The following is a 57,228-nucleotide window of genomic DNA, read 5'->3' as shown; positions in this document are numbered from 1 at the left end:
ACCCGCCAAGGCCTTCGTGATCTCGCCTAGGTCCCAGTCGTACTGCACGACCGACGAGATCAGCAGGACGGGCCCGCCGACGGCGAAGGCGAGCGTCACCAGGTCGATCCACCACAGCGCGAGCACCGTGACGACACCAAGAACCATCTCCCGTCGCTGCCTGTCGGGCGCGGCCGGCACCGGCACGCGGTCCACGAGCCGTATCCGCCACCGCTCGAACTCCGCCACCGCCGGCGCGACCATCGCGACCAGGGGGACGACGACGACGATGGCGATCCCGCCCCCCAGGTACCGGACGACGAGCAGGGCGGCCACGGCTGCCAGGCCCGGCCCCGCGCCGGCCAGCAGGTACACCGCCGACCGCCATGGCCAGGCCGACCGCAGGAACGCGAGCGGCCGCTGGGTGAGCGCCTCCAGCGCGGTCCCGATCAGCACGTTCGCGACACTATCCACCGCCGTGGGCGGGGTCAGTAGTGCTGGGACCACCCTCCCGTCCGACAGGGTCCGTGTCGGCGTGGCGCGCTTCTCCACCGGGCCCGATGGCCACAATGGGAGGAACGGCCTGGTCAGCGGCCTACTCGGGGCAGAAGGGCAGACATGCGTTCCGTCGTGGCAGTGGGAGCGGTCGCCACTCTCCTGATGGGGCCGAGCGCGTCGGCCGAGGTGCCGCGCGACCGGCACGCGGGCATCCGGCCGGTCACCGGAGACACCATCCCGGACGCGTGGAAGAAGCGCACCTCGCTCCTGGTGCTACCGCAGCGTCCGCGCCAGAACAACGTCGTGCGGGTGTTCGCGCACTGCCCTCCGGCGGCGAATCACGCGATCATCGGCTCCACGGCGTTCACCCTGAAGGGGTCCTCGCGGCTGTATCGGGAGGTGGGGCTGGGGCTGTCCGACAGGGGCCTCGGGCGCCGGAGCGTCTCGATCTCCTACTACGCGTTCCTGGGACATCACGAGGTGCTCATGAAGTGCGTCAAAGTGACGATCAACCAGAAAACCCGCCTCCGCAAGGTCAAAGTGATCAGCAGGTACGCCGTTCCCCTCAAAATACGAAAATTCCGGATATCGCAGTTTTTCGACTGATATAGCCCACTGGGTGATTGCGGCTGCCCCGCGAATCACGGCCCAATATGCAAACGAACGCCCGCGCCGCGCCCGAAAAGGGCAGAGTAAGGCACGTGTCCTCACCATTCGACGCGCGGCGGGGCTCTTTCCTGACCGCACGCGATGCCATGCGCGCCGCCAGGGCCGTCCGCGCGGCCGCACGAGGACGCCGTGCCATCGACACCGTCCGCCCGCCGGGCATCCACGGACTGACCCGGGAGCGGGCGCCGCTGCCGGTGATCCTCTACGCGGCGGCCCGCGAAGGCAGGCTGGTGTGGCTGGGCCCCGACGCGTTCGCCGTGCTGGAGCCCCCGTACGGCACGTGGCGGCACGGCCGGCCCCGCGGGCTCCTCCACCTGCTGGACCGGCGCTGGGATCTGCTGGTTTTCACCGTCCCGCCCGCGCTGGCGCTGTGCGCGTCGCTGGGACTGGCAGCGGCGCGCCAGTGGGTGCCCGCACTGCTCGGGCCCCTTCTCGCCGTCCTGTACGTCACGGTCTTCATGACCGCGATGGTCGGCTCCACACTGATCAGGTACGGGCGGGCGATCGCCGGTCGGCGGCGCGAGGACAGGTCACCGGCTGAGACCATGCGCCACCTGCACTGGAACATGCCGTTGTGCCACTGCCCGGCAGCCGACCGCACGCCGGACCGGGCGGGCGCGCTGCTCGCCGCGGTAGCCGGGCGGCTGCGCGGGTTCGTGCGGGCGCAGGTCCACCAGGAGACCAAGGACCTCGGGGCCCGCACCGGGACCGTCGACGTCGCCCATCCCCTGCTCTGCCTGCTCAGCGGGGCGACGACGCCCGGCATGGAGGCGGCGATCCTCGCGGCCTGCGACGGGGTGGCCGCCGCAGGGGTCACCTTCCTGGCACCGGGCTCCCGCACGGAGGTACGGCGCCCGAGCCCGGCCGAGTCCGGGTCCGCGTTCGCCCTCTTCACCACGGCGACGCTGCTCACGGTGGTCGCCGAGGCACTGATCGTGGGCGACGCGGAGCACGACGCGTGCGCCCCGGCCGGCGACTGCGAGGGCAGGCCGGCCACGTTCCCGGCGGCGCTGCTCTGGGCGGCCTGGCGGCTGGCCTTCCGGGACCCGCCCGGCGTGGTGCCCGCCACCGCGCAGGGGTGGGTGTTCGGCTGGCTGAACGGCCTGCTCGGGCTCACGTTCCTGCTCGTCAGCGTGGTCTCGCTCTGGCGCGTGGGGGCGGCGCGCAGGCGGCGCACGACAGAGTTCGCGGAGAGGATGGACGAGATGCTGAGCAGGTCCACGGTGCTGCTGCTGGTCGCCACGCCCGTCGAGTGGACGGCCGTCATCGAGGCCGTCGGAGCGCACACGAACACCGAGCCGGTGCGCGACAACCGGCCTTTCCATACCGTCCTCGAACTGGGAACGGTGGGCGGCGCGCGAGTGCTGCTGGCCCGGACGCGGCCGGGCGCGACCGATCCCGGCGCGGCGACGCTGACCGCGCGCGAGCTCATCGAGCAGTTCGAGCCCGACTACCTGATCCTCACCGGCATCTGCTACGGCCTGCGCGAGGGCGAGCAGCGCTTGGGCGACGTCCTCGTCTGCACGCAGTTGCGGGTCATGGACCATCGCAAGGTCATCGAGCACGAGGACGGAGAGCCGGTCGAGCTCATGCGCGGCGACCGGGTCGCGCCCTCGGTGACGCTGCTCGACCGCTTCCTGACGGCCCGCCTCGACTCCGGTCCGCCGCGGGTGCACGCGGGGCCGATGCTGTCCGGCAGCACCCTGCTGAACTCCCGGACCATGCGCGCGCGGATGATCGCGGCGGAGCCCGACGCGATCGGCGGCGAGATGGAGGGACTGGGCGTGTACGCCGCCGCCGCGAAGAGCGGGGTCGACTGGATCGTGGTCAAGGCGATCTGCGACTGGGGCATGGGCAAGAACGACCGGGCGCAGAAGCGGGCCGCGCGCAACGCCGCGGACCTCGTCCTGGACGTGCTGCGCAACGGCGCCCTGGACCGGCCGCCCCGGCACTAGAAAAGACCGTTAGGTCCACATTGTCGGGAAATAGTCCTCCAACGATGCGGTCAGCCAGATTCCCGGTTGTTACGTTGTTAAAAACGCACTGTTGGGCCAAAAGAGTCACTTATTGGTTTCACGGGAAAAGCTCCTTGCCTTTACCGCCGAGTAGGCACGTATTCTGGCCTCCCTTCGCCGCTTTGGAACGACCCAACGGAGGTCGGTGATGTCCGGAAATATCCCCCTGATTCCGGGATCTGGAGGTTCGTCGCGGTCTTCCCCGCGCGGCCTCCGCGGGGGAACCGGCATCGCGATAGCCGGGCTCGTCACGCTGGCCGTCTGCGGCGCCGCCCTGTTCTGGTTCGTGCGCGGCGGCGGGTCGCACGGCTCGCTGAGGGAGGCGACGTTGACAGGGGCCAGGCAGACGAAGGGAGCGGTCTGCCTGGACGTGGCCGGCGATTTCTCCGGCTCGATGCGCGAGAACGTCGACACCAGGGACGAGGCGCTCGCCCTGCTCAAGCCGTTCATGATCCGTGAGATGGCTCCCGGAGACATCCTGACGAGCGCCAAGTTCGCGCAGACCGCGTCACTGGCGCTGCCACCCACCAGGGCGGCCGACCTGGCGCGCGCCACCGAGGCGCACGCGCACTTCACCGAGGGCGACCACACCTACCTCGCCCCAGCCGTCCGCGAGCTGGACCGCGCGCACAAGCAGGCGGGCACCGAGTGCGAGCAGCGGGTGCTGGTCGCGATCACGGACGGCCGCTTCTCCGACGACTCGAGCAGGCTGGCTGAGCTGCTCAGCCCCTTCGACCGGGTCTACCTCGCCGTCCCCGACGAGGACTCCGACTACCGGCCGCCCTTCGTCCACGACGGGCGGCTGCGCTTCGTCGTCAGCAACGGCTTCGGCGACGCGGACGAGCTGAGCCTCCTGTACGGCAAGGCGCTCGCGACGGCCACCGGCCAGCAACTCACCCGCCAATGAAGGAGGGCAGGCAGTGACGATCCCCCCGACCGACCCCGACACCCCTGGTGAACATCCCGGCATCACCCCGCTGACGTCCGCTCTCGACCGCATCGCCGAGGAGATGAAGCGCGAGCACGACCGCGCCGCCCACCGTGAGGAGATCATCGACCGGCTGCACCGGGACAACCAGGAGCTTCGCCACGGCCTGCTCCAGGAGGCGCTGATCCCCGTACGAGCCGGCCTCTACCGCCTGTACGACCTGGCCACCCGCGAGGCGGCGCGGCTGGCCGGCGGCACGGGCGACAGCGCCCACTTCCGCGCGCTGCTGCAGGCCATCGCCGGCGAGGTGGGCGAGGTGCTCGCCAGGACCGGCGCCGAACGACTGGAGACCGCCCCGGGCGACCCGTACGACCAGGCACTCCACCGCCCGGTCACTACCGTGCCCGGGACGCCGGGCACGGTCGTGGCGGTCATCGCCGACGGCTTCCGGCTCGGCGACCGGATCCTGCGCAAGGCGGAGGTGGCGGTGGGCAGGCCGGAGCAGGCGCCGCAGGTCCCGCAGGCCCCACACGCCCCGCGGCCGCCGCAGGCGGGCCCGACGACACACGAAACGGAGGAGCGATAGATGGCTGTTCACGGGATCGACCTCGGCACCACCTACTCGTGCATCGCGAGCATCGACCAGGTTGGCCGCGCCCAGATGCACCGCAACCAGGAAGGCGCCGACACGACCCCCTCGGTGGTGTTCTTCGAGACCTCCGACAACGTCATCGTCGGCCAGACCGCCAAGGACAGCGCGGTCATCCACCCCGACCAGGTGGTGAGCCTGATCAAGCGCGACATGGGCCAGGACGCGCCGCGCGCCATGCACGGGCGCGAATACACCCCCGAGGAGATCTCCGCGTTCCTGCTGCGTAAGCTCGCGCGCGACGCGGCGGCGGACGGCGAGCCGGTGTCGGACGTCGTCATCACCGTCCCGGCCTACTTCGGCGCGGCCGAGCGCGACGCCACCCGCAAGGCCGGGCAGATCGCCGGGCTCAACGTGATCGACATCCTCTCCGAGCCCATCGCGGCGGCCATCACCTACGGCGTGCTCAACCCCGCCGAAGACTGCCGCATCCTCGTCTATGACCTCGGCGGCGGCACGTTCGACACCACGGTGATCACCCTGCGGGGCGGCGACATCGAGGTGGTCTGCACCGACGGAAGCCACAAACTCGGCGGCGCCGACTGGGACGAGGCCCTGGTCCAGCACTTCACGCAGCGCTTCAAGGATGAGCACCCCGACGTGAGCGACCCGCTCGACAGCAAGGAGACCGAGCAGGACCTGCGAAAGATCGCCGAGGATGTGAAGAAGGCGCTGTCGGCCCGGGTGAAGCAGCCGGCGCGGATCATGCACGAGGGCCGGGCGACCACACTCGAGGTGACCCGCGAGGACTTCGAGGCGCTCACCCGCGACCTGCTCGACCAGACGATCGACATCACCCGCCGGACCCTTGATACCGCGCGCGGCAAGGGCGTCACGGGCTTCGACCACCTGGTGCTGGTCGGCGGCTCGTCCAGGATGCCCGCCGTGGCCGAGGCGCTGCAGAAGGAGATCGGCGTCGTCCCGCAGCTGCGCGATCCGGACCTGGCCGTCGCCAAGGGCGCCGCGCTCTACGCGTTCGAGGAGACCTACCGGCGGCTGGTGGACTCCGGCGAGACGGCCAAGGCCGAGGAGCTGGCGCTGGGCGCGGGGCTGTCCAGGGAGCAGCAGGAGGAGATCGCCGGCCGTACGATCAAGACCGTCGCCTCGCGGGCGTTCGGGATCGTCACCACCGACCGGCAGACCCGCCAGCACCGCGTCTCCCACCTGGTGCACGCCAACGACCCGCTGCCCGCCGAGGTCACCAAGCGGTTCGCGACGCTGGACGACTTCCAGACGACCGTCCGGATCCAGGTCATGGAGCAGGCGGGCGCCGCCGAGTCGGAGCGGTTCGAGGACAACAACCAGATCGGCGAGGGCGACCTGAGCATCCCGCACGGCAAGCCCGCCGGGTTCCCGATCGACGTCACGTTCGGGCTCGACACCTCCGGGCTGCTGCACGTCACCGCCCGGGAGAACGAGACGGGCCGGCAGCTCGACCTCGACATCCAGATCGGCGGCATGTCCGAGGAGAAGGTCGAGTCGTCGCGCGCCGCGCTCTCCGGCATCCAGGTGAGCTGACCTTCGATGGCGTTCGACGAGGCACGCTACGTCAGGGAGGTCCTCGACCCGGCACGGCAGACCGGCGGGGTGCCCCCCTCGGACCTGCAGCGGCGCTACCAGCTCGACGAGCGCATGAGCCCCGCGGAGGTCACGGAGACCGTCCGGCAGGTACGGCAGTGCTGGCGGCGCTCGCGGCAGATGCTGAAATACCGCAAGATCATCGACCAGCTCTCCGCCGAGCACGCCGCCCGCTACGAGGCGATCTTCCAGGCGGCGGCCGACGGAGACCTCGGCCCGCTGCGGGCGGAGACGAAGGCGGCGCGGGAGCAGGACAGGCAGCGCGTCGCGGGGGCGCGGCGGCGGCTGGACGACGCGGCGGGCAAGCTGCGGCTGCTGCCGCCCGACATCGTGTCGGCCATCGCGCAGTCGGCCGGGATCGACCCGGCGGAGGCGGCCCGGCTGGCGTCGTCGGCGGGGATCGAGGTGCGCGAGCCCGACCCGCTCCCCCAGTCGCCGCCCTACTCCGCCTACGCCCGGGTCAGGGAGGCGCTGGACCTGCTGGGGCACTCCGGCCTCGCCAGATACCTCTTCCCCGACCACCCCTCCGTGAGCGTGCTCGGCCCCATGCCGGGCATCCGCGACCGGGTCGCCCAGCTGGAGCAGGAGACGAGGCGCCGGGCCATCGGGGTCGGCACCGAGCGCGACTCGACCGTCCTCACCGCGCTGCGCCACACCGCCGACCCCGCCGCGCTCGTGCTGTACGACGTCGTGGCCCGGCTGCGGGAGCGCATCCGCGAGCACCCGTACGACGACACGCTGCTCAGGCACGCCACGGAGGACCTCGGCCTCGACGCCGACGACGCCAAGCGGCTCATCTTCGCGATCCGCCAGGAGAGCGGCGTGGTCGGCGGCCCCGCCGGGCGGCTGCGCGAGCTGGTCGAGCGCGGGGAGATCCAGGCGGCGGCCGACTTCGCCGAGGCGCTCCCGGCCGACGCGCTGACGGGCGAGGCCGCCGAGCTGTCCACCGAGATCCGCGCCCGGCTCAACACGGCCGTGGGGCTGCGCGACCAGGCCCGCACCGAGCCCGACCGCGACAGGGCCTGGATCATGCTGGAGGACGCGCTCCGGCGCGTGCCCGACCTGCCCGGCGCCGACGAGCTGCTCGCCGGGCTGGCGCCGCATCCCCCGTCGTCCGTGCGGGCGAGCTCCGACTCCGACTCCGACACCGACGATGTCGTGATCACCTGGCAGCCGTCGCCGTCCCGGGCGGGCGAGATCGACTACGACGTCTTCCGCGACGGCGTGCCGCTGGCGGAGTCCGCCAAGCCGGGGGTGCGCGACACGCGCCCGCCGGTCAACCGCCCGGTGACGTACGCGGTCGCCGCCCGCCGCAGGAAGGCGTCGTCGCAGCAGGTCGCCGCCACGCCCGTGGTGCTCCGCCCGGAGCCGCGCGACCTGCGGCTGAGCGCCGGTGACGGCGTGGTGGTCGGCCAGTGGACGGCCCCGCCGCAGGCGGCGCGCGTCAGCGTCACCCGCGACGGCGTGCCGGTGCCGGTGCAGGGCTCCGGGTTCCGTGACAGGAAGGTGCGCAACCGGACGAGCCACGAGTACGTCGTCGCGGCCGTCTACCGGACGCCCGGTGGCGAGGTCACCACGCCCGGCCTGCGGCGCACCGTCACTCCCCAGCCCAAGGCCGAGCCGGTGCCCGAGCTGTCCGTGGAGGTCGTGCCCGGCGGCGGAGACCGGCTCCTGCTGCGCTGTGAGGAGCCGGCCTGGGGGATGCCGGAGTTCTTCGCGCTGGACGAGGCGCCGCCATGGCCGTTCGGCGCGAGCGTGCCCGTCACGGAGGTGCGCGCGGCGGCCAGGCCGCTGCCGGCCGTGCCGTCGGCGGGCGGGCACCTGGTCCGGCCCGACAGGACCAGCCTGGTGCTGCTGGTGGTCACGGTGGTGGGCGAGCTGGCCACCATCGGGGCGCACCGCGAGCACGTCAACCTCGCCGCGCCCCAGCGGGTGAGCGCGCAGCGCCGCGGCGACATGGTCCACCTCGGCCTCGAATGGCCGCGCGACGTGGGCGAGGTCGAGGTCCGGTGGGGCGGGCGACGGCTGACGGTCAGCGCGGCGGCGTACCGGTCGCAGGGCGGCATCCGCCTGCGAATACCGCAGGACGAGGCGGTCACCGTCGAGGTGGCCGCCACAGCGACGGCGGCCGGCGGCGCGGGGGTGGAGCGGGTGCGCGGCCCGTCCGTGTCCGTGCGGCTGGCCGCCGTCGTCCCCGTCCGCTATCTCCTGCGCAGGGCCGGCGCTTTCCACCGCCGCCGCCTCGTGGTCGAGCTGACCTCGGAGCGGCCCGCCGTGCTCGACCGCCTGGTCCTGGTGTGCAAGCCGGGCGGGGTCCAGCCCAGGTCGGCCGACGACGGGATGGTCGTGGGCGAGTGGTCGTCGGTCGGCACACCCGCCACCCTGGAGCTGCCCGTGCCCAGGCAGCGCGGGCCCTACTGGCTGCGTTGCTTCGCCGAGGGCGCCGTGGAGCTCGTCGATCCGCCCGTCCGCGTCCTCAAGGTGGGCTGAACCCGTGATCAGTTGCCCCTACTGCTTCGCCAGGATGCCGCGCAGGCGGATCCAGTTCCGCTGCATGGGCAAGGGCGCCCGCGGCGTGGGCTGCGATCCGGTGCCGGACCAGGCGCTGGGCGCTTTCCGCGCGACGCAGACGCCGTCGCTGCCGCCCGTCTTCTCGGTGCGGCGGCCGGGGCGCCGGGCCCCCTGCCCCACCTGCTCACGGGAGACGGGCTGGCTGGTCTGCCCCTCGTGCCACAACAGGCTGCCGGTGGAATACTGCGCCAACCCCGGCAAGATCGTCGCTCTGGTGGGCGCGAAGGGCGCCGGCAAGAGCACCTACATCGCGGTCCTCGTACACGAGCTGATGAACCGGGTGGGCGAGGAACTCGATGCCTCGCTCGTGCCGTGCGACGACCGCACCATCGAGCGCTACAAGCAGGACTTCGCCCGACCGCTCTACGGCCAGCACCGGCTGCTGGCGGCCACCCAGTCGGCCGCGGCGATGCCGCGCGATCCCCTGGTCTACCTCTTCACCCGGACCAGGCGGGGCAGGCTCGGCAGCGGCACCGCGTCGCTGACGCTGGTCCTGTTCGACACCGCGGGCGAGGACCTCCGCTCCCGTGACATGAGCGAGCTGCACCTGCGCTACCTGGGCGCCGCGGACGCGGTGATCTTCCTGCTGGACCCGCTCGAACTGCCCGGCGCCAGGGAGGCGCTGACCGGCACGGCGCGCAGCCGGGGCGGGCGGCTCGACGACGACCCGCTGAGCGACTCGCTGGACGTGGTCGTCCGGGTGACCGAGCGCCTGCGGAGAAACGGCGGCCGCAAGCTCCGCGTGCCCACCGCCGTCGCGCTGAGCAAGATCGACGCGCTGCAGCCGTCGATGGAGCGCCAGTCGGCGCTGCACCGCTCGCGCGCCCCGATCGGCGAGCTGGACCTCGACGACAGGGAGGCCGTCCACGAGCAGATCCGCGCCCTCCTGTACGAGTGGCAGGCGGGCGCGCTCGACCGCTACCTGGGCCAGCACTACGCCAACTACAACCTGTTCGGCCTGTCCGCGCTGGGGGCGCTGCCGTCGGACACCTCGGTGTCACCGAGCGGGATCCGGCCCTACCGCGTCGAGGACCCGCTGCTGTGGCTCCTCCACCAGTTCAAGATGCTCGACGGCACGCGGAGGTGACCCGTGGTTTGGCAGCTCCATTACACGTCAGTGGAGGCCGGTCCCACCGGCCGGGCCGGCTTCCAGTACGTGGCCGAGTCCCCGGGCGTGCCGGCCGAGCTGGGCGTCCAGATCACCTCCTATCTCACCTACCGCCCGCCGCCCAGCCTGCCCACGGCGCCGACCCCGGAGCAGATCAGCGCCATGCCTGTGGCCATGGCGTACGGGCCGGTCGGCGACCGGTCCGCGGTGACCAGGTGCGTCTACCTGGGGCAGGACTATTCGGGCAGGTTCGGCAACTTCCTCGGGCACGCCCTGGTGCTGGACGAGGACGACCTCGTCGGGCTGCGGCCGATCGAGCTGTGGCGGGCGCCGCTGTGGGCCGACGCCCCGGCCGCGCCCGGCTCGACGCTGCCCGAGCTCGCCGAGCCGGCTCCGGGCGCGGCACTGGACCCGGAGTCCATCGGGCAGTGGCTGCGCTCCGGCGGTGAGCCCGCCTACCAGCGGCTGAGCGCGCTGCTGGAGCTCGCCCGGCGGATCCTGACGCAGGGGCACGGCAGGCTGGTGCTGGTCGACCCCGACTGCGAGCAGATCGTGCGCTGGATCGCGGCCATCTCCTACTCGCTGCCCTGGGAGGTGGCCAGGCGGCTGTCGTTCGTCACCTACAGCGGCGACCCGGCGGCGACGGCCCAGATCATCGTCGGCACCACGCCGGACGTCTGGCTGCCGGCCGATCTGGACGCGAGCGTGGTCCGCCTCGACCAGCCGCCGCGGCCCACACCGGTGGGGCGGTTCGCGGGCACCGTCACCGACCTGTGGCGGCGGATGAACCTGGACGGCATCGACGAGCTGGGCACGTTCGGCGGCGCGGACCCGGAGACGGCGGCGGCCGTGATCGCGCTGTGCGTCTCCGGCGTGTCCCTGTCGGACGAGGAGCAGGCCAGGGTCGCCCTGCTGGTGCGGGAGTGGTTGCCGCACTGGGTGTGGCCCGCGCTGGGCGGGCGGGCCGGGCTGCTCAACCACGAGCTCGCCCGCGCCGTCGTCACCGTCGGCCCTCCTGAGGCGGCGGAGCCCTGCCTGCTGCGGTGCGCCGTGCTCGCGCTGCGCGACCCCGGCCTGCCCTCCCCTGGGCGGCCGGTGCCCGACCGGTTCCGCGACGAACTGGCGCGGGCCGCCCTGGCCGAGCTCGACAGGGCGGCGAACCTGCCCCACCTGGTCGCCATCCTGCGCGTGGTGGACGAGAGCGCGCTGGCGCTTCCCTCCCTCCGGGTGGAGCGGGCGGCGGCGGCGCTGGTCAGGGAGGACCTCGCCGACCTCGCGGGCTGCCTGTCCCGCACGCCGCCGCTCTGGTGGGGCCACGTGTTCAACGGCCTGCTGGCCGGACTGGAGCATGCCCCGCCCGCGCTGCGCGCCCGCCTGCTCACGCCGGAGGTGTGCGCCGTGCTCGCCGACCATGACCTGCGGCCGGCGCCGCGTACGGGCATCGCGGTCGCGCACTGGCTGGCCGGGTCGAAGCGCAGGGACCGCGTTGACGTCACGGCGGTCCTCCTGCTGTACGACGACCCGATGGCGCGGGAGGAGCGTGAGGGCACGCTGCGGCACATCTGGGAGCGCGACGTGACGGCGGGCGAGTGCCGGCGGGTCGTCGACATCGCCGGCCCCCGCCTGCCGACCTCGGCCACCCTGTCCACGCTGCCGGGCCGGATCTACGTCAAGACGCGGCTGAAGGACCGGGAGGCCGTCAAGCTCGCCCAGCGGGTCGTGGACCTGCGGATACCCGGGTGCGCCTGGCGCGACTCCCAGTCCGTCCTGCTCACCGAGGCGATCGAGGACGTGCGCACCCCGGAGGACGCCGCGGCCCTGCTGCGCGAGCTGGTCGAGCTGACCTGGGAGGCGGAAGCGGAGCTCGCGGCGCTGGTGCGCAGGCGGGCGGCGGCGAAACTGGCCAAGCAGGATCCCCGGTTCCGGACCCGGCTGGTGAAACGGCTCACGCCGCAGGGCCGGCAGTGGCTGGTGAGCTGCTGGCTGGCCGCGCGGGCGGGCCGGGACGAGCAGGCGGCGCTGCTGGAGATCGCGATCAGGCTGCGGCAGGCCCAGGTGGTCGTCTCGGAGCTGGAGGACTGGGCCGCGGCCCTCGTGAACGGCGGCCGGGGGTTCGCGGTCATGGAGAGCCGGTTCAAGAACGACCCCGACCTGCACGCCGGGCTCAAAGGTCTCGTACGTCCGAAGAAGTGGGGCTTCTCGCCCAGGGGCGGCCGGCCATGATGGTCGTGGTGGCGCTGCTGTTCTTCGTCGTCCTGTGGATCGCCGCCGTGGCCGCGGGCGCGATGGCCGCGGTCGTGATCTTCCCGGTGACGGCGGCGGTGAGCACCATCGTCGCGGTCGGCCTCTACTGCGCGCACGCGAGCCAGATCATGCTCCCCGACGCGGCCGAGGGCAGGTCCCCGGTGGCGCGCCCGGCGGGCGGCGCCGGCCGCGATCCCGCCTACCGCCACTACCTGGCATCCCAGGTGTGGAAGGACCTGAGGGAGATCCTCAACAGCGCGATCCCGCTGATGGCGGCCAAGGCGGGCCGGGCGCTGAACAGCGCGAGCAGGGTCCTGGTGAAGGGCGACCAGGGCTGGTTCCTGTTCCCCGTCTGGCTGGCCGTCTGCGGCGGCGTCCTCGCGGCGGCCGTGCCAGTCGCCCTGCTCGTGGCACTGATCGCCGCGGCCTACACCGTCACCGTGGCGGTGGGCCTGATCGTCTGGCTGGCCTGCGTGGGCGGGCTCCGCGCGGTCGAGCAGGTCCTCATGCTGGCCCGCCGGATCCTGCAGGCCTGCCCGTACCCGGGCTGCTACGAGCGGTTCACGCTACCCGTCTACGCCTGCTCGACGTGCGGGAGCAAGCACCGGCGCCTGACCCCCGACCTCAACGGCGCGTTCTGGCACGTCTGCGCGTGCGGCACCCGGCTGCCCACGACGATCCTGCTCGGCCGCTACCGCCTGCAGGCGCACTGCCCCCAGTGCGACCGCACGCTGCCCACCCGCGTCGGCCGCGTCCGGATCGAGCCGCTCCCCCTGGCGGGCGGCCCCGACGCGGGCAAGACGACGTTCATGGCGCTCGCCGTGGACGCCCTGCACCGCGCAGCCGGCATGGCCGGAGGCAGCGTGCTGTTCGTGGACAAGGCCGACGAGAACGCCTTCCGCCAGCTCCGCCGCGAGCTGTCCAAGGGCAAGGTCGCCAAGACCCCGCCCGACCTGCCCAGAGCCGTGATGCTGGACGTCAAGCTGCCGGGCAGGAGGCGCTCCAACCGCATCCTCTACCTCTTCGACCCCTCGGGGGAGCACTACACGGGCGCGAGCCGGGTCGAGGAGATGCGCTACCTGGCCCACGGCGAGGCGCTGGTGCTCGTCATCGACCCGTTCGCGCTCCCGGAGGTCCAGAACAACCTGCTCGAATCCGAACGCCAGGCCCTCACCGCCAAGGGCGTCGCCCTGTCCAGGGAGGATCCCGCCGACACCTTCACCCGGCTGCGCAACGAGCTGGCCGCACGGGCCGACGGCGGCAAGCAGCGCCGCGTGGCGGTGGTCCTCACCAAGGCCGACCTGCTCGCCACCACCACCTCGGGCCGCGGCGTGGACGACCTGCCCGGCTGGTTCGCGCTCATGGGGCTGGGCAACCTCGTACGGGAGCTGAAGAACCAGGGCGTCGACGCCCGCTACCTGGCCTCCGGCCTGCCGCCCAAGTCACGGGAGATCGCCCGGCTGTTCGGGTGGCTGACCGGGCTGCGGCTGGACGCGGAGGTGGCGGAGGCGGCCGGCGATCTGACCACGGGCGACGCTCGCGAACCGTGGGACGCCAAGGCCCGTCCCGCCGGAAGCCTGCCGCTGAGCTACCTGGTCTCACGCCGCTCGATCGCCGCCGTCAGCATCGCCCTGTCCACCGCGGTGGTGGTGGCACTGGCGGTGGTCCTCCTTGCGGTGTGGTCGCCGAAGTGGCCCACCGCGAACCCCGGTGACCCGACCACCGTGGCCCAGGCGCCGGCGTTCGTCCCGATGCCCAAGGCCATGATCGGTAAGTGGCGCGGCCCCGCCGAGCAGCCGGGCTCACGCCCTTACCGCGTCGAGATGGTGCTGAAGGCCGGCGACACCGGCGCCAAGGTCGGCAGCATCAAGTATCCGGGGCTCGACTGCTCCGGCTCGCTCACCCTCGAACCCGGCGACGGCAGCGCGGACCGGGTGATCCTCCGCGAGCAGATCACCGCGGACCCGCGCAACACCTGCGTTCGCACCGGCTGGATCGCCCTCACCAGGGCGCCCGAGAAGAAGCTCGCCTTCCTCTGGTACGACAACCCCGACGCCGTCCGGTCCGACGGTCCCGCGTCGGTCCGGGCGACACTGCGCAAACCATCGTAAGCTCATCCAGGAACGGAGCATCGGCACCAACCCCTGGGAGATCCACCCAGTGACGGATCCCGGCCAGACCAGATCCACGCCGACCGGCCCACCCCTTCTCGAGATCGCCTGCGACGAGTCCGGCTCCGAAGGGGAGAAGCTGGTCGGCGGCAACACTGCCGTGTTCGCGCACGCCGGCGTCCACCTGAGCGCCGCGTCGGCGGCGAGCTGCTTCGAGGAAGTACGCAGCCGGGCCCCTTCTCCGACGCTGGAGTACAAATCCGACGTCATCCGCCGCAGGAAGCACCGCGAAGCCCTCAAGTGGATGCTCGGCCCGTCGGCGCCGCTCCTCGGAAACGCCCACGTGCTCCTGATCGACAAGCCGTTCCACGCCCTGACCCGGGCCGTCGGCCTGCTCGCGCCGGAGCGGGAACCCGAGGACATGGCCGCCACCCTCTATCACCAGGGCCCGCCCGCGTTCGGCCACGAACGCTGGAACGCCCTGCTGGAGGGCTTGAACGACCTGATGCGCACCAGGAACGGCCTGGCCCGCCCCAGGAACGGCCGGCGCCCGGACGCGGGCGTCGACTCGGTCTTCCAGGCGCTCGGCGCCCTGCGCCTGGTCTGCCCGCCGGGCCGGCTGAACGAGATCCTCGGGCTGCTGCAGCAGGGCAGGCCGCACGCCGAGACGCTGCGGGCCCGGCAGCTCGCCGGTGGCCCGCCGGCGATCCCGGCGCTCGACCCTCTGGTCCCGGCCATCGTCCAGGCCGTGGCTCACTGGGGTGCGGGCGGAAACCCCGTCTCGATCGTGCACGACCGGCAGACCCTGCTGACCGAGGAACGCGTCACCCGGCTCAGGCGACTGCTCGCCGCCCCGCGCCCCGCCCCGCCCGGCCACCCCCCGGCCGGGTGGCTGGCCGGGCTGCGGCTCGTCGACTCGCGCTCCGACCCCCGGGTCCAGCTCGCCGACCTCCTCGCCGGAGCCGCACGCCAGATCGCCGAGGAAGAGCTGGGCGGACTGGGCGACGAGGAGCTCACCGCACTGCTGCGACCCCACGTGCTCGCCTCCTCGGTCTGGGGCGACGCCCGGAGCCGCCCCCTCCTGGCCCCCGCCGCCCGAACACCCACCTGACCCCCCGAAGGCGGTGGCCCTGAGCGGATGTCGATCCGCTCAGGGCCGTCGCGCCCTCGCTCAGGGTGTCCCGAGCCAGGGCTTCAGCCGGTCAGCCCTGCGGGCGCTCGCCGGCCTTTTCGGCCCAGCCCATCTTCTCGAACGCCACCTTCCACTCCGGGATCGACTTGCCCACGTTGGTGAACGAGTACTCCAGCAGGTCGGCGGTCTTCGGGTCGAAGGTCATGGTGAAGTCGACCTTCCCCTCAGGGCCGGTGGACTGGTAGGTGAGGGCGACCCCTGTACGCCCCAACCCGTCGGTCACCTGGCCATTCGACTTGAAGTTCGGCTGCTCCGCCAGGACTTTGAACAGAGCGGAGCGCGTCCCCGGCGTGAGAGGCGCGCTCATCAGGTCCAGGCCCGTCTGCGGCAGGTAGTCGTCGGCGAAGCTGCCCTTCTTCTTGCGGCTCTCGGCGTGCAGGCTCCGCAGCCGGCGCTCCAGGCCCTCCTTGTCCGTCGGCAGGTCGGCCACCGTCTGCAGGGTGAGGGAGGGGTTGTCGAGCGACACGGGCATCATCGTCTTCATCTCAGACGTTTCGGGCTTGTCGTCGTGGAGCATGGGCGAGCCCGCCTCCTTCCACTTCGCCTCCTCCTGCGGCGTCGCGAATGAGATCTTCACGTCCTGGTTGTCGTTCATACGGTCCTTGGCGTCGTTGTCGGCCGCTCGCCAGTGCTCGGTCGTGTAGGAGACGACCGCCTTGTACGGCAACTTCTCCTCCTTGAGCTTGGTGATCGCGTCGATGAACTCCTTCTGGGCGGCCTTGAGCTCGGCGGGCTTGTCCTTGAGCTCCGCCATCTTGGCGTTGAACTTCGCGTGCAGAGCCTTGAACTCGGCCCCGTCCTCCGTCATGGCATTCTGGACCGGCTCGGAGGCGCGCTTCCGGGTGTACCAGTAGCTGCCGGAGCCGGCCGGTTCGCGGGCCACGGTCTCCGCCGCCGCGAGGAGGAAGGACCGGGCGCTCACGTTCCGCGTCGACAGCGACTGGGCGGAGCTGGGCGAGGACGCGGCGGGTCCGGGCACGGACGTGCTCACCATGTCGGGGACCACGACGATCGCGGCGGCGGCCAGGCCGGCGCCGATCGCGGCGGTCACGAACAGAAAGGGACGGCGAGACATCGATAGTCTCCTTGAGGGTCGAAGGGAATGGTCGGTGTGGAACGCGCGGGCGAGGTCGTCCGAACGGCGACGCCGGTACGCCTCGTCCGTCAGCTCGTCCAGCCTCATGGGCTTGAGGTCGGCGAACATGCGGTCGTTCATGTCTTCTCCGTCGCGGGGCAGGCGACGCTGGTTCGACATCAGGTCTCCTCCGAAAACTGCGGGCGCGTGGTGCGGAGGTGGGCCAGTGCGGTCCCCTCCTCGATTTCCACGTGCAACGCCTTGCCCAGGCGCTTGCGGGCCCGGTGCAGCCTGACGTTGTACGTGCGGGTCGAACAGCCCATGACGGCGGCGGCCTGCTCAGGCGGCAGCCCGTGCCAGGTGGCCAGGGCCATCGCCTCCAGGTCCTGCTCCGGCAGCGCGGCCAGCACGGCCAGCGCGGTCTCCCGGTCGACGACGTGCTCAGCGATGTCCCAGATCAGATGGTCCTGAGCCGTGGTGAGTGCCGCGATCCGGTCGACCAGCGCCTGACGCTGGCAACGCGAGTCGCGCTGCTTGGCCAGCATGTTGCGGGCCACGCCCAGCAGCCACGGCAGCGGATGCTCCGGCAGCACGTTCAAGCGCTTCCAGGCGATCAGAAAGGTCTCGCTGGCCACATCCTCGGCGACCCCAGGCTCGGCGCGCAGCAGGGCATAGCCCAGCACACGCCGGTAGTTGCGGTCGTAGAGGCCGGTGAAGCGTTCTTGGCGATCGTCCACACCCAGTAGTCCCTCTGAACGGGGTCCGATTACCCCTGACTACGCAGATTTGTGGGACTGGAGGGGATGGTGGGGGCCAAGGGGTTTCATTGACACGCGCCGGCCCGGTTCATAACGTACTGAACGGCATCCACTTACGAGGAGTGTGTCACATATGTGAACTCCTGTGTCAGACGGCAGGAAGCACAGCCGTCATCCGCACGGCCGACTCGCCCACCAGGAAGGACACCGGTTATGCGGTTACTCGCACCCATCGCCACCTTCGCTGCCCTGCTCCTCGTCCTGTCCACGGCGCTCACCGCCTCCCCGGGCGTGGCGAGCGCCACCGGCGGCGCGGCGGAGGCGCCGCTGCAGATCTACCCCGTCCCCTCCATCTACCCCGCCTCGGCGGATTACCGGCTGACCGCCAACGGCCGCACTGTGCCCGTCACCCGCTATCCCGGCTACGACATCGCCCAGTTCGCCATGGGCTCCGGCACGGCCACCATCTCCGTCACCAAGATCAATAACACGAACATCGGCTCGTACCGCATCAGCCCGGCCAAGCTGAACATCGCCGGATCCGTCAGCGGCTCCACGCTCACCTTCACCGTCCCCAACGACGAATACCTCATCGTCAAGGTCGACGGCCGCCGCCAGCTCGTCCTCGCCATCGACCCGGCCGAAACCAACCGGCCACCGTCGACCGGCACCGGCGTCTCCAACGTCGCACGCCCGCCGTACAACGCGAAGCCCGGCACCGACGCCTACTCCACCGCCGCCTTCCAGACCGCGCTCAACGACGCCGCCGCGTGGGGAAGCGCCAACGGAAAGCAGGGCACCGTGTACGTGCCCGCCGGCGTCTACACCCTGGGCAACCTCTACCTGCGCAGCAACGTGGCGCTCTACCTGGAGCCGGGTGCCGTGCTCCGCTACACCGGCGAGCGCGCCCACTACGACGTGCACTGGCGCAAGGTGTCGCAGCAGCGCGACATCACGTGGTTCATCTCCACCCGCTACTCCTCGCGCAACATCTCCATCTACGGCCGGGGCACCATCGACGGCAACGGCCGCGCCGCGCTACAGCCGGGAAACCTGGGCGTCAACCTCCTCACCCCCATCTACACGACCGGCTTCACGGTGGACGGCATCACCTTCCGCGAGTCCAGCAGCTGGGCCATCATGCCCACCCGCTCGTCAGACATGACCTTCAGGAACATGAAGATCTTCAACCGGTTCGACATGGGCGAGAACGACGGCATCGACGTCATGGAGTCGACGGACGTGACCGTCAAGCACGCCATCGGCATCGGTCTCGACGACCCGTTCAGCAGCAAGACGTGGACCTCCAACACCGACCTGTTCCGCAAGGTGCCCGGCGATTCGCGCCCCCTCCGCGACGTCGTCTTCGACGACCTGGTCTCCTGGACGTTCTGCTACGGCGTCAAGGTCGGGCAGGGCGTCTTCCAGCCGCAGGAGAACGTCACGTTCCGGCACGTGGTCGTCTACGACGCCGCGGTCGGCATCGGCATTCACCACAAGTACGGCACCGCGAACGCCACCGGCATCCGCTTCGAGGACATCGACATCGAACGGCTCAGCTTCAGCAACGACGGCAACCGCACCTGGCTGGCCCTGTGGATCGACAGCGGCGGAGTCGGCCCGGTCAAGGACGTCACGCTCGCCCGCGTACGGGTCCGCGACGCCGGCACCACGCCCGCCCGCATCAACGGCCAGCCCGGCGCGCCGATCACCGGCGTACGCCTCGACACCATCGTCATGCCCGGCGCCACCGCCCCGGCGACCACCCTCCAGCAGATGAACCTGAGCAACCTCTCCCACCACGGCCCGATCACCATCACGCCCACGACAGGCTGACCTCAGCCGGTTCTCACCAGGTGAGGAACAACGCCTCCGGGGAGCGGTGGATGAGGGTGGGCGCCATGGTCACGTTGGTGCGCGCCAGCCGCAGCCCCGGAAGCTCCCGGACGAGCTTCTCCAACGTGATCCGCACCTGCTCCTTGGCGAGCTGCGACCCTGGGCAGCTGTGCGGACCGTGGCCGAACGACACGTGGCGGAAGGCGGGCCGCGCGATGTCGAACTCGTCCGGGCGCGCGATCGCGTCCGCGTCCCGGCCGGCCGAGGCGAAGGAGACGAAGAGCACGTCGTTCTCGTGCAGCTCGGTCCCGCTCAGCGTCACATCGGTGGTGACCGTACGCCGGAAGCCCTGGACGGGAGCCTCGAACCTGGCCGCCTCCTCGACGGCCGCGGGGACGAGCCGCGGCTGCGCGCACAGCGACTCCCACTGGCGGCGGTCACGCAGCAGGTGCAGCACCACCGTGCCTAGCAGTGCGGTGGCGGTCAGATGGCCCGCCAGCAGCAGGTTCTGGAGGTTGGAGACGATCTCCCGTCGCTCTTCCAGCGTGAGATCGTCGGATCCTGGCGCCAGGTTCCGCACCATCTCCGTGATCAGGTCGTCACGCGGCTCCGCCCTGCGGGCGCGAGCGTAGCCGTCGAGCAGGTGCTGCACCGCCACGATCTCCTTGGCGGCCTCCACCTGCTCCGCCTCCGTCAGCTCGGTGAACAGCAGCTGCTCCGCTCGCTGCGCACCACGTACCGCTCCCTGAGCGTCGGCCGGGTCCAGGCCCATCAGGTGGCCGATCACATCGGCGGGCAGCGGCCTGGCGTACGCGTCCATCCACTCGACCTGGCCGTCGCCGGCGAAGGAGCCGATGAGCGCCTCCGCCCGTTCGCCGACGAAGGGGAGCGCTGCGGCGACCCTGGCGGGAGACAGCCCCCGGATGAGAGGCCGGCGCAGGCGCTGGTGCGCCTCGCCATCGGCGCTGAGCACCGCCTGCCGTCCCCCGAACCCCTTGATCAGCTCCGAGAGCGCGGCCTTCCCCGGCAGGTGGTCGGGCCGCAGCGCGCCCGCCGACGAGAACAGCTCGGGCTTGCTCAACACCTCGCGCACGTCGTCACGCCTGCTGACCAGCCACGCCCCGAGCTCAGGCACGAAGGTCAACCCGCGAGCCCCGCGGGCCTCGGCGTAGACGGGGTACGGGTCGCGGTAGAAGGCATCCGGGGTGGCGTGGCTGTCGTCCTGGGCGAGCACCATACCGGACAAGATCTCACAGACCACGCCTCACCGGCACAGCGAACCGGGTCCGCGGCAAAAAGAAGACATTACGGGCCAGACAAGCATCGGCAAAGCAGCCGCAGACCGCGTGGGTCGAGTTCGTCTTCGCCCATAAATGGGACTCGCTGCGCAACAACTTCGCCTACGAGGTCGCACTGGTTATAGGCGGCTCCAGCGTTCATAGGAGCATGATTCCGGCGATACGGAGGCAGTCAGAGCGAGCCTGTCCATACCGGCGGGCCGACTACACGAGGGCGTCTACGAGCTACGCGCAGATATCGACGTGGCCGCGACGACCGGCGAGACCCTACTGACGCAGCCATCCACCGAGGGGCCGATCATCAAAGTCTTCGGTAAGTCTCTCGGCTCTCCGGAGGACTGGAAGTTGAAATAGGAAGCCCCGGGGCCATGTGCGCTTCCGGGTCGCGCCGCCGCGCGACCCGGGCGAGTGGTGACCGACGTGGCGGCACTAACCGCGGTGGAAGGTCACCCTGAATCCGGTGCAGTTCCGGCATTGCCGCATGGTCTGGTTTCCAGGTTCCGTGTCCTGCTTCGACCACGCATAGGCCTTCGGGCATCTCGCGGAGATCATGTTGCTGTAGGGGGTTCGCGCGTCCCTGTTGGGGTTGACGCAGAGCATCGGAGTGCCGCTGTCCCAGTACCTGAGGTTCGCCGGCGGGCAGTGGCGCAACAAGTTCTCCGTGCACCCGACCGTTTCGCACTCCTTGGACCCGGCGGGCGCCGAGGCGTTCACCGCCTCGATCGTGATGGGCAGGGAGAAGGCGTTGACGTAGCTGACGTTGTACCAGGGCGCCAGCCGGTCCCTGGTGTCGAAGTTGAACTCGGCCAGGCTGGCGGGCTGCTCACCGGTCGTGCAGCGGTCGGCGAACGGACCGCAGTCACCCACCTTGCACCGGAACGTGCTGCCGGAGTTCCCGCCGCAGCCCTGGCGGGCGAAGAACTTCCCGCGCCAGTGGCCCGGCGCGCTGGATTCGGGGATCCTGACAGTGGCCGACTGCCCGGACCGCAGCGTTGGCAGGCTCGTGAGATTCCTGGAGCCGTCGGCATTGACCGCACTGCCGATCCACAGCGTCTGCCCCGAATTGTTGACGAGGGTGATGGTGTGGTCGGCCAGAGCGGCGACTCTCGCGGTGGAGGCTGGCTCCGCCACGCCTTCCGCAGCTGACGCGGCCAGGGCGGTTTGCTGGCCGGCAGGACCCGGCCCCGGTGCCACCGCCACGAACACGAAGGCGGCAGCGATACTGACCATCCGCATGATTCCGGTCATGCAACTCTCCCCACGGGCGGCGGTGTAGGCGCCGCACCGATCTCGTTGAGCAAGAAAAGTCCTCATTGTGCGGCGGCCCTTCCCCAGCCGAGCAGGGAAGGGCCGGTGCTTGATCACCTGATCCAGCGGAACGGGACCAGGCGGTGAACCGCAGCGGCGGAAGGCACGGTCATGGGGATGTGGCTAGGCCCACACCCACTGGATGCGAACCCGCCCGGCGTTGAGGTCCGCGATCTGGCGGAACGCGGCGGGGCTCAGGTCGAGATCGTCCGTCTTGCAGGAGGGACACTTGTCCACGATCGTCACGTAGACCACCCCCAAGGGACCCCGCACGCGCAGCTGCTTGCCGCATGCCGGCGAGTTGTTGGGGTTGGGCTGGTTGCCGTACCAGCGGGGGGAGATGGCCACCACCAGCTGGCCATCGTTGTTGTTCCAGCCACAGGCGCCGACCCCCGTGTTGTACCAGGTGCCGTCCCCGTAGTGCACCGCCGACGCGGAGGCCGGTCCGGCGGTTAAGACGGCGCTCCACAGGGCGAGAACGGACAAGACGGCGACGAGGAGAGAACGCTTACGGGCACTGCTTCGAATTGTGCGCCGGATGGATGACACGAGATCCTCCTTGACATGTGTCGGCGAAAAGGCACCGCACAGAGCGACATTTGGCCACGTTCGTACGTCAGGCGACCGCACAAAGCACGCCGCCATTTACAGGAGGTGCGAGGTGTTTCCGGAGACGGACGCGGCCACTGGTCCTCTGTACGGGACCGCGGCTATCAGAGCCGCTCAGGGCATGGGATACAGCCGGTCGACCGAGTACGCGAAAGGGCAGTCACGGGCCACCGCGCGAGTACGCTTGAACAATGACCACGAAATAGCCGTCGACGCCTACCTGCGCGTGTGCTCCAGATATCGACCCTTCTTTTGTCGTGCTCGAGCGACCGGTTCCCGGGCATATTTCTACAGCAGCCCACGAAGGTCGACAAGACCCACTTTCCATGGTCAATGAGCGAGACAAAGTGGAGCGCCTCCGACACCGATTACCGGGTGACCTGCTGATTCGCGAATGAGCATGTGCTGTCACGGTTCAACGCGCGGCACGGCTCCACAAAAACGGTGGCGTTGGTCACAATGGCAAACGGTCGGACCGATACGGTCATTTAGCGCAGATTATGCAAGGAATGGCATCCGCAAAGGCGCCCGGCGTCTGGTACGGCTCCCTCACTGGCCGCAGGGGTCAGAGGCGGCCCGTCGTAGCGTCCAGGGCGTACACCTTGCCGTCGGTGCTGCCGACGTACACGAGCCCGTCGGCCACCACCGGATTCGACCAACTGATGTCGCCGAGGGTGGTGTGACTCCAGCGCACCCGGCCGGTGGTCGCGTCCAGCGCACGAACCTTGTCATCGTGGCCGCCGACGTACACCACGCCGTCGGCCACCGCCGGGCGAGAGTCGATCTTGCCGCCGGTGGCGTGACTCCAGCGCACCCGGCCATCGGCCGCGCCCAGCGCGTACACCTTGCCGTCGCCGCCACCGACGTACACCACGCCCTTGACCACCGCAGGGCTGGAGAGGACCGCGCCACCGAGCGCACGGGTCCAGCGCACTCCGCCATCGGCCGCCTCCAGGGCATACACCTTGCCGTCGCCGCTGCCGACGTACACCGTCCCCCCGGCCACCGCCGGACTGGAGTCGACGGCGCCTCCGGTGGTGCGCGTCCAGCGCACCCGGCCGGTCGCCGCCTCCAGGGCGTACACCGTGTCGTCGTCGCTGCCGACGTACACCACCCCGCCGGCCACGGCGGGGCTGGAGAGGACCGCGCCTCCGGTGGCGCGCGTCCAGCGCACCCGGCCGGTCGCCGCCTCCAGGGCGTACACCTTGCCGTCGCGGCTGCCGACGTAGACCGTCCCGCCGGCCACCGCCGGATTGGAATCGACGGCGCCCTTGGTCGCACGGGTCCAGCGCGCCCGGCCGGTGGCCGCGTCCAGCGCATGCACCTTGCCGTCGCCGCTGCCGGCGAACACGATCCCGCCGGCCGCCGCCGGGCTGGAGTAGACGTCGCCGCCGGTGGTATAGGTCCAGCGCACCCGGCCAGTGGCCGCGTCCAGCGCGTACACCTTGTCGTCGCTGCTTCCGATGTACACGGTACCGTCGGCCACCGCGGGGCTGGAGATGATGTAACCGCCGGTGGTGTAGGTCCACCCGATCGCGCGGGTCGGCGCGGTGGAAGCGCCAGTCGCGGCAGGCGTGCCGTTGACGGAGCCGGCCGTTCGCGGCCCCCGTGAATCCAGCAGCCACCACAGCAGCAGGCTGGCGGCGATGACGACGATGGTCGCGGTGGCGGTCACCGCGGTCATCCATCTGATCGGTGCCCGTGACGGAATGGCGGCGCGACCGGGCTCACCGGGGGGTGGATCGGCGGGCCAGGTGGCCGTTGAAGTCGACGCCTGGCTCTGGGAGGCCGGGTTGCGGGTGAAGGCGAGCCGGCCGGCGGTGTCGGTGCCACGCTGGTTCGGCTCAGGCAGGCCCCGGCTGTGCAGACGGTGGCGCAGATGCGGGTAGAGCAGGTCCAAGGTGAGCCACTCTGGCCCCTCAGGCAGGCCGGTGCGGACCAGGTCCAGAAGTTCGCCGGTGAAGGACGTGCAGGCGTCGGCCTGCAGGCCCAGCGGAGGAACATGGGCGGTGTGGTCGCTGGCGGTCAGCGTGTAGGCGCCACGGATGCCCGCGCTGTCGGCGACGCCCTCGGCGGACAGGGCCTGGACGGCACGGCCGGAGTAGCAGCAGTCCAGGATCACCACTTTGACCCGTGCGGGGCTGTCCAGCAGGGCTTGACGCAGGCGTTCGTACTCCAGGCCGGTGACGTCGGGGTCGCCCTCGTCGGTGCCGGTCAGGGGCAGGCACAGATGCCCGTTCTGCAGGATGATCCCGTGCCCCACGAAGTACACCAGCAGCACATCTGTCGTGTCGCGGGCCAGCCGCCGCAAGGTCCGTACCAGCCCGGCCGCGTCGGCGGGATCGCGGATGAAGGTGATCCGCTCCTCCGGCCAGCCGCCCAGGGCGGGGTCCGTCAGGACCCGGCGCAGTCCTTCAAGGCTGTTGGCAGCGGCGGGCAGGGGCCGGAACGCCTGGTCGTCATAGGCCGACACACCGATCAAGATCGCCCGGGAGCGAGCATGGTCAGGCGGGCGGGGCGCCTCAGCGCTCATCGGACGCCCGCAGCACTTGGCGCAGCAGCGGCGCGATGTCCTGGTCCCTGACCCGCCGGGCGTCCAGTTTCACCTCGCCGGAGGCTTTGACGGTAAGGGTGACGTCCGCCCGGCGGGTGGCCAGCCAGACGGTCAGCGCCCGCGACAGGGCCGCGACCGCGCCTGCTGAGCTGAGCGCCAGGACGAGCGTGTCCAGGGCCCCGCCCAGCTCCTCCTCCGCCGCCGGCCTTCGCATGACGCTCACCGTCCCGGTCAGCGCCCGCTCGCCGGCCAACCATTGCCACAACGCGGTGAACTCCGCTATCTCATCGCCACCTGTGAGCTGGATCTCTGCCTGCATCAGCCACCCCTACACCGATGGGACTATCACTCCAAGGAAAGCAGGAGAGTAAGCCATTCGCTTGAGATTGCATCAAAGCGTGACCAACTGACAACAAGCCGTCAATGGACGTTTCCAGGTGTGTGAGCACGGCCGGCCATTCGGCCATTTCATTATGGGATAAAACGCCACGGGCTAAATGTCTGGTTCGTGATGAAGTCATACCGGACTGGTGATCACGTCTCTGGTGAGCGCTTTCGCCAATCAGCAAGGTTGCACTCAGTCGATGAGAAGGAGTTCATCATGAGTGCCCTGCTTCAGCCCCGGCGACTTCGGGAGGCCACGTCCTCGTGGCACGGTCCGCTCAGTTACTGCGCGGCGGCCATGGCGGTGCTGGCCGTCGTCAGCGCGATGGGGATGGCGGTCGACGAGCGAATGGTGCTCGGTCAGGGAGTATGGCTCAAGCCGTTCAAATTCGCGATGTCGTTCGGGCTGTACGCGGCCACGCTGGCCTGGATGATCGGTCAAGCCGGCCGGTGGCGGCGGACGCTGTGGTGGCTGGGCACCGTGACGGTGGGCGGGTTCGTCGTACCGGAGATCTCGGCCATCGCCTTCCAGGCGGCTCGTGGGGTCCGCAGCCACTTCAACTTCTCCACCGGGCTGGACGAGACGGTGTTCATGGTCATGGGCGGCGCCGCGTACCTGGGGTGGCTGCTGACGTTCGCGATGGGGATCTTTCTGGTGGCGCAGCGCCGGGTGGACCGAGCCATGGCGTGGGCGATCCCGCTCGGGCTGGTCATCTCGCTCGCCGGCATGTCCGTCGGCTACCTGATGACCGCGCCGACCCCGGACCAGGCGCGGGATCTGGCGGGCGGGCTGAGCCTGGCCACGATCGGCGCGCACAGCGTGGGCGGGCCCGACGGCGGCGCCGGCATGCCGGTCACCGGCTGGGAGAGCGGCTCGGGCGACCTGCGGGTGGCGCACTTCGTCGGCCTGCATGCCATGCAGGTCCTCCCGCTGGTGGCGATCGGCCTGCGGATGCTCTCTGGCCGGCTGCCCATCCTCGCGAGCACCGTCACCCGTACGGCCCTGGTGATCGTGGCTGCGTTCGGCTACGGGGGACTCACCGCGCTGGTGCTCTGGCAGGCTCAGCGCGGGCAGGCCCTCGTCCGCCCCGACGCGCTGACGCTCGGGGCCGCGGCGGGTCTCGTCGGGCTGGTGTCGGCCTGCGCGGCCGTGATCCTGGCCGTCTCCCGAACGCTAATGCACGCCGAGCCGGTTCCCCTCTCCGGGCGGTGAAGAGCAGCCTCCTAGGCTGAACGGGTGCACAAGAGGGCAAAGCTGATCGCGGTAGTGGTGTTCGCGGCCTTCGCGAGCGTCTACGTGGTGGCCGGATCGCCCCTGGCGCTGGCACTGCCGGTGCTCCAGGTCGCCTTCGTCAGGTGGCGTCGGTGGTGGTTGGTCGCCCTCCAGGCGGCCCTGGCGTACGGGTCGGTGCTGCTGCTCGGCTCCTCGGTCGGCATCCTCGGTTTCGTCGGCGGGTCGTTGCTGCTGACTCCGCTGTGGCCGCTCGCCCTGGCGGTGGTGGCGAGCGCTGCCCTGCTCGGCCCCCTCGACCCGGTGATCAGCATGGTGTTGATCTCCCTTGTCGTCTACGGCCTGACCACGATGATCGACCGGATCGAGGAGGTGAACGCGGCCAGGCTGTCGCTGGCGATGACGGCGGCGGCCGAGGAACGGCTGCGTATCGCCGCCGAGCTGAGCACGGGGCTGGGCAGAGCGCTCGCCACGATCGCCGCCGGCGCGCGTACCGGGACCCCTGACGTGGAGACGGCGCGACGCTCGCTGGCCGATGCCCGGGCCGCGGCGGCGAGCTACCGGGCGATGTCCCTGGCTCCCGAGATCTCCACCGCCAAGGCGATGCTGACCGCCGCGGGCGTCACCGTGGACGTGCGTGTGGGCCATGCGGAGCCGCTCGGCCCGGCGGGCGCCCTCTTGGCGGCCGTGCTCCGCGAGGCTGTGACAGAGATCGTACGGCGGCGCACGGCCACCACCTGCCTCATCGAGACTTCCACGGAGGGTTCAGCCGTACGGTTGCGCGTCTCCAACGACGGTGCGCGGACAGCCGACGACGGTGCGCGGACAGCCGACGACGAGAGCCTCGGTGACCTGCCGGCTCAGGCCGAGGCGGCGGGAGGCACGCTCACCGTCGGGCTCGCCGGTGACGCCTCGATGACCGTGGAGGCGACGCTGCCCCTCACCCGCCCACCCGTCCGGCCCGCGCATGACGGCATGCTGTCGATGGCGTTGCTGGCGGCCGTGCTGGTGGGGTTCTCGGCCAAGGCGCTGCTGCTGGCCGGCTCGCTGTGGCCGGCCGCGCTGCTGGCCGTCATCGTGTTAATGCAACTGCGATCGGTCGAGGGACGGCACCCGGTGGCGCTGTCGATCATGGCGGTGCTGACGTTCGCGCCGATCCCGCTGTTCGGGCAGGCATGGCTGGGTGTGACGGGGTTCCTGGCGGGGCCGATCCTGCTGGCCTTCTCCTGGGGAGTGGCCGTGCCGCTGGTGGCGGCGATCGTGGCAGTCGCCGCGGTCGCCGGCGCGCTGCTCGGCCTGCCGATCCCGCTGACCGTGAACTACGCGATCAGCACCCTGGTGAGCGGCCTGGTCGTGTACGGGCTGCTCAAGCTGGCCCAGTTCGCCAGGGAACTGCGCGAGTCGAGGGACGGCCTGGCCCGCGCGGCCGTCATCGAGGAACGGCTGCGTGCCGCCCGCGACCTGCACGACCTTCTCGGGCACACCCTGGCAGCGATCCTGCTCAAATGCGAGCTCGCCCGCAGGCTCGACGTCGAGCGCGCACGCGAGGAACTCGACGACGTCCTGACCATGACCGAGCGGGCCATGGAGGACCTGCGTACGGTGTCGGGCGAGCACAGGCGGCTGTCACTGACCGCGGAGGCGGAGGCGGCCCGGTCGCTGCTGACGGCAGCCGGCATCGAGGTCGTGCTCGGCCTGGACCACTCCACCCTCGGCAGGGACGCGGACACCACGCTCGGCATCGTGCTCAGGGAGGCCGTCACCAACGTCCTGCGGCACAGCTCGGCCGGCCGATGCGTGATCACGACCGCCGTACGAGACGGCACCGCACGCCTCAGCGTCCGCAACGACGGAGTACGCACCACACAGGGGCGCCGCGGCTCAGCCGGGATCGGCAACCTCAGCACCAGGTTGGCGGCACTCGACGGGCGGCTGGCCGTCTCCCGGGAAGACGGCTGGTTCGAGCTGACCGCCACGGTACCGACGCATGCCTGGGTCCCCGCCTAGATCCAGCCCGCCTCGGAAGCGAGGCGCACGGCGTCGGTGCGGTTGCGGGCGTTGAGCTTGGCGACGATCGTGGTGATGTAGTTGCGTACGGTCCCGGCGCTGAGGAAGAGCTGACCGGCGATCTCGGTCGCCTCGGCGCCCGCCGCGACCAGCCGCAGGACGTCGGCCTCGCGGGAGGTGAGCGGGTTGTCGGCCAGGTTCCACGCGGTCTGGGCGAGCGCGGGGTCGAGTACGCGTTCGCCCCGTGCCACCTTCCTGATCGCGGTCGTCAGCTCCTCCGGCGAGGCGGTCTTCAGCATGAAGCCGTCCACCTGGGAGGTGAGCGCGCGGCGGAGATGGCCGGGCTTGCCGTGGCCGGTGAGCATGAGCGTGCGGCATTCCGGCAGCCTGGCACGCAGCTCGCCGGCGGCGTCGAGGCCGTCGATAGCGCCGGGCATGTCGATGTCCAGCACGGCCACGTCCGGCCGGTGAGCCAGGGCGGCGGCGACCGCCGCGTCCCCGGATTCGACCGCCGCGACGATCTCGATGTCGGGTTCGAGGCCGAGCAGGGTCACGAGGGCCTCTCTGATGACGTGCTGGTCCTCGGCCAGGAGCGTGCGGATCATCTGACCATTATGTCCGGATGATGATGAAGTCATGACTAGGTCGTGATCGCCTCTCTGGTGGCGGAAAGAGCAGATAGCAGGCTTGAGCCCATGACAGAAGCAGTGCGGTTGGACGCGGTGAGCAAGGTGTACGGCAGGGGTCGGAGCGCGGTGGCGGCCCTGCGCGAGGTGTCGGTCGGCATCCCCCGGGGAACCTTCACCGCGGTCATGGGTCCCTCAGGTTCGTGTTCCAGGCTTTCAACCTGGTCTCCGCGCTGACCGTGACGGAGAACATCACGCTGCCGCTCATGCTGGCCGGCGCCAGGGTCGACCGGGCGTGGCTGGACGAGATCGTGCACTGGGTGGGCCTCGGCGGACGCACCGATCGCCGCCCGGCCCAGCTCTCCGGCGGTCAGCAGCAGCGCGTCGCACTCGCCAGGGCACTGGTGACGAGGCCGGAGGTGGTGTTCGGCGACGAGCCGACGGGCGCGCTGGACACCATGACGGCCCGCGACGTGCTGACCCTGCTGCGGGAGGTGGTCTCCACGCTCGGCCAGACCGTGGTGATGGTCACCCACGACCCGGTGGCCGCGGCGTACGCCGACACGGTGCTGTTCCTGGCCGACGGCCGGATCGTGGACGCGATGACGGCCCCGGCCGCCGAGAAGGTGGCCGAGCGCATGACCAGGTTGGGGGTTTGGAAGTGATGATCTCGTTCGCGGGTCCCTCCCTCGCCGCCGGCGAAGTCGTCGTGGACGCCCGCCACGCCGGCCGGCCGATCCCCGGTTACCGCGTCGTCGGAGTGACCGCGCAGGCGCTGCCCAGCGAGGACACGATCTTTTTCGCCACCGGCGAGGCCCGCCGCCTGGCCGGACGCGCCGGTCTGGTGACGGCCATCGGCGTCCTCTCCCGAGTAGACGTCACCGTCCCGGGTGCCGTCGCGTACACCGGCCACTAACGCGGCGCGGTCGCGTACATCGGCGACGAGCGCGGCGCGGTCGAGTTCCCCGAGGCGGAAGACGCCCGGGTCAGGCTCATCAGCCTGGGCGGCGCATCGGCGCCACGCCGCGGCAGGCCAGGAAGCTCGTCGGTGGCGAGGCCCTGCTCATCAGCGTGGCTGCCGGGGTGCTCGGCTCCGGAGCGGGGATCCTGCTGGGGTTCTGGTTGCGGACCAGGTTCGTCGCGCTGGGGGCCATGCCGGGCAACCTGCGACTTGTCGTCAGCCCGTTCCCGCCGATCGTCGCGATGCTGGCCACGCTGGTGGCCGCGTGGGTGGCTGCACGCGTCTCCGCCCGCCGTACCGCCAGGATCAGGCCGGTGGAGGCACTGGGTGAGACGGCGATGCCGGCGGCCGGACTCCCGTGGGCCCGGCTGATCGGCGGCCTGCTCGCCGTCGCCGGCGGCGTCGTGCTGACTATGGTGCTGTCCTCGCTGTCCACCGAAGCGGCCGCCGGCCCCGTCACCATGCTGACCGCGCTGCTGTGGACGACAGCGGTCGCCCTGCTCGGGCCGCTGATCGCGCAGGCGGCGACCGCGCTGCCGCTGCGCGCGCCCGGCATGGCCGGCTACCTCGCGCGGAAGAACCTGCGCGCCGACACCGGGCGGCCGGCCTCAGCGATCACACCGTTGACCCTGATGACAGCGATGACGTGCACGATCCTGTTCGTGCCGACCACCATGGAACGCGCCGCCCAGAACGAGGTGAAAGCGGGCGTCAAAGCCGACTACGTGCTCGGCCCGCGGCGCTGGAGCGGGCGCTGCCCGCCGTGACCGTGCTCGACCAGGCCGAGGCGGTGACGACCGGCACGCCCAACGCGGCGGTCGGCTACGTCGCCATGGGTCTGATCATCGCCTTCTGCCCGATTGCCGTGGTCAACACGCTGGCCATGTCCACCCTGGCCCGGTCCAGGGAGCTCGCCGTGCTACGTGTGGTCGGTACCACCCGGCGGCAGGCGGCGCGGATGCTGCGCACGGAGACGCTGAGGGCGGTGGGCGTCGCGGTGGCCATCGGAACGTCGATCTCGCTGGCGACGCTGGCCGCCTTCAGCGCGGGGATGACGGGGTCGGCGCTGCCGTACGCCTATCTCGCGGTGGTCACCGCCGTGGTGACCCTGGCACTGGCGCCACGGCGATCCCCAGCAGGTTCGTGCTGCGGCCTCGCCCCGCCGACGCGCTCGCCGCCCGCGAATGACGGACGGCACCGTCGAAGCGACCGAGCACGGCAAGGCGCGGTGGAGCCAGGTCCGCGCCGCCAGCACCCGGATAACCCAGGAGCCGTGCGATTACCGGAGTCCCTAGTCCTCCTCGGCGAACACGACCTCGCGGCGCTTGCGGATCGTCGGGAGGACGGCGACGACGAGCGCCGCCACGGTCAAGGTCAGGAGCACCGCGGAGATCGGTCGGGTCAGGAAGACTGACGGGTCGCCACGGGAGATGATGAGCGCCCGCCGCAGGTTCTCCTCAAGCAACGGTCCGAGGACGAAGCCGAGCAGCAGTGGCGCCGGCTCACAGCCGCACTTGATCAGGACGTAGCCCAGGATCCCGAAGAATGCGATCGCGTAGACGTCGTACGCGTTGAAACCCACGGAGTATGTGCCGATCGCGGCGAAGAGGATGATCATCGGGAACAGCACCTGGTACGGGATGCGCAGCATGCGCACCCACAAGCCGATCAGCGGCAGGTTCAGCAGCACGAGCAGTACGTTGCCGATCCACATCGACGCGATCAGGCCCCAGAACAGCGCCGGTTCGTCGGTGATGACGTTCGGGCCGGGGGTGATGCCGTGGACGATGAACGCGCCGACCATCAGTGCCATCACCGGGTGGGCGGGCAGACCCAGGGTGAGCAGCGGGATGAACGACGTCTGGGCGGCGGCGTTGTTCGCCGACTCGGGGCCCGCGACGCCCTCGATCGCGCCGTGCCCGAACTCCTGCTGCCGCTTCGAGATCCGCTTCTCGACGGCGTACGAGGTGAACGAGGCCAGCACGTGGCCTCCGCCGGGCAGGACGCCGAGCGCGGAGCCGAGACCGGTACCCCGCAGGATCGGGCCGACGGTCCGGCGCCGGTCCTCGCGGGTCGGCCAGAGGTTCGTCACCTTGCTGATGACCGTCGCGCGGTTCTGCTCGTTCTCCAGGTTGCGCAGGATCTCGGCCACGCCGAACATGCCGACGGCGAGCGACACGAAGTTGATGCCGCCGTACAACTCGCGCTGCTCGAACACGAATCGGGGGGTGCCCGTGTAGATGTCCTGTCCGACCGTGCCGAGCAGGACGCCGAGCGCGATCATCGCCAGTGCCTTGAGCGCCGAGCCACGCGCCAGCGTGATCGACACGATCAGGCCGAGCAGCACCAGCGAGAAGTAGTCGGCCGGGCCGAACTGCAACGCGACGCGGGCCAGCGGTGGGGCCGCGACGGCCAGCGCCACGGTGGCCACCGTACCCGCGATGAAGGACCCGATCGCGGCAACGGCCAGCGCCGCGCCGGCTCGGCCCTGCCGGGCCATCTCGTGTCCGTCCAGCGCGGTGACCGCCGCCGACGACTCGCCGGGCAGGTTGATCAGGATGGCGGTCGTCGAGCCGCCGTACTGTGCGCCGTAATAGATGCCGGCCAGCATGATCAGCGCCGTCACCGGCTCGAAGCTGAACGTGATCGGCAGCAGCATCGCCACCGTCGCCGTCGGCCCGATGCCGGGCAGCACGCCGACGGCCGTCCCGAGCAGCACTCCCACGAAGCAGTAGAGGACGTTCTCGACCAGGAGAGCGGTCGAGAAGCCCAGCACGAGATTGTTGAGGAGTTCCATGCCTCAATCCGGATGCCGTGTCAGAACCCCAGCCACGGGCCCCATAGCGGGATCCGCAACTGAAGTCCGACGACGAAGATGAGCGTGCTGGCCACGGTCAGCCCGGCGGCCACGGCCACGGCCGTGAGCAGCCGTACGCGCGAGCTGGCCAGCGTGGTGAGCAGGGCGGTAATCGCCGACGTCGGCACGAATCCGAGGCCCCGGATGGTGAATCCGAAGAACAGGATCGCGAGCACGATGACGACGACCGCACGCCAGGGGATCGGCCCGAACGAGGCCACCTCGCCGGCGATGAGTCCCTTGATGACGATCGCCAGGCCGAGGGCGGCCACGGCCACGCCGACCAGCAGCGGGAAGGCGCCGGGGCCCATCCGCAGTGGGGTGCCCAGCTCGTAGCCGAGCGCCCCCACCACGAATGCGCCACCTATCAGGACGAAGATCCCCCCGGCGAGGACGTCCGGGAAGGACCGGCGGCGTTCCACCTCAGGAAACCTTGACACCGGAGTCGGCGATGACCTTCGACCAGGTGCCCATCTGCTCTTCGAGCTTGGCCCGGTGCGCCTGCGGGGTCGCGGCCGTGGCCGGGACCGGCGCGGTGCCGAGCTTGGCCATCTGGTCGATGACCTTCTGGTCGGCCAGTGCCGCCTTCAGCGCCTCGGACAGCTTCTGGACGACATCCTGCGGAGTGCCGGCCGGGACGTACAGACCGTGCCACACGCTGACCTGGAGCTTGGGCAGCCCGGCCTCGGTCGTGGTGGGCACGTCGGGCAGGCTCTTCACCCGCTCCGGCGTGGTCACCGCGTACGCCTTCACCCCACCCGCGGAGATCTGGCCGCTGGTGTTGGTCGTCTGGTCGCACATGAAGTCGACCTGGCCGCCGACGAGGTCGGTCAACGCGGGGCCGGTGCCTTCGTACGGGACCTCCTGGAGCTTGACACCGGCGGCGCTCTGGAACAGCAGGCCGCACAGGTGGGATGCGGCACCGATGCCGGCGTTGGCCAGCGTGACCTTGCCGGCGTTCGCCTTCACGTAGGTCACGAGTTCCTGGAGCGTCTTGGGCGCGAAGTCCTTGCGGGCGACGACCGTCATCGGCACCTCGGTGACGAGCCCGATTGTCGCGAAGTCCTCAAGCGGCTTGTAGCCCAGGTCCTTGTACAGGGAGGGCGCCGTCGACATGCCGATGTGGTGCATGAGCACGGTGTAGCCGTCGGGCTTGGCCCGCGCGACCTCGCCGGCGCCGACCGTGCCGCCCGCGCCCTCGACGTTCTGGACGACGATCTTGGCGCCGAGCTTGGCGGCCATCGGCTCGGCGATCATGCGGGTGACGGTGTCCGTCGGGCCGCCCGCGCTGAACGGGACGACGAACGTGATGTTCTGGTCCGGATAGCCTCCGGTGCCGCCTCCGCCGGTGGCGCCTCCGTTGCCGGAACAGGCGGCGGCGAGCGAAACGACGCCGATCGCGGCGATCATCCGCGCGGCGGCACGGTACCTGCTGCTCGTTCTCATATCGCGGCCTCCTCGTCAGCGCATGCGCTTTTGTCGTGAGTGCTCGGCCTCAGTCTGGGCTGGCAGGGACGCGAATGGTGTCAGGGTAATCCCAAGGAATGCCCCGGATGTCAGGAGAATCCCAAGAACTGTAGGGCTGACACGAGCGCAGATCCGGGCCGTACAATCCGCCGGTATGCGGATCACCATCATCGAGGATGACGACCGCGTGGCGCGGGGTCTGGTGACCGTCCTGGCCCAGGCGGGCTTCGAGGTCCACCGCATCGCCACCGCCACGGAGGCCGTGCATGCCGCGCCATCCGATGTGGTCCTCGTCGACCTGGGGCTGCCCGACGGCGACGGACTCGACGTGATCCGCAAGCTGCGTGACCGCCCGGAGACCGCCGTCATCGCCGTGACAGCACGATCGGAGGAACACGAGCGGGTCCGTGGCTTGCGCGCCGGCGCGGACGACTACATCGTGAAGCCGTTCGGAGTGCCGGAGTTGCTGGCCCGGATCGACGCCGTCCTGCGGCGCACCCGGGTGGCCCGTGCCCTGAGCCACCCGGATGAGCCGCTCGTCCTCGGCCCGATGCGGATCGGCGTCGGCACCCGCGAGGTCACCGTCGACGGCACGCCCGTGACGCTGACCCGCAAGGAGTTCGAGCTGCTCCTGCTGCTGGCCCGGCGCATGCCGAACGTGGTGAGCCGCGACGTCATCCTCGACCAGGTCTGGGGCGCCACCTGGGAGTCGTCGAGTCGCACCCTGGACACCCACATCGCGGCGTTGCGGCACAAGCTCGGGCCGACCGTGCTCATCCGCACGATCCACGGGGTCGGCTATCGGCTCCTGGCCGACCGGCCGGAGCCGATCGGCTGACGCGCCGTGCACCGCCGCCTGCTCGTCGTCCTGGTGCCCCTCGCGGTGCTGCTCGTCGCGGCGCTCGGGGTGCCGCTCAGCGTCACCGTGGCTGAGCGGGAGATGCAGGAGACCTACGTCGACCGGCTCAACGACGTCGGCCGGTTCGCGTCGCTGGCCGAGACCGCGCTGTCAACCGGGCGGACCGCGGCGCTCCACCAGGAGCTGGCGCACTACCACGAGCTGTACGGCATCCCGGTCGCGGTGATCGACACGTCGGGCTCGGCGCTGCTCGGGCCGGCCGGCGCGTACCAGAAGGCGGCGCGAGCCGAGCCCGCGTTGCCCCGGATCGTGACCGCGGCACTGGCCGGGACGAGGTCCGAACCGTCCGGGGAATGGGCGCCGTGGGACGACTCCGCACTCGTGGTCGCGGAGCCGGTGGGCCGCGACAGCGAGGTCGTCGGCGCCGTCGTGACGATTTCCGACCTGTCGAAGACGCGCCATCGCATCCTCGTGCGATGGGCCCAGCTCACCGGGCTCGGGCTGCTGCCGTTGATCGCGCTGGTGGCCGTCGCCTGGCCGGTGTCGGCGTGGGTGCTGCGGCCGGTGCGGGAACTGGACGCGGCGAGCTCGCGGATCTCACAGGGCGACCTCACGATCCGGGCGGACGCCGCGGCCGGCCCGGTCGAGCTGCGTCGGCTGGCGGAGTCGTTCAACACCATGATGGACGCGGTCGAGAACGCCGTGCAGCGGCAGCGGGCGTTCGTGTCCGACGCGTCGCATCAGTTGCGCAATCCGCTGACCAGCCTCCGGCTCGCCGTGGAGAGTCTGGAACCGCACCTGCGCACGGTCGGCGACGGGCGGTTGGCGTACGAGGTCGCCGTCGACGAGCTGAAGGCGATGCAGCGGATGCTGAACTCGCTGCAGGCCAGTGCGCGGATGGAGAGCATACGGACGGCGTCGCCGGTGGATCTCGACGCGGTGCTGGCGACCCGGGTGGACCGGTGGCGGGCGTTGACGGCGACGGCGGGGCAGACACTGGCGGTCGACGTGCCGCCGGGGCTGCGGTTGCTGGAGCCGCCGGGCGGACTGGGCAGCATCCTGGACGAGCTGATCAGCAACGCGTTACGGCTGTCGGACGCGCAGGTGGTGGAGGTGACCGCCCGAGTCGTCCCCGGTGGTGCGGGCGCCGGACCCGGCAACGCCTCCGCGGCCGGAGGCGTGGTCACGATCGCCGTCCGTGACGACGGCCAGGGGCTCGACGCGTCCGAGCGGGCCCAGGCGCTACGGAGGTTCTGGCGGTCGCCGCGGCACCAGAACGTGCCCGGGACCGGCCTGGGACTGGCGATCTGCGCCGACCTGGTCGGGGCGGCCGGGGGCGAGCTGCGGCTGGAGGAGGGCCTGCCGCGTCCGGACGGGTCCGGGCACGGATTCGCCGCGGTGGTTGCGTTGCCGGTCGCTCCGCGGGTGGCCTCATCGTCCGGCGCCCCGGCTCCGTCGCAGTTCTGAGAACCCGGGCTCCGTCGCAGTTCTGAGGACCCGGGCTCCGTCACAGTCTCGGGTCAGCGCTTGCGGTCGCGGAACCAGGCGGCCGCGCCCGGATGGAGCGGGATCGATGCGGTGGAGATCCCGGTACGCACGTTGATCTGCCACGCTTCGGGAACGGCCTCGGCGTCGTCGCGGCCGGCGGAGGTGATCGTACCGGTGTGCGTGAAGATCGTGTCGGTGATGGCGTAGACCAGGTCATCGGCCACGTCGTTGCGCACGAGCAGCACGTTCGGCACAGCGACGGTGCGGGTGGCCGGGACTCCGGCGTAGGCAGTCAAAGGGATCATGGCCGGAGTGTAGGGACCTGGGAACGCCGTGAAGAGAGCGTCTGCCTCCGCGTCCAACGGGATCAGTCGGATCGGGTGCCGCTGCGCCAGCTCCGTGATGGCGGGTGTCGGGACGCCGGTCAGGGAGAACATCGCGTCGATCTCGCCGTCGCGCAGTGCCGCCGCCGATTCGGCCTGGCTGAGGTAGCGACCGTCGGCGTCCACCAGGCCGAGCTCCAGAACCCGCAGCGATGTGAACTCCGTGCCCGAGTCGCGGGCACCGAGGGATACGCGCTTGCCCTCGAGGTCCCGGAACTCGTCGATCGCCGAGTCGGCCATGACCACGAGATGCAGGTGACTGTCGTAGAGCCGGCATATCGCCGAGAGCCCCTCGGGCGCGCTGCCGTCGGTCGTCATCAGTGCGTCCAGGCTCGTCAGCCCTAGGTGCACCTCGCCGGCCCGCAACATCCGGATGTTGTCGGTGGACGCCCTGCTCGGCACGGTGCTCAGGGTGGCACCCGGCACCTGCTCGGAGACGTGTTCGGCCAGCGCACCGCCGATCCGCCGGTATACCGCCCCCGCCGGCCCGGTGGCCAGTCGCAGGTGGACCTTGTCGGCCTCGGACCGCTGGGAGCAACCGGCGAGCAGCCCTCCGGCGGCCAGGAGCACCGCCCGCCGGCTGAGCTGTAGCTCCAGGTTCAGCGCCATGCCGAGATGATACGGACGACGGCCGTCGATCGCCGATGAGACATCAGCGTCCCATCAACGCACCGCGCCTCACTGCACCGCGCCTCACTGCACCGCGTCTCAATGCACCGCGTCTCAATGCACCGCGTCTCAATGCACCGCGTCTCAATGCACCGCGTCTCAATGCACCGCGTCTCAATGCACCGCGTCTCAATGCACCGCGTCTCAATGCACCGCATCCGCGCCACCCTCCGGCAAGGTCTCACCGACGTCCCTCGCCACGCAGGCCGCGAGGTCCCACCAGGTTGGTGGCGATCCCGAGTTGGCGCAATACAGTGCGCCCTTCCCCCGCCCGTGGATCTGGTTGAGCGCCTCGTTCAGGTCTTCGGGCAGGGGCGACGGCGGTGAGGAAGTGGCGGCCGGCCAGCGCCACCAAGTCGTGGCTCGATAGGTCACATGACCGGAGAGGAGCCGGCCATGGCGAAGTACATGGACGTGCACACGTGGCTCGACCCGGAATCGGGCAAGGTCTTCTGCCTGCCGACCGGCCCGTCCAAGGAAGCGGTCCTCCGCGTCCACGAAAAGGCCAGCCAGCGGCGCCCGTCCGCCGTACGGACGACGCCCTGGAATGGCATGGCAAACTTCGACGACGCAACGGCGCTCTATTGCTGGCTCTGAGTCTTACTCCACCCACCACCAGCCATTCCCCAAATCCCGAACCGGCCGGCCCATGTCCCCGTCGGCAGTCTGGATGAGAAGGTCATTGCTGGGCGTGCTCGGAAAGTACGCGAGACCTGAACCAGTCTCTGATCTCCATTCATCTACGTAGATCGGCAAATAGAGTCCGTTATTCTGCGCCTGGACTTCTCCGTCGACAGACAGGTACTCCATCCACCAGGGAGGATCGAGAGGCTTCCCCTCCCGATATGCAGCGGCGAGCTCGGCGAAGCTTCCCTGGTGCAGTCGCAGCGTGCTGTCGATGAACGTGGTTCGCCAGTCGACTCTCGAGATGACCGCCCCGAGCACCACCGCCATGATCAACGCGATTGCCGCTCGCGCGTACGCCTGGACAGAGAGATATGAGATGACCGTAGTGAAGGTCCAGATGTAGGCCCACAGCCAGGCGAACGTGATGACCAGCCAGCTGAACAGCCAAATTTGTCTGTAGAGCGGAATCTGCAGGTAGCTGGACGCGAGCAGGAAGACCCATCCGAGAGAAGCCATGAGGACAGTCCACTTTGACCAACGAGAAGACCTCAGAGGAGACTGCTTCACAGGGCGAGTGTCCCGGCTATCCCGCTTGAGTCGCTACAGACGAAGCAGAAGATTCACACTATTTGCACCTATTCTCCATACCCGCCGACGATTGTGCACAGGATATGGAGCGCCGCGTGTTTACCCCCCAGACAGTTGGGGCCAGACTATGGCGGTCCGACGAGGCCATGCCACGTGCGGAGACAAGCAAGGACGGCATCCGGACCGCGTCGAATCCCGGCTGGCCCGAGCTGGAGAAATCAGCCCAGCGTGGCCGCCTTGCGCAGCAGCACTGAGCGTTCGCGCTGGTTGGCGCACAGCCGGGCCGCCAGCTCCAGCTCGGCGCGTGCCTCCGGGCGCCGTCCGAGCCGGGCCAGCAGCTCACCGCGTACAGTCGGAACCAAATGCGAACCGGGGAGCCGGTCCGAGGCGATCAGCTCGTCCACGATGGCCAGGGCTTGCGCCGGACCCGAGGCCATGGCCACGGCGACGGCCCGGTTGAGCTCGACCACCGGCGAGGGTGCGACTCGGCCGAGTGCCTCGTAGAGCACCACGATCCGATCCCAGTCGGTCGCCTCGACCGAGGGTGCCGACGCGTGGATGGCGGCGATCGCGGCCTGCAGGCCGTAGGGGCCGAGGCCGCGGGTCGATGCCTTGGTCAGCGCGGCCAGCCCACGGTGGATCGCCGAGAAGTCCCACCGCCGCCGGTCCTGGTCCTCGAGCAGGATCGGGGAACCGTCCGGGCCGGTCCGGGCCGGGAAGCGCGCGGCCGTCAGCTCGCACAGCGCGAGCAGGCCGTGCACTTCCGGCTCGTCCGGCTGCAGCGCGGCCAGTGTGCGGGCCAGCCGGATCGCCTCGTACGCGACGTCGGGGCGCAGCAGCTGGTTGCCCGACGTGGCCGTCGATCCCTCGGTGAAGATCACGTAGATGACGCTGAGCACGCCGCCAAGCCGTTCCCGGCGCTCGCCTGCCGGTGGCAGCTCGAACGGCACCCCGGCCGCCGCGATCGTCTTCTTGCCCCGGGTGATCCGGGCTTGCACGGTCGGCACGGGTACGAGGAACGCGCGGGCGATCTCCTCGCTGGACAGGCCGCCGACCACGCGCAGGGTCAGCGCCACCCGGGCCTCGGGGGAGAGCACCGGGTGGCAGCTGACGAACATCAGCGCCAGCACGTCGTCGTCGATCCTGTCGGGGTCGATTTCTTCGTCAACCGCCGGGTCGACCGCCGGGTCGGCCGCCAGCAGGGCGTATCGGTCCTGGAGGGCGGTCCGGCGGCGGATCGCGTCGATCGCCCGCCGCCGGGCCGTGGCCATCAGCCAGCCGGCCGGATTGGCCGGAGCGGCGAGCGGCCACGACACCAGCGCCTCGGCCACCGCCTCCTGGGCCGCGTCCTCGGCCAGCCCGAAATCGCCGGTGAACCGGGTCAGCGCGGCGACGATCCGTGCCGACTCGATCCGCCAGACGGCCTCGACGTCGGCCGTACCCATCAGATCTGGCCGTTGCTCTCGAGCCTGGCCCAGTCCTTGACGATCACTCGTCGACCTGCGGGACCTCGTCGCTCCCGGGCACCCGCCGGACCTCGATCTTGGATCCGGGGGCCGCCGGGACCCGCTTGGCCCACTCGACCGCCTCCTCTTTCGAGGCGACGTCGAGCAGGAAGAAGCCCCCGAACAGTTCCTTGGTCTCGCCGTACGGCCCGTCCGTGACCACCGGGGCCTCGCCGCTGAAGTCGACCACTACGCCCTGGCCCGGATCGTCCAGCCCTTCCGCCGCGAGGAGAACGCCGGCCTTGACCATCTCCTCGATGAACTGGCGGGTCGTGGCCATCATCTCGTCGATGTTGGCCATCATGGCCGCGTTCGACTCGTCGGTGCCCCGCATGATCAGTATGTACTTCGGCAACACATTCTCCTCGTCCGGCGGGGCCGCCTCTCGGCCCTCGCACCCTCACGTCGAACGAGTGGCCCGCGGATCGACACGACCCCGGAGAAATCTCTCGCCGCGACGCAGCCTATCCCTCCGACTCGCGTTTCGCCCGTCAGAGCGGCCCCTGAGCGCAGCGGCGCGGGTTCCGGGAGTACGTGACAGGGATCGCGGACGCCGCGGGATCGCAACAAGCCACGAAGCCATCATGGGACTCGAGCATGCCTTCGCCGAGCGGGGCGTGCCGCTGACCGTGAACACCCGGAGCGATGTGGAGATCGCCGACCTCTACGAACGGCCCTTCGTACTGGTCCGCCCCGTGGCCATGTGGCGTGGCGCGGCGACGATCTGCCTCTCAGGACCCTGCAGCGTTCGTCGACACGGTGCGGGGCGACCGGCGCTGAACCCAGAATGGAGCGCGTAAGTCCGGTTCGGCCGCCCGCGAACTGATCTGTCGCGTTGCCTGAAACAGCCCTATCTGGATACGGCTTCGAAAAGGTGCAGCGACTTGGTCGCCGTCGTGCCGGTGTAAGTGAGACCGGCCCGTTCGAACAGCCGGGCGTACTCGGCCTCGGTACGTTCCCTGCTGCCGAACAAGACGAACATCCCCATGTCCGCCATCGCGGTGAGCGGGTCGGGGGTGCCGGTCTCCTCCAGCAGCATCTCGGCGACCACGACGCGGCTACCCGGGCGCGCGGCCCGCGCGCAGCTCTCCAGGATGCGTACGCAGCTCTCGTCGTCCCAGTTGTGCAGGATGAACCGCAGCACGTATAGGTCCGCTTCCCCGGGAATCGAGACCAGGGCGTCCCCCGCGACGGTCTCGCACCGCGTGGCGAGTTCGCCGGTGACCAACTCGGGCAGGGCGTCGGCGATGACCGCCTCAGTGTCGAACAACACCCCGCGCAGCGCCGGGGCAGCCAGCAGGATGTCACGCAACAGCCCGCCCCGACCACCGCCGACATCCACCACCACGCCGGTGGCAGGCAGGCCCAACGCCGCGACCATGCCGCCGTTGTCCTCCGCGGTGGCACTGCTCATGGCCTGATGGAAGGCCGTGGCCTGCTCTGGATCGTGCTCGCGAACGTAGCTGTAGAAGTCAGTGCCGTGGACCAGGACGAACGGGCTGCGGCCCGCGCGAGCGGCGGCACCGAGGCTGCTCCACGCCTGCCACGAAGCGTCGGACTTCAAGTCCTGCGCGATCATCCGACCCACCGGATGCGTGGAGCACAGCGTCCGCGACAGCGGCGTGTGGATGTACCTGCCGTCGCTGGTCACAGCGAACACTCCGGTGCTGGCCAACGCGGCCAGCAGCCTGCTCAACACGCCGGGGTCGGTGCCGGTGCGGGCGGCCAGCTCGGCCACTGCGGCGGGCTCCTCTCCCAGTGTGTCGGCCAGGTCGAGCGTGACCGCCGCACGCAGCAGGTGCGCCGAGCGCAGGTGCACCAGCATCTGGCTGACGGGGGCATCGGAATCGGTGCTGATTGGCGCTCCCTCTTGGGTGCGGGTCATCACTATCCTTCGTCTCAGGGGTGGTGATCAGCCTGCGGCAGCAGTGGGCTAGGAGTCGGTGCCGGTCAGAACGACGGGCAGGGCAGTAATGCGGCGGATGATCCAGTCGGACTCCCACCGCACCTCGCTGGTCTCGCTAAGCCGCGCGTCGGGAAAACGAGACAGCAACGCGGTCAGGGCGATCCTGGCCTCCAGACGAGCCAGTGGCGCGCCGAGGCAGTAGTGGTGGCCAAGCCCGAAACTGATGTGGTCGCCACCCGTGTCAGGGTCGAAGTCGTCCCTGTCTCCATCGTGGGGACAACGGTTGGCCGACGCCAGGTTGACCTGCACCGGCGCGGACTGCGGGATCAGATAGCCGCCGAGGTTGATGTCCTCGGTGGCGAACCGCCAGGTCGCGTGCGGAAGCGGCGGTTGCATTCTGAGCGTCTCCTCGATCCAGTCGTCGACGTCCGCCTCGGTCCGGGGCCGTTGCGCGGGCGGCCGGCGCAGCGCTTCGAGACTCGCCGAGGCGATCAGGCTCGCCGTGGACTCATAGCCGGCCATCACCAGGCCGGTCGTCCATGTCACGACCTCGTTCATGGTGACCGCGTCATCAGTGTCGACGGCATCGAGCAAGCCGGTGATCAGCCCGTTCCGCAACTGGCTGGGGTCGTTGGCCCACTCGGCAACCGCGCCGGCCAGCGCGCCCACACCAGTGGCCCGCACGGCTTGGTCCTGCGAGAAGATGATCTCGTCGGTGACCTTGCGCAGGACAGGCTGGAGCTGTGGTGGCACACCGAGAAGCTCGCTGAAGAACCGGAGCGGGAGCGGAAAGGTGAAGCGCTCGACCAGGTTGACCTCACCACTTTCGGCGGCGAGCTCGTCCAGCAGACCGTCGGCCAGCCTCACCAGCCGCTCGCCCCACTCCGCGACCTTGCGCGGCGTGAAGAACGGCCCGTGCAATCGCCTGATCCGGACGTGGTCCGCGCCTTCGCTCATCACCATGGCGCGGGCGACCTCGGCGCGCGGCTGTGCACCGAGCATCACGCCCGGAATCCGCATCCACTCCGGGGCGAGCGCCATATCCTTGCTCAGCCGCCGGTCTGTCAGGGCCGCACGCGCGAGTTCCGTATCGCACACCACCCAGTTGGTTCCGCCGTAGTAGTCCACTTTGACGATCGGCGCCACCCGGCCGGCCGCGAGCACCATCGGCATGCAGTCGACCGGTGCGGGAACAGTCGGCATGTCGACGTGGGGCGCCTCGCGCAGCTCGTCGCTTATCACCACGCGCCTCCTGTCACATCGGCAGCCGCAAATCGAGCGCCATCGGCGGGGGTGGTTGCATTCAGGATGCGTGCCGGTACATCTGCCATGGTCTGCCTTCCCTCGTCACTCGTGACGTCGACTGGGCTGCCGCAACGCGGTCACCAACGGTGGCGGGCGCACACCCCGAACGGAAGGGATCGCGGCCCAAGACCGTCAGCGTTGGTGATGAGGACGATCACGACCTGCCGCGTGTGTGCCACGACCGGCTCGATGTGGGGCGAACAACTACTCGCTCTGGTGATCTCACGCGGGATGCGCGTCACCAGCTGATCGACTAGTTCGACTACACAGATTGAACTCGTAGAGGCAGTGGGCTCGTGACAGCGCGTTGTCATCGCGGTACGACGGGGTCATGCGGTACGGACAGCGTGGTGGATACGCGCTCGCCACTCAATCCGGCGCGAGCCTGGCTGATCTCAAGGCGCGCATGTGGCACGACAGCGACCAGGCCGCGCTCATCTACCAGCACGCCACACGTGCTGCGGACCAACGGATCGCCGACGCGCTGACCGCCCGCGTGGAAGCCGAACAACAGAAGATCGCCAAAGGCAAATGGCACGTTAATGGCACGAACACCCGGTTCCATGATCAGGAACGGGGCGTTTTCACAGGTGGAGCCTAGCCTCCGTCTTTCGTGATCTTTGTATGGTCGGCTGAGCGGTTCGGCTGGCGTGGAAATTCGGAGGCCCGGCAACGCTGGAAACCGGCTGTCGCGCCGGTGCCGGCAGGGCTTGGCGCCGGGCCAGGGCGGTCAGGAGTGTGCGTGTGGAGCAGCAGCAGGGCGCCCGCCTGCGAGGTGAGCCCCGAACCGGCCGCGGACACCGCGATCTTGCGCTGAGAGGCGATAGTCTTCACTCGAAAAGTGCCCTCTGATCTGGCGTGGACAGGACCTTAGACAAGCCCCATCCTCCCAGCTCAAGGCACTTTTCTCATGTAAAAGATCACCCTGGCTCAAATTCCCGGCGAAAGCCCGAGGCTAGCGGATTCGAACCGCTGACATCCTGCTTGAAAGACGCACACCGATCTTGCTCCATCAGGGCAGACACAGCTCAGCGCACTGATCGCGTTCCCCGCGACTCCCCACCGTTCCCCCTTGCTTCCCATCCCATCGGGCACGCAACGGGCACGGCCGCCAGGCACGTCACAAGGAGCACCAGCAGTAGAGCAGCTGATCGTTTTCTCTCGCTCGACGTGCCAAGCCGACAAGATCCTTGGTGAGCGACAGCATGTAACCGTCGTCATCGTCGGTGAAGTGGGAGAACTGCTCGATGGCTGCCCACTGCTCCGCCAGCATCGGCAGGCGGGCGTCGTCCACGCTGGCGAGCATGTCACGAGCCTCCGCCGACAGCTCCATGATGCCGGGCCCTTCCAGGTACGGGGAGTCTTCGGGTAGGGCATCCCACTCCTCGTCGCTTCGTGGCGCACCCTCCGGGGGTGGATACAGCACCACCATCTCGACCAGCCCCAGGGAGGACGTCACGGCGGCCAAGCGGCTTGAAGACCTCGCCCGCGGCTTTGATCTGTCGATGGAGCTGGAGCATGTCCCGCTCGGCGGGGAACTCGACATCAACCGGCCGAACCTCATCGTGATCTGCGGACCCAAGCTCTCCCCGGCCATGGGCACGTTGTACGAGTCGGACCCGGTTCTGGAGTGGGTCAGGGACGGCGTCTGGACACTACGCGACCGCCGTACCGGCACGGTGTATCGCTCCGGCTCGGACACTGAACCGGCTCGGGCCGTGGATTACGCCTACCTTGGACGGCTCGGGCGCCCGGACGGCAGGGGCAGCCTGCTGCTGTTCACCGGCATCCACCCTCAGGGCACGCTCGGCGTGGTGCAACTCCTTCAGACTGAGATGGCGACCTTGTGTGGACAGGTAGGCGACAAGCGCTTCTCGATGGTGGTGGGCGTTGAATACGACCCGGCTACTGGGGAACCGGTCAAGGCGGAGCTTGCCAGTCCGCTGTACCGGCACGAGGAGGAATGAGACGTGCGGGTCACCTTCGCCACCGAAGCGGCCCCCGGCCGACCGAACGAGGACTTCGTTGCCGCGACTCCTGATGCGGCTATCCTCCTGGACGGCGCGGGCACGCCGTCCGGTTCCGACTCCGGATGCTCGCATGGGGTGGCGTGGTTCTCCCGCACCCTTGGCTCGACCCTCCTGAGCCTGATGAACCAGGGTGCGGGCACCTTGGCCCAACTGCTGGCCGAAGGGATCAAGACAGTCTCGTCGCTCCATGACGGAACCTGCGACCTGACCCACCCGGGCTCCCCCTCAGCCACGGTGATCATGCTCCGGCGTACGAACGACACTCTGGAATGGCTTGTCCTGGCCGACTCCGTCCTCCTCCTGGACGTCGTCGATGCGGCTGAACCAGTGGCCATCTTCGACTATCGCGAGGCCCAAGTGGGCGCACTCCACCGGGCCGAAATGGACGCCCTCGCCTCCGGCGCCGACGACCATGCCGCGGCCCATCGACGCTACGTCGAGACCTTGCGCTCGTACCGCAACCGCGACGGCGGCTTCTGGGTGGCTGCCACCGATCCCCTCGCGGCCGACCAGGCGTTGACCAGCAGCATGCCTGCCGACCAGGTCCGCGCCGCTGCACTTCTCAGCGACGGCGCATCACGCCTCGTCGACCGCTTCCACCTCCAAACCTGGCGCCAAGTCCTCGCAACGCTCGACGGGGCCGGCCCCGACGAGGTCATCCGTCAAGTACGTGCAGCCGAACACTCCGACCCACAGGGCACACGCTGGCCACGCGGCAAGACCTTCGACGACGCCACCGCGCTCCAGTGCCGGCTCTGAAAGATCCACTAGATTGCCAATGTGGACTGGAACAGCATCTCGGAGCTCATGGGATGCGATGATCCCGCAGAGGTCGATGCAGCCTTCGCACGTGGTGGGCCTCTGACCGGGGTCGCACTGATCGGCCTGGCGCTGAACGTCCTCGATCCAGCCCTGGTCGCACCGCGGCTGCACCGAGCCATGACCGACGACGCTCCCGAGATCCGACGTTGCGGTGCACTGTCGGTTGGACACATGGCCCGGCTCAACAAGACTGTGGATGACAAGTCGCCGATACTCCTGCGACAACTCCTCGAAGATCCGGCCCCGATCGTTCGCGGGACTGCAAGCGATGCACTCAGCGACATCTGGATCTTCGTGCGGCGCACCGAACTGCCATGCTGGTTACATCGCAGGGCACTCCTGGCGCTCGTGCGCGGAAAAGTGCAACTCCTGTGCTCGCTGCTAGCGCAGGTGCGTCGGTCCGAGAGCTGATGGTGCGTATGGGCCACTCCAGCACGTAACGGGCACGCCCCTGAAACAGCCCCAACAAAGATCGAAAGCCCAGGCCGGGACCTGGGCTTTCGTGTGGGTGGAGCCTAGCGGATTCGAACCGCTGACATCCTGCTTGCAAAGACGCATGCCGATCATGCTCCATCTGCGGAGATGCAGCTCATGGCGCTAATCGAGTTCCCCGTGAGTCCCCGCTGTTCGCCCTCGTTTCCCGTCCCATCGGGCACGCGACGGGCACGGCTGGCAGACTCACCACATGATCACAGATGTACTCGTCTTCCTTCAGTCTTGGTACGCCTCCTGCTGCAATGACGACTGGGAGCACGGTTACGGCGTGACACTCGAGACCTTGGACAATCCGGGATGGCGCCTAGAGATCGACCTCGTCAACACGCCCCTTGCAGGGGCCTTAATGGACCGCATAGTGGTGGAACGCACCGAGGACGACTGGCTACACGCCTGGAGCAATAGGATCCACTTCGGAGGAGCGTGTGGGCCTCTGAACCTCGGTGAGCTGTTGGAAGCATTTCGAGACTTCGTCGGCGTTGCTGTCTCGCCCTCTGGCTGACGCTCTCGCGGGCTGGGCGGAGGCCGACTCTCCCAAGGAGCCCCGGCGACGACACCGGGCACAATCACTGAGTGTTTGATCGTCCTGCTCGCGGTGATGCGAGGAGGCTGACCAGTCGCCAGCAGTAGCGGCCAGCCACTCCACCTATGAACCGGCCGTCCTCACTGAGGCCAGCTCCTACGCGGCGCCACACGCCGACAGGCTTTACCGAGGCGCTGAGAAGTCCACAGACGGCCGCTCGTGCAGCGGGAAGCAGGGGGGGTATGCCAACGGATCGATGATGGGGCGCCCGCGCCGCCACAACGGTGGACGCAGCCACGGCGAAAATGGGAGGCTACAAGGAGCGTGTGATGAGGCACTCCAGGGGACCGAGGTGCTTACGTGAGCGACGATTTGTCAATCGTCCGGGATATCCTGGGCGAGGAGCTCTCGCCCGACACTATCGATTCGACAGTTCGAGACGCGGCGTCGTTCATCCCTCGCCTTGTTGATGCTTGGTACCCCAGTGCCCACGAGGACGAATTGCCGAGACGCCGTGTGGGAGAGCTCTCCTACTTCGTCCCGGAGAGCGAATGGCGCTCCGGGAGTCGGGGTCAGGATCTATCTTTGGCCTATGACGAGGGCCTTACCGCACTACTCTATGTTCATAGAATAGTTATCAACAGCCCTCTACTGATGCTAGCGTCCGCAGCCATGCGCGGTAAGCCGCTTGAACGGTGCACGCAACTTTTGCTGACATCGCTCCACATTCTTCTATCACTCAAGGACCTCATTGACGCTGGCATTGTAGTGATCATCGGTTCGCGCGCTAACTACGATCACCCCTGGGTCGCGACGAAGCTCGCTGAGGAGATCGGTGGTTCGGTCGCTTCCAGTCTCGATCCCGAACTGCGCTCAAATATCGAGTTCGCGCTGGCAACTGGCTGCGCCGTCGACATCTTTACGAGCAATGATGCGGAGTATGAGAAAGTACGACGAGCGCTTGACGTGGACCATCGCTGCGTGCTGGCCAAGCGTTCAGATGCGGTGCACCTCTCCACATTTCTCGAAGAGGTTGTACCGGATGCAGGCGACCTAGACATACGGGAGATTGTACGCATTCGTCAGGACGATTTGTTTGAGCAATGGCGAGCAGACCTGCGGACTGCGCTTCGCAGAATGATCATTATAAATAATACCGAAACATTGACGGGCGAAGGCATCGAAGAGGTTAGGGCCTTGATGCACGAGAAAGCAGCTACGGTCAGCAGGGCTGTCGCCAACAGTACATCACTGGCTCGTCTGCGTAATCACGCAGCCTCCTTTGCTATCGGTGGAATCGGCGCAACAGTAGCGCTACCTGTTGTAGGACAAGCGAACGTAGTTTCTGAGGTTGCGATGCTTGCTGGGGCGTTGGGTGTCGGGGCTCTCACGATTGGGCTGGACGCCACAAGAAGAGCCACGAGAAAGTCACAGAGCGCTTCTAGGGCTCTCGCCTATCATTATGCGTTTATTGCGAAATACGCAAAGCGGTAGATGATGTAACACCCTCGAACGTCTGGGAAGAAATCTACCTCGCCGGTGCCACGCCGGACGCAGGACGGGAATGGACCGACTCTGGCGACCAACGCGATGACCGATGCTTGAAGCACCGGCCGTCGGAGAGGGTCGCCTTGTCCCTCGCGTGCCCGAGCTGGTGGCTATCCTCCGCACGCACCTGAAGGAGCACGGTACTGGCCCGGGAGGAAGAGTGTTTCGCGGCATCCAGGGTGGCGTTTTGGCCACGAGCACCATCCAGCGTGGAGTTGCCCCGGTCTTGTGGACACCTGATCGCTTGGGACGATGTGTCCCGGGAGGAGTTCACAAGTGCCGATGTCACGACCGCCGTATCCGCCAGAGTTCCGGCGGCAGATGGTGGAGTTGGTGCGAGCTGGCCGAACGCCAGAGGAACTGGCCAAGGAGTTCGAGCCGACCGCTCAATCGATCCGTACCTGGGTGGCCCAGGCCGACCGCGATGACGGCCGTCGGCAGGACGGTCTTACCAGCGCCGAGAAGGAGGAGTTGGCCAGACTGCGGCGCGAAGTGCGCCAGCTGCGGGAGGAGCGGGAGATCCTGAAGAAGGCCGCCTTAGATTCAGACGATCAACGCAACGCTGCAAGTGGATGGGTGGATCGTGGCTCGGATGGGTCGGCCGGGAATGTCGGACGCGATGAAAGAAGACTTGTGGCGGCGGTGGCGTGCTGGTGACTCCATCAGTGTGATCTCCCGGGCACTGGGCAAGCCCCCGGGATCGGTTTTCACGGTGCTGAAGCACCATGGCGGCATCGCGCCGGCCGAGCGGGTGCGCCGGGCCGACCGTTTGAGCGCCGAGGACCGGGAATCGATCTCTCGTGGCCTGGAGGCTGGAGCCTCACTACGTTCGATCGCCGTGTCGATCGGCCGCCCGGCATCCCACGGTGAGCCGGGAGGTCGCCCGCAACGGCGGCCGGGTGAAGTACCGTGCGGTCGCCGCCGAGCAACGCGCTCAAGAGCAGGCACGTCGCCCAAAACCGTCCGCCCTGCAGGACAACCCGGTGCTGCGCCAGCTGGTGATCGAACTGCTCGACAACGAGTGGTCCCCGGAGCAGATCGTGGGACATCTGCGGCTGATGCACGCCGGCAACCCGCTCATGCGGATCAGCCACGAGAGCATCTACCGCGCGATCTACACGACCCGGTGGAAAGTGATCCCGCGTGAGCTGTGCACCAAGCTGCGCACGCGCCGTCCCATCCGCAAAAACAAGAAGAACACGGTCAAGGGCCAGTGGCGTTCCCAGATCACCGGGGCACGGCCGATCGAGGAACGGCCTCACGCAGCCAACGCCCGGACCGAGCTCGGCCACCTCGAAGGCGATCTCATCGTCGGAGCCAAGAACAGCCAGATCGCGACGCTGGTCGACCGCAAGTCCCGCTACCTGACCATGGTCGCGCTACCCAGCCGTCACACCACGACGGTCATCCCCGCCCTGCAGCAGGCGTTCTCACGGATGGACGCTCGCCTACGCAGCACTCTGACCTGGGACCGCGGCATGGAACTCGCCGGCCACCGGCTGCTGACCGAAGCGACCGGCATCGACGTCTTCTTCGCGGCACCGCGCAGCCCATGGCAGCGGGGCACGAACGAGAACACGAACAAACTGATCCGGCAATACTTACCGAAAGGCATCGATCTGAGCCTGTACAGCCAAGCCGACCTCGATGCCCTGGCCGCCCGAGTGAACAACCGCCCCCGCAAGAGCCTCGGCCACCGAACCCCGGCCCAATGTGTTGCCTTGACTCTTTGAATCTAAGGCGGTTTTCTTCGCGAGGGAGACGGATCGGCCGAGATGAGGTACCGGCTGATCGATGCGGAGAGGACACACCATGGTGTCTCCCTGCTTGCCCGGGTGCTGGGTGTGTCGCGCCAGGGCTATTACGCCTGGAAGGGGCGTGGCCCGTCACGGCGGGCGCGTGAGGACCGGGCGTTGACGGAAACCATTGTCAAGATCCACACTCGGTCGCGGCAGACGTATGGTGCCCCGCGCATCCACGCCGAGCTGCGTGAGGAGTTCGGGGTGGGTGTCGGGCGCAAGCGGGTCGCCCGCCTGATGCGCACGGCCCGGCTTGAGGGCGTGCACCGGCGCCGCCGGCGCGGGCTGACCCGAAGGGATCCGGCCGTGGTGCCGCCGGAGGATCTGGTCAACCGGGACTTCACCGCTCCTGCGCCGAACCGGATCTGGACTGCCGACATCACCTACGTACCGACGGGCGAGGGGTGGCTGTACCTGGCGCTCGTGCTGGATGTGTTCTCCCGGAGGATCGTGGGCTGGGCGATGGCCGGCCACATGCGGACCGAGCTTGTTCTGGATGCCCTGGAGATGGCCATCTGAAACCGCCGTCCCGCCCCCCGCCTGGTCCATCACAGTGATCAAGGAGTGCAGTACACATCCCTGTCGTTCAGCCGGAGATGCAGGTCAGCGGGTATTCGCACCTCAACGGGCAGCGTCGCGGACTGCTTCGACAATGCGGTCACCGAGAGCTTCTTCGCAACGTTGGAGACCGAACTGCTCGACCGGCACCACTTCGCCACCCGCGCCCAGGCCAAGGCTGCGTGCTTCGACTTCATCGAAGGGTTCTACAACCCCCGCCGCCGCCACTCGACCCTGGGCATGCTCAGCCCCGCCGAATACGAACGCAGACACACCCAACAACCCGGCTATGCTGCCGCATAGCCACAAGCCCCGAATTGTCCACGCAACCGGGGCAACTTCAAGCCGACGGAGCGGAAGACACTGAGCCGACCCGGAATCAGCCGTCGGGGCCACCCGCTGTACCAGGAAGATCTCTCCCCATATGGGCGAGGGGAGACAGGGCCATGAACAACGGGGACAGCCCCAGAGCGATAGCGGTCATCAGTAGACTCGCGCGCGGCCCCAGCGCGCCAGCCAGATAACCGCCGAGAAGCGACCCGAGCGGGGTCAGGCCCATGCCGACGAAGTTGATCGTCGCGACGACCCGGCCCTGGAGCGGGATGGGAGTGATCGCCTGGCGCACCGTCACGACGGTGACGTCGACCAACTGACTGAAGGCGCCGAACAGGAAGTTGACCGCCATGAGTGCGGCGATCGTGATCGCGGAGGAGCCGCGCAGCGCGGGGACGCACAGCATCACGCCATCGGCGAGCACTGCGGCGGACACCAGCACGACGCCGTAGCCGTACCGCCTCGGCAACCTGGCCGACAGCAGGGAAGCCACCAGCGCGCCCGGGCCCATCGCGGCGAGCACGAGCCCGACGGCAAAGCCCGGCAGGTGCAGCGTACGCGGCAGGAAGAGCAGATAGACCGTCATCAGGGCGGCGAAGGAGAACTGGAAGAGGGCCGAGGAGATCCCCACAGCCCGCAATGAAGTGTCGCTGATGACGAGGTGCAGACCCTCGTAGATCTGAAGCCAAACGCGCGCCTGTCGTGCACGGGGCGCGGGCAGCGACTCGGGACTGCGGATCCGCCGGATCGACAGGAAGGACAGGGTGAAGAAGAACACGCTGGCCACGATGGCGATCGGCGCAGTCAGGAGCGATACCAGCGCGCCGCCGAGCGCGGGACCGACGATCTGTGCGGCGGACCTGCTGCCTTCGAGCGCGCTGTTGCCCTGGGCGAGCTGGCCGCGTTTCACCAGTCGTACGAGCGAGGTCTGGTAGGCCACGTCGAAGTACACGGTGAGAGCACCGACAAGTAAGGCCACCAGGACAAGTAGCGGAATGTTGAGCATGCCGAGGAGGTAGACGACGGGCACGACGGACAACGCCACGGTCCGGCCGAAGTCGGCCAGCACCATCACGTTGCGAGAGCGCCAGCGGTCCACCCAGGCGCCAACAAAGAGCGAGAGCAGCAAGATCGGCGCCTGCTGGACGGCACGAAGGACGCCGATCTGCTCAGTATCGGCGCTGAGCGCGACCACGGCGATGAGCGGCAGGATGATCTGGCCGGCCTGGGCTCCCAGTTGCGAGGCGGCCTGGCCGATCCAGAGCCGGCGGAAATCACCATCCCGCCACAGGCCCGGCGAAGGCGAGTCGGATGCCTTCATCGGCGGCTTCGCATTGGCGGGCGGGCGAGCACGGCAGAAGAAGCGAACGGCACAGGAGTCCTTGAGTCGCTGAGAACGGTGCCCATCCCACAGGATCTGGGCAGGAAGGTTGGCTGTGCCGCAGTTCGATGCAGCACGCGGTGACAGGTCGGGAGTGACCTAGAACGTCAGCGCGTGCTCGGTTGGCCGGGCATCTCAGCTCCTCAAAGAGATCATCCGTTGCTCGAGACTAACCATCGGCCCATGTGGCGGACAAGGCAATCCAGTACATCCCGGGCAACCGCAAGGAGGTCTCTGTCGACGACGCGTGAATACTGACCCCCAGGCGACGCTTGGGTTCTAGTGTTTGTCGCAACACACCTGATCATGATGGGCGTGTTGATGGCTATTCGTGGGCCCAAGCGGCGGCTCGAGATCGAGTCGGAGTACTGGCGGTTGATCCTTTCCGGCGTAGGCACGGTGGAGGCGTGCAAGCAGGTCGGCATCGGCCGCAAGACCGGATACCGATGGAGGGCGGAGAACGGTGGACTCCCACCCGCCCGCATGGCCGAGTCGGCGCGATCGGATCGCTATCTGTCGCTGCTGGAACGCCAACGAATCGCGACCTTACGCGAGCGAGGCCTAGGCGTCCGCGAGATCGCTCGACGACTCGGCCGCTCACCCTCGACCAACAGTCGCGAGCTGCGGCGCAACACCAGCGAGCACGACCGCGGCGGCTACGACGGCGACCTGGCCCACGCCCGCGCCCGCCAGCGAATGCGCCGACCGCGACGCGGCCGTGTCCTCCAAGACGCCGAGCTGCGCGCCGAGATCCAGGCCAAGCTGGAGCTGGAGTGGAGCCCCGAGCAGATCGCCGCCCACCTTCGTCGCAGCTTCCCCGACCGGCCGAACTGGCACCTCTGCCACGAGACGATCTACCAGGCCATCTACCACGGCGGCCGCGGCGGGCTGAGCCGCCAGTTGACCGCCAAGCTTCGCACCGGACGACCGCTGCGGCGACGACGGCGTCGCCCCGACCAGCGCCGCATTCGCTTCGTTGCACCGGCCGTCCTCATCGAACACCGCCCTGCGATCGTCGAGAAGCGTGTCCGCGTCGGCGATTGGGAAGGCGACCTGATCACCGGTCGGCTCAACCAGTCCGCGATCGGCACCCTGGTCGACCGCACCAGCCGATACCTTCGGCTCATCCCGCTACCGAATGGCCATGCTGCCGAACACGTCCGGGACGGTCTGCTCGCCGCCTTCGCCGACGTCCCGAAGGCTGCCCGCTGGACGCTGACCTGGGATCAAGGCTCCGAGATGGCTTTCCACGACCAGGTGGCGCCGCTCTTCCACGAGGGTGTGTTCTTCGCCCAACCCGCCAGCCCCTGGCAGCGCGGCACCAACGAGAACACCAACAGACTGCTGCGTCAGTACTTCCCCAAAGGCACCAATCTCTCGCTTCACAGCGCCGAGGACCTTCGTGCGGTGGAGCGACGGCTCAACAGCCGGCCGCGGAAGTCGCTGGGATGGTGCACTCCGGCAGAGGTATTCGCATCCCGTCTGCCATCATGATCGGTGTCACCGTTGCGACGACCGCTCGAATTCACCCTAGAACCCAAGCGTCGTCAGGGGGTCAGAATTCGGCCGTCGTTGACACGGTGCTGCACCTCGACAGGATCTGCCTGCGCAGTTCGGGCCATCCCTTCCCGAGGGCGTTCTTCGCCGTGATGAGCATCTCGGAGTCGTCTTCCTCATCGATGAGGGAACGGATCGCCAGCCGCACCGCTATCCCTGCCTGCCACCGCATCCAGCGGCGGTCCTCCTCGCGAGGGGTGCCGCCTGGCCCATTGAACCACTCCCTTCCTAGACGGATGTTCTGCTCGACGATCTCAGGCATAAGATAGGACACGACCGCAGCATCCCGGTCGAATGCAGCGCTCGCCGCCTGGGCCAACTCCGGCCACTTGGCGAAGTACCGCTGGACCAGCCGGTCCAGGACGAGCTTGCAGATCTGGCGACGATGGAGCCGGGTTGCCGCGGCCACACAAGCCAGCAGCTCGTGATCGACGTGTCCCAGCGAGAGGACCGACTCGGGATCCCCCTCGATGAGTCGATCCGCGAGGAGGGCGCGATGCCGACCCTGGAGCATATCCCCATGTAGCCGGAAGCCGGTGGCCACATCTACCATCGCCATGGCGGAAGCACGCTTGACCAGGCGTTCGTTGCTGAGCGCGGCTGTGAGGATACGCAGGTGGTCACCCAGTGATGCCGGCGCATCACCGTATATTGCTGCGTCATCCATGCAGAACTCGGGGTAGTCGACCAGTAGCTGCCCATTCTCGGCGTACACGAATTTCTCGTGCCCACGCGCCACCCAAGACACGTGCCATAGGCTCGCGTCCCTGCTCAGCCAGCGTAGCCACGCATGGCGCCGCTGATGAATCCCGTCGCGTTCCAATATGCCGAAGCCGTTTTCGTTCTCGTTGATGAACACCTCAACTGTGGGATAAAGGTCACTCTCACGGAAATCCACATCACGGAATTCAGGGAAGGAGCCGAACGACTCGGCCACCATGCGCCCGGCCGATCCGGTGCCGGCGGTTTTGCGGATGACGGACCAGCCGAGCCCGCCGCGGGCTAGCCATTCGTGCTCGACCAGAAGGTCTATATAGTGCTCGATAACGCTGTCGGCGTCCATCTCCGACTCCTCATGTTCCGGTAGTAAGGGGCGGCAGGCATCCCCGCCGCCCCTTACTGTCAATGTGGCCGTTGACGATTACGGCACCGGCGTCCCGCAGAGAGCTTCCTTGGTCGGCGGGTTGTCGAGTTTAGTGTTGAACTTGTTGTAATAGGTGTCGCCGACGATGACCCTGTCCTTGATGAAGAACCTGTTCTCCAACAGGGAACCCGCCAGGCCGTTGTCAGCCTTCGGAATGGGACATAGAGAGAACATGTTTGGTGCCGCGTTGGCCCGTTCGAAGCTTCCGGCGAATGGGTACTCGTCACATTCCTTTCCAGCTGCTGCATAGGGGCCCCATATGCCAGTGCAGGCTTTCCACGTCTTCTTGTGGACGCTCTCCGCTACCTCGGAATCCTCTCGATGGAGGTAATTGTCCTTCATCTCGCCAGGCCGGTAGCAGCCCAACAGCTTCTTGGCCGGATGGCTGGGGAATGTGTCATGCGCCTGGTAGCACGCCTTCCAGTAGTGCTGGTAGGCCGCGTCGTATCCTTGGCCCATCTTCCAGATCATCATCGGGGTGGCGGAGTTGAAGACGCAACCGCCCTGTGGCTTGATATAGGTGGCGGAGTCGCATCGCACGATGGATCCGCCCTCCTTGGCGCCAAGAGAGTTGGCGTACCCGTATCCCGACTGAGGGGCCGGCCAGTCCGGGGAATGCCCGTACACCTTGAAGCCGCCGAGACTCACGCTCTCAAGGTTGTTCACCGTTTCGTCGAATAGCGGGCTCCATTTGATGTGACGCAGCGTCGGAGCCTTGTTCGCTGGGCATCTCAGCCTGAACCTGGCGGAACCGAAATCCTGCCAGAGGCCGATTGACTTGGTGCGGTGGTTGACGGTGGGGCTGCCATCCCACGAGGTCACGTGCTCGCACTCCCTTCCTACAGGCTCGACTCCTATCGTTAGATTCTTCGCGCCAGCCCCGCCGGTGGAGTGGACATCATAGAGATGAATGTCGACGAACAGGTCCCGGCTAGTTCCCCCGTTGTTGCTGTCCTTGCCGTTGAAGGTGTAGGCCATGATGATGATCTTTGCGTCGAATTTCATGATCGGGGTGGATCGGTTCGCCTTGTGGTCGAGGCTGAGATTCGAGGTCGAACACCAGGAATAATGATTCCTCGCGTACCCCTCCGGACGGTTGGACCGGGCGAAATTCTGCTTCTGAGGTTGAAAGGTAGGAGTTACAGGCGTTCGGGGGTAGTGACGGCAGCGTTTGGCTGGTTTACGCCTGGTTGGT

50 protein-coding genes, 1 tRNA gene and 5 pseudogenes (1 of these 56 only partly in view) are annotated in these 57,228 nt (G+C 68.9%); 33 read left to right on the top strand and 23 right to left on the bottom strand.

Annotated elements, in window-relative coordinates:
- Positions 1-435, bottom strand: partial view of a sensor histidine kinase gene (locus tag DQW85_RS21490; RefSeq protein ID WP_113702090.1) — the start only. Its footprint begins 717 nt before the window's first position; only the first 435 of its 1,152 coding nucleotides appear in the window; the start codon lies at positions 433-435; its stop codon lies off the left edge, out of view.
- Between the two features lie 162 nt (positions 436-597).
- Here DQW85_RS21490 and DQW85_RS21485 point away from each other — a divergent pair, with 162 nt between their 5' ends.
- The 10 genes from DQW85_RS21485 (at position 598) to DQW85_RS21440 (ending at position 15,461) form a co-directional block, all read left to right on the top strand.
- Positions 598-1,083, top strand: a complete 486-nt coding sequence (locus DQW85_RS21485; RefSeq protein ID WP_162795182.1) for a hypothetical protein — start codon at positions 598-600, stop codon at positions 1,081-1,083.
- 95 nt (positions 1,084-1,178) lie between these two features.
- A complete protein-coding gene (locus tag DQW85_RS21480) occupies positions 1,179-3,101 on the top strand; it encodes a 5'-methylthioadenosine/S-adenosylhomocysteine nucleosidase family protein (RefSeq protein ID WP_162795181.1) in 1,923 nt (640 codons plus the stop codon).
- A 208-nt stretch (positions 3,102-3,309) separates the two neighbouring features.
- Positions 3,310-4,068, top strand: a complete 759-nt coding sequence (locus DQW85_RS21475) for a vWA domain-containing protein (RefSeq protein ID WP_113702087.1) — start codon at positions 3,310-3,312, stop codon at positions 4,066-4,068.
- Between the two features lie 13 nt (positions 4,069-4,081).
- Entirely contained in the window at positions 4,082-4,675 is a 594-nt protein-coding gene (locus tag DQW85_RS21470; RefSeq protein ID WP_113702086.1) for a nucleotide exchange factor GrpE, read from the top strand.
- Positions 4,676-6,256 carry an Hsp70 family protein gene (locus DQW85_RS21465; RefSeq protein ID WP_113702085.1) on the top strand — a complete coding sequence of 527 codons (1,581 nt, stop codon included), beginning with the start codon at positions 4,676-4,678 and terminating at the stop codon, positions 6,254-6,256. It abuts the gene before it with no gap.
- A gap of 6 nt (positions 6,257-6,262) precedes the next feature.
- Complete coding sequence (locus tag DQW85_RS21460; protein ID WP_113702084.1) at positions 6,263-8,806, top strand: hypothetical protein; 2,544 nt, start codon at positions 6,263-6,265, stop codon at positions 8,804-8,806.
- 4 nt (positions 8,807-8,810) lie between these two features.
- Entirely contained in the window at positions 8,811-9,974 is a 1,164-nt protein-coding gene (locus tag DQW85_RS21455) for a TRAFAC clade GTPase domain-containing protein (protein WP_240197328.1), read from the top strand.
- Between the two features lie 3 nt (positions 9,975-9,977).
- Positions 9,978-12,218, top strand: coding sequence for a GAP1-N2 domain-containing protein (locus tag DQW85_RS21450; protein WP_162795180.1), 2,241 nt, complete (start codon positions 9,978-9,980; stop codon positions 12,216-12,218).
- Positions 12,185-14,350 (top strand): TRAFAC clade GTPase domain-containing protein, encoded by a 2,166-nt coding sequence (locus tag DQW85_RS21445; RefSeq protein WP_113702081.1) that lies wholly within the window; start codon positions 12,185-12,187, stop codon positions 14,348-14,350. The genes DQW85_RS21450 and DQW85_RS21445 overlap by 34 nt, the downstream gene beginning before the upstream one ends.
- Positions 14,351-14,399: 49 nt before the next feature.
- Positions 14,400-15,461, top strand: a complete 1,062-nt coding sequence (locus DQW85_RS21440; protein ID WP_113702080.1) for a DUF3800 domain-containing protein — start codon at positions 14,400-14,402, stop codon at positions 15,459-15,461.
- A gap of 91 nt (positions 15,462-15,552) precedes the next feature.
- Here the strand turns inward: DQW85_RS21440 and DQW85_RS21435 are convergent, their stop codons facing one another.
- A complete protein-coding gene (locus tag DQW85_RS21435) occupies positions 15,553-16,797 on the bottom strand; it encodes a hypothetical protein (RefSeq protein WP_113702079.1) in 1,245 nt (414 codons plus the stop codon).
- On the bottom strand, positions 16,797-17,354 hold the full coding sequence (locus DQW85_RS21430) for an RNA polymerase sigma factor (protein WP_162795179.1): 558 nt from the start codon (positions 17,352-17,354) through the stop codon (positions 16,797-16,799). The genes DQW85_RS21435 and DQW85_RS21430 overlap by 1 nt, the downstream gene beginning before the upstream one ends.
- Positions 17,355-17,588: 234 nt before the next feature.
- Between DQW85_RS21430 and DQW85_RS21425 the strand changes: the two genes are divergently transcribed.
- Positions 17,589-19,211, top strand: a complete 1,623-nt coding sequence (locus tag DQW85_RS21425; RefSeq protein ID WP_113702077.1) for a glycosyl hydrolase family 28 protein — start codon at positions 17,589-17,591, stop codon at positions 19,209-19,211.
- Between the two features lie 13 nt (positions 19,212-19,224).
- Here DQW85_RS21425 and DQW85_RS21420 read toward each other — a convergent pair whose 3' ends face one another.
- The 5 genes from DQW85_RS21420 to DQW85_RS21400 form a co-directional block, all read right to left on the bottom strand.
- Positions 19,225-20,448, bottom strand: coding sequence for a cytochrome P450 (locus DQW85_RS21420; protein WP_113702076.1), 1,224 nt, complete (start codon positions 20,446-20,448; stop codon positions 19,225-19,227).
- 490 nt (positions 20,449-20,938) lie between these two features.
- Positions 20,939-21,757: a thaumatin family protein gene (locus DQW85_RS21415; RefSeq protein WP_113702075.1), complete on the bottom strand. Its 819-nt coding sequence runs from the start codon at positions 21,755-21,757 to the stop codon at positions 20,939-20,941.
- A gap of 183 nt (positions 21,758-21,940) precedes the next feature.
- A complete protein-coding gene (locus DQW85_RS21410; protein WP_162795178.1) occupies positions 21,941-22,303 on the bottom strand; it encodes an RlpA-like double-psi beta-barrel domain-containing protein in 363 nt (120 codons plus the stop codon).
- Positions 22,304-22,991: 688 nt separating this feature from the next.
- Complete coding sequence (locus DQW85_RS21405; RefSeq protein ID WP_113702073.1) at positions 22,992-24,959, bottom strand: caspase, EACC1-associated type; 1,968 nt, start codon at positions 24,957-24,959, stop codon at positions 22,992-22,994.
- Positions 24,949-25,299, bottom strand: coding sequence for an effector-associated constant component EACC1 (locus tag DQW85_RS21400; protein ID WP_113702072.1), 351 nt, complete (start codon positions 25,297-25,299; stop codon positions 24,949-24,951). The genes DQW85_RS21405 and DQW85_RS21400 overlap by 11 nt, the downstream gene beginning before the upstream one ends.
- 282 nt (positions 25,300-25,581) lie before the next feature.
- On the opposite strand from DQW85_RS21400, the gene DQW85_RS21395 reads away from it, so the two are divergent.
- Positions 25,582-26,577: a hypothetical protein gene (locus DQW85_RS21395; RefSeq protein ID WP_113702071.1), complete on the top strand. Its 996-nt coding sequence runs from the start codon at positions 25,582-25,584 to the stop codon at positions 26,575-26,577.
- Positions 26,578-26,601: 24 nt separating this feature from the next.
- A complete protein-coding gene (locus tag DQW85_RS21390; protein ID WP_113702070.1) occupies positions 26,602-28,602 on the top strand; it encodes a sensor histidine kinase in 2,001 nt (666 codons plus the stop codon).
- Here DQW85_RS21390 and DQW85_RS21385 read toward each other — a convergent pair.
- The gene (locus DQW85_RS21385) at positions 28,599-29,207 is read right to left on the bottom strand and encodes a response regulator transcription factor (RefSeq protein WP_113702069.1); all 609 of its coding nucleotides are present in this window, start codon (positions 29,205-29,207) and stop codon (positions 28,599-28,601) included. The two genes, DQW85_RS21390 and DQW85_RS21385, sit on opposite strands and share 4 nt — an antisense overlap.
- A gap of 90 nt (positions 29,208-29,297) precedes the next feature.
- On the opposite strand from DQW85_RS21385, the pseudogene DQW85_RS21380 reads away from it, so the two are divergent.
- From DQW85_RS21380 to DQW85_RS47940, 4 genes and pseudogenes are all read left to right on the top strand, one after another.
- Positions 29,298-29,893: pseudogene (locus DQW85_RS21380) on the top strand (ABC transporter ATP-binding protein).
- A complete protein-coding gene (locus DQW85_RS45975; protein WP_205315286.1) occupies positions 29,893-30,144 on the top strand; it encodes a hypothetical protein in 252 nt (83 codons plus the stop codon). The pseudogene DQW85_RS21380 and the gene DQW85_RS45975 overlap by 1 nt, the downstream one beginning before the upstream one ends.
- Before the next feature lie 95 nt (positions 30,145-30,239).
- Positions 30,240-30,956: an FtsX-like permease family protein gene (locus DQW85_RS45970; protein ID WP_205315291.1), complete on the top strand. Its 717-nt coding sequence runs from the start codon at positions 30,240-30,242 to the stop codon at positions 30,954-30,956.
- Between the two features lie 65 nt (positions 30,957-31,021).
- Positions 31,022-31,237, top strand: a pseudogene (locus DQW85_RS47940) (FtsX-like permease family protein); the annotation flags it as partial.
- Between the two features lie 243 nt (positions 31,238-31,480).
- Here DQW85_RS47940 and DQW85_RS21370 read toward each other — a convergent pair.
- The 3 genes from DQW85_RS21370 to DQW85_RS21360 are packed head-to-tail and all read right to left on the bottom strand — an operon-like array spanning position 31,481 to position 34,492.
- On the bottom strand, positions 31,481-32,986 hold the full coding sequence (locus DQW85_RS21370; protein ID WP_113702068.1) for a tripartite tricarboxylate transporter permease: 1,506 nt from the start codon (positions 32,984-32,986) through the stop codon (positions 31,481-31,483).
- 20 nt (positions 32,987-33,006) lie between these two features.
- Positions 33,007-33,468, bottom strand: coding sequence for a tripartite tricarboxylate transporter TctB family protein (locus tag DQW85_RS21365; RefSeq protein WP_113702067.1), 462 nt, complete (start codon positions 33,466-33,468; stop codon positions 33,007-33,009).
- Between the two features lies 1 nt (position 33,469).
- Positions 33,470-34,492 carry a tripartite tricarboxylate transporter substrate-binding protein gene (locus tag DQW85_RS21360; protein ID WP_113702066.1) on the bottom strand — a complete coding sequence of 341 codons (1,023 nt, stop codon included), beginning with the start codon at positions 34,490-34,492 and terminating at the stop codon, positions 33,470-33,472.
- Between the two features lie 175 nt (positions 34,493-34,667).
- Between DQW85_RS21360 and DQW85_RS21355 the strand changes: the two genes are divergently transcribed.
- Both DQW85_RS21355 and DQW85_RS21350 read left to right on the top strand, forming a co-directional pair.
- Positions 34,668-35,351: a response regulator transcription factor gene (locus tag DQW85_RS21355; protein WP_113702065.1), complete on the top strand. Its 684-nt coding sequence runs from the start codon at positions 34,668-34,670 to the stop codon at positions 35,349-35,351.
- Between the two features lie 6 nt (positions 35,352-35,357).
- Positions 35,358-36,839 (top strand): sensor histidine kinase, encoded by a 1,482-nt coding sequence (locus DQW85_RS21350; RefSeq protein ID WP_113702064.1) that lies wholly within the window; start codon positions 35,358-35,360, stop codon positions 36,837-36,839.
- A 53-nt stretch (positions 36,840-36,892) separates the two neighbouring features.
- Here the strand turns inward: DQW85_RS21350 and DQW85_RS21345 are convergent, their stop codons facing one another.
- Positions 36,893-37,852, bottom strand: coding sequence for a TAXI family TRAP transporter solute-binding subunit (locus DQW85_RS21345; protein ID WP_113702063.1), 960 nt, complete (start codon positions 37,850-37,852; stop codon positions 36,893-36,895).
- Positions 37,853-38,308: 456 nt separating this feature from the next.
- Here DQW85_RS21345 and DQW85_RS21335 point away from each other — a divergent pair, with 456 nt between their 5' ends.
- Positions 38,309-38,509, top strand: coding sequence for a nickel-binding protein (locus DQW85_RS21335; RefSeq protein WP_205315285.1), 201 nt, complete (start codon positions 38,309-38,311; stop codon positions 38,507-38,509).
- A 3-nt stretch (positions 38,510-38,512) separates the two neighbouring features.
- On the opposite strand, the gene DQW85_RS21330 is transcribed toward DQW85_RS21335, so the two are convergent.
- The 3 genes and pseudogenes from DQW85_RS21330 to DQW85_RS21320 all read right to left on the bottom strand — a co-directional run bounded on the left by DQW85_RS21330 (position 38,513) and on the right by DQW85_RS21320 (position 40,966).
- Positions 38,513-39,055 (bottom strand): hypothetical protein, encoded by a 543-nt coding sequence (locus DQW85_RS21330; protein WP_113702060.1) that lies wholly within the window; start codon positions 39,053-39,055, stop codon positions 38,513-38,515.
- A gap of 290 nt (positions 39,056-39,345) precedes the next feature.
- Positions 39,346-40,572 (bottom strand): RNA polymerase sigma factor, encoded by a 1,227-nt coding sequence (locus tag DQW85_RS21325; protein ID WP_113702059.1) that lies wholly within the window; start codon positions 40,570-40,572, stop codon positions 39,346-39,348.
- A pseudogene (locus DQW85_RS21320) lies at positions 40,572-40,966 on the bottom strand (YciI family protein). The gene DQW85_RS21325 and the pseudogene DQW85_RS21320 overlap by 1 nt, the downstream one beginning before the upstream one ends.
- Positions 40,967-41,216: 250 nt before the next feature.
- Between DQW85_RS21320 and DQW85_RS21315 the strand changes: the two are divergent.
- The gene (locus tag DQW85_RS21315; protein WP_275888228.1) at positions 41,217-41,432 is read left to right on the top strand and encodes a hypothetical protein; all 216 of its coding nucleotides are present in this window, start codon (positions 41,217-41,219) and stop codon (positions 41,430-41,432) included.
- Positions 41,433-41,482: 50 nt separating this feature from the next.
- Here the strand turns inward: DQW85_RS21315 and DQW85_RS21310 are convergent, their stop codons facing one another.
- Positions 41,483-42,457: a methyltransferase gene (locus DQW85_RS21310; protein ID WP_162795176.1), complete on the bottom strand. Its 975-nt coding sequence runs from the start codon at positions 42,455-42,457 to the stop codon at positions 41,483-41,485.
- Between the two features lie 108 nt (positions 42,458-42,565).
- A complete protein-coding gene (locus DQW85_RS21305) occupies positions 42,566-43,780 on the bottom strand; it encodes a cytochrome P450 (RefSeq protein ID WP_205315284.1) in 1,215 nt (404 codons plus the stop codon).
- A 394-nt stretch (positions 43,781-44,174) separates the two neighbouring features.
- Between DQW85_RS21305 and DQW85_RS21300 the strand changes: the two genes are divergently transcribed.
- Positions 44,175-44,444: a hypothetical protein gene (locus tag DQW85_RS21300; RefSeq protein ID WP_162795175.1), complete on the top strand. Its 270-nt coding sequence runs from the start codon at positions 44,175-44,177 to the stop codon at positions 44,442-44,444.
- A gap of 519 nt (positions 44,445-44,963) precedes the next feature.
- Here DQW85_RS21300 and DQW85_RS44685 read toward each other — a convergent pair.
- Positions 44,964-45,302 (bottom strand): hypothetical protein, encoded by a 339-nt coding sequence (locus DQW85_RS44685; RefSeq protein WP_162795170.1) that lies wholly within the window; start codon positions 45,300-45,302, stop codon positions 44,964-44,966.
- A gap of 46 nt (positions 45,303-45,348) precedes the next feature.
- Here DQW85_RS44685 and DQW85_RS21290 point away from each other — a divergent pair, with 46 nt between their 5' ends.
- From DQW85_RS21290 to DQW85_RS44680, 3 genes are read left to right on the top strand one after another with little or no spacing between them, the layout of a single operon-like run.
- Entirely contained in the window at positions 45,349-45,810 is a 462-nt protein-coding gene (locus DQW85_RS21290) for a hypothetical protein (protein WP_205315283.1), read from the top strand.
- 3 nt (positions 45,811-45,813) lie between these two features.
- A complete protein-coding gene (locus DQW85_RS21285; protein WP_113702054.1) occupies positions 45,814-46,632 on the top strand; it encodes a protein phosphatase 2C domain-containing protein in 819 nt (272 codons plus the stop codon).
- 21 nt (positions 46,633-46,653) lie between these two features.
- Positions 46,654-47,106: a hypothetical protein gene (locus DQW85_RS44680; RefSeq protein ID WP_162795174.1), complete on the top strand. Its 453-nt coding sequence runs from the start codon at positions 46,654-46,656 to the stop codon at positions 47,104-47,106.
- Positions 47,107-47,204: 98 nt separating this feature from the next.
- Here the strand turns inward: DQW85_RS44680 and DQW85_RS44675 are convergent.
- Positions 47,205-47,267: transfer RNA gene (locus tag DQW85_RS44675), tRNA-Ser, on the bottom strand.
- 113 nt (positions 47,268-47,380) lie between these two features.
- Between DQW85_RS44675 and DQW85_RS21280 the strand changes: the two genes are divergently transcribed.
- The 7 genes and pseudogenes from DQW85_RS21280 (at position 47,381) to DQW85_RS21260 (ending at position 51,921) form a co-directional block, all read left to right on the top strand.
- Complete coding sequence (locus DQW85_RS21280) at positions 47,381-47,692, top strand: immunity 53 family protein (RefSeq protein WP_113702053.1); 312 nt, start codon at positions 47,381-47,383, stop codon at positions 47,690-47,692.
- 381 nt (positions 47,693-48,073) lie between these two features.
- Positions 48,074-49,207 (top strand): hypothetical protein, encoded by a 1,134-nt coding sequence (locus tag DQW85_RS44670; protein ID WP_162795173.1) that lies wholly within the window; start codon positions 48,074-48,076, stop codon positions 49,205-49,207.
- A gap of 330 nt (positions 49,208-49,537) precedes the next feature.
- Positions 49,538-49,792 (top strand): annotated as a pseudogene (locus DQW85_RS21275) (transposase); the annotation flags it as partial.
- 61 nt (positions 49,793-49,853) lie between these two features.
- Positions 49,854-50,078 (top strand): annotated as a pseudogene (locus DQW85_RS48265) (IS30 family transposase); the annotation flags it as partial.
- A gap of 49 nt (positions 50,079-50,127) precedes the next feature.
- Complete coding sequence (locus tag DQW85_RS21270) at positions 50,128-50,994, top strand: IS30 family transposase (RefSeq protein WP_240197327.1); 867 nt, start codon at positions 50,128-50,130, stop codon at positions 50,992-50,994.
- Positions 50,995-51,036: 42 nt separating this feature from the next.
- Positions 51,037-51,579: an IS3 family transposase gene (locus DQW85_RS21265; protein ID WP_113702051.1), complete on the top strand. Its 543-nt coding sequence runs from the start codon at positions 51,037-51,039 to the stop codon at positions 51,577-51,579.
- 45 nt (positions 51,580-51,624) lie between these two features.
- Positions 51,625-51,921: an integrase core domain-containing protein gene (locus DQW85_RS21260; RefSeq protein WP_162795171.1), complete on the top strand. Its 297-nt coding sequence runs from the start codon at positions 51,625-51,627 to the stop codon at positions 51,919-51,921.
- A gap of 76 nt (positions 51,922-51,997) precedes the next feature.
- On the opposite strand, the gene DQW85_RS21255 is transcribed toward DQW85_RS21260, so the two are convergent.
- Positions 51,998-53,272, bottom strand: coding sequence for an MFS transporter (locus tag DQW85_RS21255; protein ID WP_113702049.1), 1,275 nt, complete (start codon positions 53,270-53,272; stop codon positions 51,998-52,000).
- 366 nt (positions 53,273-53,638) lie between these two features.
- On the opposite strand from DQW85_RS21255, the gene DQW85_RS21250 reads away from it, so the two are divergent.
- On the top strand, positions 53,639-54,826 hold the full coding sequence (locus tag DQW85_RS21250; protein WP_205315281.1) for an IS30 family transposase: 1,188 nt from the start codon (positions 53,639-53,641) through the stop codon (positions 54,824-54,826).
- A gap of 61 nt (positions 54,827-54,887) precedes the next feature.
- Here DQW85_RS21250 and DQW85_RS21245 read toward each other — a convergent pair whose 3' ends face one another.
- Together DQW85_RS21245 and DQW85_RS21240 are read right to left on the bottom strand one after the other, a co-directional pair.
- Positions 54,888-55,952 carry a hypothetical protein gene (locus tag DQW85_RS21245; RefSeq protein WP_113702048.1) on the bottom strand — a complete coding sequence of 355 codons (1,065 nt, stop codon included), beginning with the start codon at positions 55,950-55,952 and terminating at the stop codon, positions 54,888-54,890.
- 78 nt (positions 55,953-56,030) lie between these two features.
- A complete protein-coding gene (locus tag DQW85_RS21240; RefSeq protein WP_113702047.1) occupies positions 56,031-57,038 on the bottom strand; it encodes a NucA/NucB deoxyribonuclease domain-containing protein in 1,008 nt (335 codons plus the stop codon).
- Positions 57,039-57,228 lie beyond the last annotated feature (190 nt).

It is taken from the genome of Nonomuraea lactucae (genome assembly GCF_003313395.1).
Taxonomy (GTDB): Bacteria; Actinomycetota; Actinomycetes; order Streptosporangiales; family Streptosporangiaceae; genus Nonomuraea; species Nonomuraea lactucae.
The sequence above is the reverse complement of the archived record's forward strand: the minus strand, read 5'-3'. Positions and strand labels throughout refer to the sequence as shown.

Excerpts from the sequence above, each read along its gene's own strand:
- DQW85_RS21485 (WP_162795182.1), top strand. The coding sequence starts at position 598 with ATGCGTTCCGTCGTGGCAGTGGGAGCGGTCGCCACTCTCCTGATGGGG.
- DQW85_RS21355 (WP_113702065.1), top strand. The coding sequence starts at position 34,668 with ATGCGGATCACCATCATCGAGGATGACGACCGCGTGGCGCGGGGTCTG.
- DQW85_RS45975 (WP_205315286.1), top strand. The coding sequence starts at position 29,893 with ATGATCTCGTTCGCGGGTCCCTCCCTCGCCGCCGGCGAAGTCGTCGTG.
- DQW85_RS21385 (WP_113702069.1), bottom strand. The coding sequence starts at position 29,207 with ATGATCCGCACGCTCCTGGCCGAGGACCAGCACGTCATCAGAGAGGCC.
- DQW85_RS21315 (WP_275888228.1), top strand. The coding sequence starts at position 41,217 with ATGGGACTCGAGCATGCCTTCGCCGAGCGGGGCGTGCCGCTGACCGTG.
- DQW85_RS21465 (WP_113702085.1), top strand. The coding sequence starts at position 4,676 with ATGGCTGTTCACGGGATCGACCTCGGCACCACCTACTCGTGCATCGCG.
- DQW85_RS21290 (WP_205315283.1), top strand. The coding sequence starts at position 45,349 with ATGGAGCTGGAGCATGTCCCGCTCGGCGGGGAACTCGACATCAACCGG.
- DQW85_RS21415 (WP_113702075.1), bottom strand. The coding sequence starts at position 21,757 with ATGACCGGAATCATGCGGATGGTCAGTATCGCTGCCGCCTTCGTGTTC.
- DQW85_RS21240 (WP_113702047.1), bottom strand. The coding sequence starts at position 57,038 with ATGAAATTCGACGCAAAGATCATCATCATGGCCTACACCTTCAACGGC.
- DQW85_RS21360 (WP_113702066.1), bottom strand. The coding sequence starts at position 34,492 with ATGAGAACGAGCAGCAGGTACCGTGCCGCCGCGCGGATGATCGCCGCG.
- DQW85_RS21245 (WP_113702048.1), bottom strand. The coding sequence starts at position 55,952 with ATGGACGCCGACAGCGTTATCGAGCACTATATAGACCTTCTGGTCGAG.
- DQW85_RS21420 (WP_113702076.1), bottom strand. The coding sequence starts at position 20,448 with ATGGTGCTCGCCCAGGACGACAGCCACGCCACCCCGGATGCCTTCTAC.
- DQW85_RS21335 (WP_205315285.1), top strand. The coding sequence starts at position 38,309 with ATGGCGAAGTACATGGACGTGCACACGTGGCTCGACCCGGAATCGGGC.
- DQW85_RS21280 (WP_113702053.1), top strand. The coding sequence starts at position 47,381 with ATGATCACAGATGTACTCGTCTTCCTTCAGTCTTGGTACGCCTCCTGC.
- DQW85_RS21405 (WP_113702073.1), bottom strand. The coding sequence starts at position 24,959 with ATGAGCGCTGAGGCGCCCCGCCCGCCTGACCATGCTCGCTCCCGGGCG.
- DQW85_RS21265 (WP_113702051.1), top strand. The coding sequence starts at position 51,037 with ATGAGGTACCGGCTGATCGATGCGGAGAGGACACACCATGGTGTCTCC.
- DQW85_RS21425 (WP_113702077.1), top strand. The coding sequence starts at position 17,589 with ATGCGGTTACTCGCACCCATCGCCACCTTCGCTGCCCTGCTCCTCGTC.
- DQW85_RS21400 (WP_113702072.1), bottom strand. The coding sequence starts at position 25,299 with ATGCAGGCAGAGATCCAGCTCACAGGTGGCGATGAGATAGCGGAGTTC.
- DQW85_RS21250 (WP_205315281.1), top strand. The coding sequence starts at position 53,639 with ATGATGGGCGTGTTGATGGCTATTCGTGGGCCCAAGCGGCGGCTCGAG.
- DQW85_RS21395 (WP_113702071.1), top strand. The coding sequence starts at position 25,582 with ATGAGTGCCCTGCTTCAGCCCCGGCGACTTCGGGAGGCCACGTCCTCG.
- DQW85_RS21475 (WP_113702087.1), top strand. The coding sequence starts at position 3,310 with ATGTCCGGAAATATCCCCCTGATTCCGGGATCTGGAGGTTCGTCGCGG.
- DQW85_RS21255 (WP_113702049.1), bottom strand. The coding sequence starts at position 53,272 with ATGAAGGCATCCGACTCGCCTTCGCCGGGCCTGTGGCGGGATGGTGAT.
- DQW85_RS21325 (WP_113702059.1), bottom strand. The coding sequence starts at position 40,572 with ATGGGTACGGCCGACGTCGAGGCCGTCTGGCGGATCGAGTCGGCACGG.
- DQW85_RS21300 (WP_162795175.1), top strand. The coding sequence starts at position 44,175 with ATGCGGTACGGACAGCGTGGTGGATACGCGCTCGCCACTCAATCCGGC.
- DQW85_RS21435 (WP_113702079.1), bottom strand. The coding sequence starts at position 16,797 with ATGTCGAACCAGCGTCGCCTGCCCCGCGACGGAGAAGACATGAACGAC.
- DQW85_RS21310 (WP_162795176.1), bottom strand. The coding sequence starts at position 42,457 with ATGCTGGTGCACCTGCGCTCGGCGCACCTGCTGCGTGCGGCGGTCACG.
- DQW85_RS21460 (WP_113702084.1), top strand. The coding sequence starts at position 6,263 with ATGGCGTTCGACGAGGCACGCTACGTCAGGGAGGTCCTCGACCCGGCA.
- DQW85_RS21370 (WP_113702068.1), bottom strand. The coding sequence starts at position 32,986 with ATGGAACTCCTCAACAATCTCGTGCTGGGCTTCTCGACCGCTCTCCTG.
- DQW85_RS21330 (WP_113702060.1), bottom strand. The coding sequence starts at position 39,055 with ATGGCTTCTCTCGGATGGGTCTTCCTGCTCGCGTCCAGCTACCTGCAG.
- DQW85_RS21345 (WP_113702063.1), bottom strand. The coding sequence starts at position 37,852 with ATGGCGCTGAACCTGGAGCTACAGCTCAGCCGGCGGGCGGTGCTCCTG.